The following is a 55,444-nucleotide window of genomic DNA, read 5'->3' on the forward strand; positions in this document are numbered from 1 at the left end:
GGCCGGCGAGCCACCAGCCACGGACTACCGCGTCAGCTACGCGTTGAACACGCCGCGCAACAATCGCGAGGACATGCTGCAACTCGAATGACGCAGCGTGGGGCCTGACTCAACTCCCTGGCGTGGCGCTGCTGAGGCGCCACGATTGAGCTACCTACTGCCTGCTGCGGCGAGGTTGATAGGCCTTGTGCGACGCACATGGCACTTTAGAAGTGTCAACTTCGAGATGTACCATCCAAGCGTCACTTCATAAGGACATAAGGCATGGGTGGTTTCAGCATCTGGCATTGGATCATCCTACTGGCGGTCATCCTGATTCCGGTAGGCATCATTGCAGTAGTGCTTGGCATCCTGCGCCGCCGCAAGAAGTGAAGCGTCAATCAAAAGCGCAAACAAGAAGGGGCCGCGAATGCGGCCCCTTCTTCTGGAGACAGTGATCCAGCACTCCGTCGGCGGATCATGTATTCAGCGGCGCAAACCTTAGCGACGCCGGCGCTACTGCAGGTAGTTGCCTTGATAGTACCCGTCGAAGACGGACCAGATGCCGACATGGTTGCACCGAGGCCCCAGGCAAAAAAAAGCCCTGACCGGAGTCAGGGCTTTTCATTTGGAGGCCTCAAGCGGAATCGAACCGCTGTAAACGGATTTGCAATCCGGTGCATAGCCACTCTGCCATGAGGCCAACGTACTGCGCGCCAGGAACAGAGCCCTGACAAGACAAAACCCCAAGATGGGGCCTGTCGGAACATGGAGCGGGAAACGAGACTCGAACTCGCGACCTCAACCTTGGCAAGGTTGCGCTCTACCAACTGAGCTATTCCCGCGTAAGCCGACATGGTACCGGAAATCCGGGACACACACCAGCGATTTCACCTTTCTGACTGCGCGCAAAGCCTTGTGGCCCAACGTGCCCCGCCTTGCCGCGGCGGGAGAAAAACAAGGCCCCTACCGGGGCCCTGTAGAATCTGGAGCGGGAAACGAGACTCGAACTCGCGACCTCAACCTTGGCAAGGTTGCGCTCTACCAACTGAGCTATTCCCGCAGATTCTTCGACCTGCGTCGAAGGAGCGCTATTGTGTCCAAATTCCTTCACGCCGTCAACAGTCTTCACATCATGCGGTCACGAGCGTCCGCACTGGAGTACGCTGCCCCGCCCAGCCCCGTGCGCCCATGTTCCTTCGCGGCAAGCCCCTGTTGATCGCCCTGCTGCTGCATCTGCTGGCAGCGCTGCTGTACTGGGCATTGATTCCGCTGGGGATGCGCTGGTATCGCGATCATTTCGGCGTCACCTCCCATCGCGACATCGGCCTGGGCATCGCCCAGTTCCATCTGTTCTGGATGTTCATCGGCACCCAGCCGCTGATCGCGGTGCTGCGGCCGCTGTTCTTCAAGCTGCTGGTGCTGGCCATTCCCCTGGCATTCGCGGCCTGGACACTGATGCACAACCACCCGCTGCGCCTGCTGTACTTCACCGTCGGGCCCGGCCTGCTGGCACTGGCCGCGATCGTCGTCTCCGTCTGGTATGCATCACGCAACCGCCCGCCCGTCACGAAGGACACCGCCAATGCCTGAGCGCTACGTCCGATTCTTCTGGCTGCTGGTCGCACTCACCTGGTTCGCACTGATCGCTGCGCTGGTCAATGCCGGCTTCACCCCTGACTACTGGCTGCTGCATCACCTGGAAGGCGCGGAGCTGCCCTACCCGACCAGCACCGTCATCGTGTTCGCGTTGCTGGGCACTGTCGAGCTGGTGGTGGCCGCCCTGATCGTGCGCCCATGGAAACTGAAGCGGCTGTGGCTGCGCCTGCTGATCGCCTTCGTCCTGCTGCTGGCCTGGTCGGTGCCGTGGATGCTGTCGGCCATGCACCAGCCACCGGTGCACGGCATGCACCTGCTGTGGTTGCTGCTGCTGGACGTGGGCCTGCTGCTGGCGCTGTGCATGGTGTCGGCGGTGAGCGCATGGCGGGCGCTCAGGCGCCGAGGGCGCGCGGACACGCCCCCGCTGCAACGCTAGATTTACTTGCGGAACTCCACCCGCACATGCTGGCCGAAGCGCGCCTTGGCCTCACCTTCAAACTCCAGCACGCACTCCACCACCTTGGCCACGCCACGCCCTGCGTCTTCAGGCAGGCGTGCCTGCGCGAACACCGGGCTGATGCGAACCACGCGTGCCGGCGGCAGCGTCGCGGTGTTCTCGGCACCATCGCTGTCCGGCACCACCGTGGCCTGCATGCCCACCTGCACGGCGTCGGCGTAGGCCGCGCTGAGTTCGGCGCGCACCTGCAGCGGGCGCGCCGGCAGCAGTGAGATCGCCGGCTTGCCGCCCTGCACGAATGCGCCCAGGCCCGGCACCTGGCCGACCACGGTGCCTGCTTCCGGTGCGCTCAGCGACATCTGCTGCAGTTTCAGCCTGGCGTGCTCCAGCTTGTGCTGGGCTATGTCGACCTGCGCCCCGGCCACGTCGGCATCGGCGCGCACGCCGGCCAGCTGCTGCTTGGCCGCATCGGCCTGCTGGTTGGACGACACGCCTTCGCTGGCGCCGGTGGACAGGCGGGTGGCGTTGCGCTCCAGTTCGCGCAGCTGCACCTGGCTGCCCTTCAGGCGATCATTGGCCAGGGCCAGGTCGGCGGTGGCCATGGCCACCTCCTGCTGCAGCAGGGCGCCATCCAGCGACAGCAGCAGCTGCCCCTTCTTCACCGTGGCGCCCTCCTTCACCGGCGCGGCGGTGATCGAGCCATCCACCGGTGGCGCCAACGCGATCAGGCCGCCCTCGACATCGATGATGCCGCGCGCGACCGCAACCTTGCCTGCGGCGGTTGCGGCCGCCTTGCCCGAAGGCGCCGGTGCGGGCGCGGGCGCATCCCTGGAACAGGCGCCGAGCAGCAATGCCGCGGACAGGGCCAGGCTGAGGGGAAGCAGGTGCGACGTCTTGGTCATGGGGCGGACTCTACAGTTTCGTTCTGGCGGCGGTCATCACGGACCATGCCGTCTTCCATGGCGATCACCCGATCGGCATGCCGGATCAGGCGGGGATCGTGGCTCACGCACAGCACGGTGGCGCCATGCGCACGTGCGTAGCGATGCAGGATGTCGATCACGCGCTGGCCATTCTCGGCGTCCAGCGCGCTGGTGGGTTCGTCGGCGAAGATCAGTGTCGGCGACTTGGCGAAGGCGCGGGCCACCGCCACGCGCTGCTTCTCGCCGCCGGACAACTGCGCCGGGCGCATGTGGCTGCGATGGCTGAGGCCAACTTCTTCCAGCGCCTTGCGGGCCAGCGGTTCGCTTTCGCGATTGCGCATGCCACGGTAACCCAGTGGCAGCTGCACCTGCTCCAGCGCGGTCAGCGCCGGGAACAGGTTGAAGCCCTGGAACACGAAGCCGACATGGTGCAAGCGGAAGCGCTCCACCTCGCTGCGACTCATATGCCCCACGTCCTGGCCGAGTGCATGCACGCGCCCACCATCAGGTGCGGACAGGCCGGACAGCAACGACAGCAGCGTGCTCTTGCCACAGCCGGACGGGCCCGACACCAGGGTCAGCTCGCCGGGATAGATGTCCAGCGAAAGCCCGCGCAGCACCGGCACCTGCACATCGCCGGACATGAAACCCTTTTCCAGTGCCTCGGCCTGCAGGGTCGGGGCGACAGCGCGTGTAGAAGTCATCGGCCGGTCCTCAACGCAGCAGCAACGATGGATCGGAGCGGACGACACTGCGCACCGCCATGATGCTGGACAGCATGGCCATCACCGCGACCAGCGCCACGCAGCCGAGGATCACCATCGGCGTCAGCTGCACCGGCACGCGCTGGGTCTGCGCGATCAACAGCACCGCGGTGCTGAACGCCGCCGCCAGCAACATGCCCACGCCGCCGATCAGCAATGCCTGCTCGAACACCACCCTTGCCAGCGCATAGCGGCCCGCACCGAGTGCATTGAGCGTGGCGTACTCGCGCACCGAACCGGCCACCACCGAGGCGAACGACTGGTTGGTGATCACCGCACCGACGAAGCAGACGATGACGGCCATGAACAACACGGCGATACCTGCGCCGGTATCGAAGAGCCAGTATTGCTGCGAGCGGCTGGCAAACTCCGGCGCGGTCCAGAACTCGACCGGTGTGGCCCGGCCCATCGACGCGGCCAGGCGGTCACGCACGCGATCAGCCAGCTCCGGCGAGCGCAGGCCCGCCACGAAATAGGTACTGCCCTCGTGCGGATCGGTGCCGGCGATGGCGCGTGCGGTATCCAGCGACGCCAGCACGTTGACCCCACCGAGGCCACGCAGCCCAGGCTGCGCTGCGACCACGCGCACCGCCTTGCCGTTGATCCACGCACGGTTGTTCTGCAGGTCCACGCCCAGCGTATCCAGGTCGGCGCTGTCGACAATCACCGCACCGGGTTCACGCAGCTGCGCGCGCAGGTCGGCAGGCAGGATCCGCGCGAACATCATCGCGTCGTCGCGGGTGGAGATGCCGGACAGATACACCGACACGTTGCCGGTGCCCTGCGCGCTGGAACGCCACTCTCCATCGACCCATTCGTAGGGTTCGACGCGGGTGACATCCGGGTCCATGCGCAGGTGGCTTTCGACATCCGCGCTGATCGCATGCCCGTAGTTGACGCTCTGGGTGCCGGGGAAACCAGCCCAGATATCGGCTGAGGATGCCTTCACGTAGATCGCGGCGGTACCAAAGATGCCCAGCACCAGCGCCGCCTGCACGATCAGCAGCACACCAGCAAAGCACATCGCCAGCACCACCGGCAGGAACCGGCGCCACTCATAGGCCAGGGTCTTGCGGGCCAGCGCGATCATTGCGATTCGCCCTCACCCTCGGCAGGCAGCGGGGCGCCACCGAGGGCGCGGTACAGCGACGCAAAAGCCAGTACGCGCGCACCCTGCGCTCCGATCAGGTCGGCCTGCGAGGCGAGTGCGGCACGCTGCGTGTCGAGCCCGTCGAATTCGCTGGACAGGCCCAGCTGCACCTGCCGCGCTTGCCGCTTGAGCTGCTGGCCGGCGGCGGCGTCGGCCGCGCGCAGCGACTGGATGCTGCTGTTCTGCCGCGCCAGGCTGCCGAGCGCGCCTTCCACTTCGCTCACGCCTTCCAGCACGGCCTTGCGGTAGCCGAGCAATGCGGCATCCAGTTGTTTCTCGTCGGCATGGAAGCGCGCGCGGCGCTGGCCCCAGTCCCACAGCGGAATATCGATGTACGGGCCGATCGACGGGCTGGAATCGGAATTGGAGCGGGCGTTCTGGGTGAGGTTGTAGGCGTACAGGATGGAGCCGCCAAGGCTGACCCTCGGATACATCGCTGCACGCGCCGAACCCTTGCTGGCCGCAGCCTGCATCACCTCTGATTCCGCCAGCAGGATCTGCGGGCGGTGGCGCAGCAGATCGGCCGGGACCTGTTGCAGCGAGAACGCGCCCAGGGTGGGTGGAGTGCGATATGCGCGCCAGGCCGGATCCGGACCGTCACGACCCAGCAGCAGCGCCAGCGCGCGGGCCGCGCTGTCCGCATTCTCGCGGGCCTGCGCCGTGGCTGCACGGGTCGCTGCCTGGCGCGCACGCAGGCGTTCCAGCTCGCCCGGCTCATCCAGGCGCAGGCGCTGGCGGACCCGCGCCAGTTGTTCGCCGCGGTCGTCCACGGCCTGCTGCCGGGCCAGCAGGTCCTGCTGGGACTGCGCCACGGTCAGGTCCAGATAGCTGCGCACCACATCGGCGATCACCGCCACCTGCGCAGCACTGCGCAGGGCCTCGGCATTGCCGGCCGAAGCCTGCGCGCTCAACTGCGCGCTTTCGGCGGCGCCGAACAGGCCCAGGTCCCAGATCGCTTCAATGCCCGCATGGAAGTAGGTATCGACCGCAGCAGCATCCTGCACCTGCTTGGCGCTGGCCGAGATCTCCGGCAGGAACCGTGAGTCGGACGTGCCGGCGACGATCCGCACCGCCTGCAGGCGCAGCGTGGCTTGCTGGAGGTCGAGATTGCCGGCGATGGCCTGGTTGACCAGGCCGTCCAGCGCCGGGTCGGACAACACTTTCCACCACTGCCTGGCGTCCACCGCCACGCCCTGGCCCTGCGGCACCTGGGTCCAGGTGCTGGGCGTGCGATCAGGCAGGTCCGGAACCGGCACCGACATGCAGCCAGCCAGGGCCAGGCTCGCGAACAGCGCGCAGGGGCGCAGTACTGCCTGCAGGGGGAATCCGCGCCCGGTCCTGGGCACTGCCACTGAAGTGATACGCCTGACCACCAGCCCGCCAACGTGTAGAAGGAGCATGAAGGCTACCGTGCGATTGTGGAGCGAACATGGAGAATTGGTCCGAAAAAGGTCACAACACGCGTGCGGTTCAGGCAACGCTGACCCAGCCTTTCACTACGCTTTCAATGTGTTCCCGGGACGGAACACTGGATGCTTTTCACTGCGTACGTCACATTGCGGCACTGTCCTGCCCCGATGCCGCCTGCCCGTGAATCGTCCCCGCCGCTGGCTGATGACTGCCTCGATCACAACACTGATTGTCGGTGCGCCCGTTGTCGCGCTGACCACCCCACTGGCCTCGAACGCGCTGCTGCTGCTGGAACGCAGCAACTTCATTCCCGCCGAATCCTCGATCCTCACCTTCGAGCCGTATGCGATCAACGAAGGTTCGTCGAACTACTGGCTGTACGCAATGGATCGAACCTACTACTACCACTTCACCTACGAAGTTGACGTCCCCTACGTCTACATCCCGCAGGACAACCGCTGCCCCGGCTTCGACCGGCACGATGCCCGGACCTGGTGCAGCGCCCTGCCCGGCAAGGCACGCTAGCGCGGCGGTGGTGCAACCGGTGTGACAAACGAAAAACGCCCCCTTGCGGGAGCGTTTTTCTTGAATCTGGAGCGGGAAACGAGACTCGAACTCGCGACCTCAACCTTGGCAAGGTTGCGCTCTACCAACTGAGCTATTCCCGCAGATTTCGTTCGACCTGCGTCGAAGGAGCGCTATTGTGTCGATATTGCTGCACGGCGTCAACAGGAATTTTTGCCTGCTGTGCAGGCCGGCGTTCAGGCCTCCAGGGCGGGGACCTCAGGTCCGCAGGCCGCGCCGGTGGAAGTAGACCTGCTCGGCGATGCGCCGCGTGGCAGCCGTGTGCAGCAGCGCGTTGAGCGGCCAGTCGGCCTGCAGATGATCCATCGCCCAACGCAGCAGGCGCTTGCCACGGAATGCCGGCGCCACCTGCCGCGCCACCCGCTCCGGCTGCGTACCGGTGCCACGCAGGTGGCGGCCAATGGCATCGCCGACCGCCCAGCCATGCCGCCACGAGGAGTGGATGCCCCCGGCGGACAGCGGCGAGACGATGCCCGCCGCGTCGCCGGTCAGGATCACGCGTTGGCCGGTGATCGGCCCCTCTGGCCGGCCACAGGGCACCAGGCCGGCGCGGGTGGCCGAGGGACGCGCCGAACGCGGAATGCCGACCACGTCGCGCACGTGGTCGAGGAAACCATCAATGTCCGGCGGCCGCACCCGTTGCGGATCGTGACGCAGCGCCAATCCGACCTGCAGCCCGGTCGGATTCTGCGCGACCCAGCCGATGTAGCCCGGCGCGTAGCGCTTGCTGACGAAGCAATGCAACGCGTCGCCCTGCGGCAACTGCAGGCCGGCAAACTCGCGCTCGACGCCGTAGAGAGTGTCACGCACCTGGCCGAGGCCGGTTCGCACGGCCACGCGTGAGCGCGCACCATCGGCGCCGACCAGATAGGCGCACCGCCCTGCCCCTTCCACCTGCCAGCCGTCACCACTGCGATGGGCGTCGGTGAAGGACTGCTGCAGGCGCAGGTCGACACCACTGGCAATCAGTTCGCTGGCCAGCCAACGCATCAGGTTCGGCGTATCGGTGGTGAGGAAGTAGTAGCCCGGTGCGGCCAGCACCACGCTGCGCAGGTTGGGCGCGTACAGGCGCACGTTCGCGACGCGCTGCAGCAGATGTCCGGGCATGCGCCCCAGCCAGGCCTGCTCCATCGCTTCCTTCACCACGATGCCGGTGGTGTGCAGGCGTTCGCCCGGGTCGGCCTTGCGTTCAAGCACGCAGACGCGCAGGCCGTACTGGGCAGCGGCCAGTGCACAGGCGGCACCGGCGAAGCTGGCGCCGGCGATGACCACATCATGGTCGTGCGCGGAGGGAGTGTGAGGCATTGCTGCATCGCCCTGGAGGAACGGAGATGCAGCTTCGGACCGCCGCGTGGCGAGGCGAAGAAGTGGCGGTGAAGTGGGGATGAAGCGGGAAACAGGCAAACGAAAAACGCCCCCTTGCGGGAGCGTTCTTCTTGAATCTGGAGCGGGAAACGAGACTCGAACTCGCGACCTCAACCTTGGCAAGGTTGCGCTCTACCAACTGAGCTATTCCCGCTTGGGAGGCGAAATTCTACCTATTCTGGAAATGGCGTCAAGCGCTTTTTTCAGGGCCTGCGCGGCGCCCAGCGCCGCGTATCCACGCATGGCGTGGATCTCCTCCAACGCCCTCACAAATCAGCAGATCCACGCCATGCGTGGAAGGATTCATCGATGGGGGCAGCGCCCGTCCTGCGGGAAGGGATCCGAACCCGGTGCTCAGTTGCCCAGCTTCTTCTGCCGCGCGCGCTCGCGCGCAGCGCGCTCGTCATCGCGCAGGCTCGGCCAGGCGGCATGCAGGTACTGCAGGCCCGACCACAGGGTCAGCACCGCGGCAATCGCCAGGGTCCAGTCGCCGATATGGAACACCGGCCACCCCATCCAGATGTCTTCCACCGGCACGTTCGGGGCCACCGAATACAGCAGGCACAGCAGCGCGACCATCTGCGCGGTGGTCTTGACCTTGCCGATCATCGCCACGCGGACCTTGGCGCGCTGGCCCAGCTCGGCCATCCACTCGCGCAGCGCCGACACCGCGATCTCACGGCCGACGATGACCGCCGCCCAGAACGCCATCCACGGTGTCGGGTGGCCCTGCACGATCAGGAACAGCGCCACCGCCACCATCAGCTTGTCCGCGACCGGGTCGAGGAAGGCACCGAAGGCCGACTCCAGCTGGTAACGGCGTGCGATCCAGCCATCGAGCCAGTCGGTGATCGCGGCCAGGCCGAAGATCGCCGCCGAAGCGAAGTTGGTCCAGGTGTAGGGCAGGTAGAACACCAGCACCAGCACCGGGATCATCACGATCCGCAACAACGTCAGCCAGGTGGGCAGGGTCAACTTCATGCTTGCGTGCTTCTCTCTCTACTCGGCCGCATCAGGCGTGGCCAACCCGTGCAGGTTAGCGTAGATACGTGCCGCGAGGGCGTCATTGATGCCTTCCACCCTGGCGATTTCCGCTTCGCCGGCGGCTTTCAGGCCGACCAGACCGCCGAAATGCTTGAGCAGGCTGGCGCGGCGACGCGGGCCGATACCGGGGATGTCCTCCAGCTTGCTGGTCATCCGCGCCTTCTGGCGGCGGCCGCGGTGGCCGGTGATGGCGAAGCGGTGCGCCTCGTCGCGCACCTGCTGGATGAACTGCAGCGCCGGGTTGGCCGCGCCCGGGCGCAGCTCGCGGCCATCGGGCATCACCAGCGCTTCGTGGCCGGCGCGGCGCTCCACGCCCTTGGCCACGCCCACCAGCAGCACGCCTTCCACGCCCAGGTCGGCCAGTGCGGCCTGCGCCTGGGCCAGCTGGCCGGCGCCACCGTCGATCAGCAGCACGTCCGGCAGCACGCCCTGCTCTTCCACCGCACGGCGGAAGCGGCGGTCGATGGCCTGGCGCATGGCGGCGTAGTCGTCGCCGGGCTCGATGCCGCTGATGTTGAAGCGGCGGTACTGCGCGCGCACCGGGCCGGCGGCATCGAACACCACGCATGAGGCCACGGTGGCCTCGCCCATGGTGTGGCTGATATCGAAACACTCGACACGCTTGACCGGCTCGGCCAGGCCCAGCATGTCGCGCAGTGCATCGCTGCGCGCGTGCTGCGCGTTGCGGCTGTTGAGTTCGGTGGCCAGGGTCAGCTGCGCGTTGCGGCTGGCCAGTTCCACATAGCCGGCGCGTTCGCCGCGCACGTTCCACTTCAGCTGCACCTTGCGCTCAGCCGAGGCCGACAGTGCTGCGACCAGCAGGTCGGCATCAGGAATCTCGCGGTCCAGCAGGATCTCGCGTGGCGGCTCGAATTCGATGTAGTACTGCGAGACGAACGCGGCCAGCACTTCCTCCGGGCTCTCCTCGCCATTGGTGCGCGGGAAGAACGGGCGGGTGCCGAGATTGCGGCCATCACGGAAGGCCAGCAGCAGCACGCAGGCCTGCGACCCCTGCATGGCCACCGCCAGCACGTCCAGGTCGGCGGCGCGGCCATCCACGTACTGGCGGGTCTGCATGCTGCGCAGCGAGGAGATCAGGTCGCGCAGGCGCGCGGCCTGCTCGAACTCCAGCGCCTCGCTGGCGGCCTGCATCTGTTCGCCCAGCTCGCGGGTCAGCTCGTCGCTCTTGCCTTCCAGGAACAGCGCAGCGCGGCGCACCGATTCGGCGTACTCCGGCGCCGGCACCAGCTCCACGCAGGGCGCGCTGCAACGACCGATCTGGTACTGCAGGCACGGCCGCGAGCGGTTGCGGAACACGCTGTCCTCGCAGCTGCGCAGCTTGAACAGCTTGTGCATCAGGTTCAGCGTTTCACGCACTGCGGTCACGCCGGGATACGGCCCGAAATAACGGCCGGGAATGGCACGCGGGCCGCGATGCAGGGCGATGCGCGGCCAGTCCTCGCGGGTCAGCAGCACATGCGGGTAGGTCTTGTCGTCACGCAACGAGACGTTGTAGCGCGGCGACAGCGACTTGATCAGCTGGTTTTCCAGCAGCAACGCCTCGGCTTCCGAGCGCGTCACGGTCACGTCCATCCGCGTGATCTGCGAGATCATCGACATGATCCGCGCGTTTTTCGGGCTGCCGTTGAAATAGCTGCCGACACGGTTGCGCAGCGCGCGCGCCTTGCCCACGTACAGCAGGGTGTCGTCGGCCGCATACATGCGGTACACGCCGGGCGCGGTACTGAGCTGGGCCGCGAAGGCCTTGCCGTCGAAGGCCGGGGCGGGAACGTCGGTCATTCGCTGATCGGGACTTCGCTGAGCACGCCGCTGTCGGGGTCGAATCGAAGCACGGCATGTGCATCGGTCTCGGCGATCCACACCGCACCCGCGCCTACCGCCAGCCCAGCCGGGCCATGCAGGCGGCGCGGCAGCGGCTGGGTGGTCAGTTCACCACCGCCCAGGCGCAGCGTGCGCAGGCGGCCGTTGCCGGTATCGGCGATCCACAGCAGCGGGGCGTCCGCGCTCAATGCGATCGCCTGCGGGAACTGCAGGCTGGCCTGCGTGCGCGGGCCATCTTCACTGCCGAAGCGCCATGGCCCCTGCCCGACCAGCGTCTGTACCAGGTCGCCGCGCAGCTGCAGTGCACGGATCGAGGATCCCAACGCATCGGCGACGTACAGCACCTGCTGCACCACGGCCAGCGCGGTCGGCTGGGCAAAGGCAGCCAGATGGCCGCTGCCATCCCGCTCGTCGATGGAGCCACTGCCGGCGCGCCATTGCAGGCTGCGCTGGCCCAGATGGTAGCTCCAGATACGGTTGTCGCCGGCCATCGCGATGTGCAGCTGGTTGTCGGCGATGGCCAGGCCGACCGGATGATCCAGCGGGACCTGCCGCGCCTGCGCGACCGGGCCTTCCACCGGCGCACCGGGACGCCCGTTGCCACACAACGTGTCGACCATGCCGGTCAGCAGGTTGATACGGCGCACGGCGTGGTTGCCGGTGTCGGCGACGTACAGCGAATCGCGTTCCAGCACCAGCGCCTGCGGGCGGTGGAACGCCGCTTCGGCGAGGTTGCCGTCCATGAAATCGGCGGTGCCGAGGCCGAACTGGCGCAGGATGCGGCCGCCATGGCTGCATTCGAGAATGCGGTGATGGCCGCTGTCGGCGATGTACAGGCGTTCGGTGCTGACCGCCAGTCCCTGCGGAAAGCGCAAGGACTGCCGTGGTTCCGGATGCAGTTCGCTGCCGCCGCGCGGCGGCGCCGAAGGTGCGCCCTGGCACAGCGCGTTCAGGGCGCGCTCCAGTTCACCGGGTGCGCCCTGCCCGACCAGCCGCTGCTGCTCGCGGCCCTGCGCGTCCAGCAGCACCATGGTCGGCCAGGCGGTAACGCCGAAGCGGCGCCAGCCATCCCAGTCGGCATCGAGCAGCACGGGCATGGTCAGGCCCTGGCGCCGCAGCAGCTTCAGCGCGGCACTGGCGTCGCGCTCGAAATCGAAGCGCGGTACCTGCAGCACCAGCGGCTGCAGCTTGCCCGGGTGGCGCGACAGCCATTGGCCGAATTCGGCCAGGCGTTGCGCACTCCAGGCGGAGGCCGCATTGACGAACAGCAGCGCGACCGGCCGGCCGCGCAGTTCGGTCAGGGTGCAGGGGGTGGCATTGAGCCAGGTGGCGAACTCGGGCAGGTCCGGGACGGGCTGGACGTTCATGACCCGATTATGCCGGAGTCGGCGTCATGCAACAGTCGTGCCACCGCACGTTTTGCAGCATCGTCGACCAGCGACCAGACCTGTTCGAAATGATCGCTGCCGCCGGTGTATGGATCGGGGATCGCGACCCGCCCCTGCCCGCCCGACCAGGGCAGGTACAGCGCCAGCCGTTCACGCTGGGCGGCCGACGCCAGGCGCCCGGCATCGCGCAGGTTGGCCTCGTCGGCACACAGGATCCAGTCGAAACGGTCGAAATCCACGGCCTGCAACTGGCGTGCGCGCAGGCCGCCGATGTCCACGCCATGTCCGGCCGCGCAGGCGATCGCACGGCGGTCCGGCGGCTCGCCGACGTGCCAGTCGCCGGTGCCGGCCGAATCAACCTGCACCCGCCCGGCCAGCGGCGAGTCATCCAGCCGTGCGCGCAACGCCCCTTCGGCCATCGGCGAACGGCAGATGTTGCCGAGGCAGACGACCAGCAGCCTCATCGCGCTGCCATCGCCTGCAGCAACCGCTCGGCACGCTCCAGGTCCTCGGGCGTGTCGATGCCCGGCGGGAACGGCTCGGGCGAGATCGCCACGCTGATCGGGTAGCCGGCTTCCAGCACGCGCAGCTGCTCCAGCGACTCGACCTGTTCAAGCTGCCCCGGCGGCATCGCGGCGAACTGCTGCAGGAAACCGGCACGATAGCCGTAGATGCCGATGTGGCGCAGCCAGGCATGGCCTTCCGGCAGCGTGTCCCGGCTGCGTGCGAAACCGTCGCGGTGCCAGGCGATCGGAGCGCGGCTGAAATACATCGCCTCGTTGCGTACGTTGCGTACCAGCTTGACCACGTTCGGGTCGAACAGCGTATGCGCGTCCTCGACGGCAGTGGCCAGCGTCGACATCGGCGCTTTGCCGGCGACCAGCGCATCGGCCACCGCACGGATGCCGGCCGCCGGTGCGAACGGTTCATCGCCCTGCAGGTTGACCACCACCGTGTCATCGGCCCAGCCGGCGATACGCGCGCACTCGGCCAGCCGATCGGTGCCGGAGGCGTGCGTGGCCGCGGTCATCGCCACCTTCACCTCGGCCAGCCCGGACAGCGCATCGGATATGCGCTGATCGTCGGTCGCCACCCAGACCTCGCGGGCACCGGCCTGCAGCGCGCGGCGAGCCACGTGCAGCACCAGCGGCTCGCCGCCCAGCGGGCGCAACGGCTTGCCCGGCAGCCGCGAGGCGGCATGGCGGGCCGGAATGGCGACGACGAATTCGGTCATGCGGGCGGTACTCGGCAGGCTCGTTACAACGGGAATGCGGCCAGCGGCGCGTGAATGCAAGCGCCGCCGCGCCACTCAGTTCGGTCGCAGCTTGTCCAGGCGATCGGTCAACGCCACCCAGAACGCCGCGGGCAACTCGGCGCGCAGCGGCACCGCATAATGCCAGTCGTTGCCGAACGCGCGGCATTTCACCGCGTCCTTCTCGGTCATCAGTACCGGCAGCTGGCTGCCGAAGGACAGGTCCTGCGGCTGGTAGGCCTGATGATCGGCGAACGCGTGCGGCACCACGCCGATCCCGCGCGCGCGCAACATGTCGAAGAAGCGCTGTGGATGGGCGATGCCGGCCACCGCATGCACGCGCTGGCCCATGAAGTACGCCAGCGGACGCGCGCGGCCACCGGCCAGCGGCTGTGCACTGTCGATGTGCAGGGCCATCGGCCACTGGCCGAAACCACAGGCCTGCGCCGCCGTCTCCTCATCGGCCTGGCCGAGGTTGACCACGCGGAAATCACACTCGCTGGCGCGGCTGGCCGGCTCGCGCAACGGCCCGGCCGGAATCATCCGGCCATTGCCGTAGCGACGCTGTGCATCGACCACTTCGATCTCGATGTCACGCGCCAGGCGGTAGTGCTGCAGGCCGTCGTCACAGACGATCACATCGCAACCGGCCTCGATCAGCGCCTTGCCGGCGGCGACCCGGTCGCGGTCCACGCGCACCGGCACGCCGGTCTTCCAGGCGATCAGCACCGGCTCGTCACCGCCCTTGGCGGTCGGCGTGTCGGCCTGTACCCACAGCGGTTTGTCGGCGTCTTCGCGGCCATAGCCGCGGCTGGCCACGCCTGGCTTCCAGCCGGCCGCGCGCAGGCGCTCGACCAGGGCAATGGTCAGCGGCGTCTTGCCGGTCCCCCCCGCAGTGATGTTGCCGACCACGATGACCGGTACCGGCAACGAATGGCGCCTGCACCAGCCACGCCGATAGGCGCGCCGGCGCAGCGCGGTGACACCCGCGTACAGCGGTGCCAGCAGTCGCATCGTCCACGGAACCGGGCTGCCGTCGTACCAGTACGGCGGGGTCTGGGTACCCTTGCCGGCCATCAGTCCTGCCTTTCGCGGAACTGCATGCTGTGCAGGTGCTGGTACAGGCCACCCAGTTCGAGCAGCTCCCTGTGGGTGCCGCGCTCAACGATGCGGCCATGGTCCATCACCAGCACCTGGTCGGCATGCTCGATGGTCGACAGGCGGTGCGCGATCACCAGCGTGGTGCGTTCCGGCATCAGGCGCTGCAGTGCATCCTGCACCAGGCGCTCGGATTCGTTGTCCAGCGCCGCAGTGGCTTCATCGAGGATCAGGATCGGGGCATCGCGCAGGATCGCGCGGGCAATCGCCAGGCGCTGGCGCTGGCCACCGGACAGCAGCGCGCCGTTCTCGCCTACCGGGGTCTGCAGCTGTTGCGGCATGCGTGCGATGAACTCCCAGGCGTTGGCGGCTTCGGCCGCCGCGCGGATCTGCTCGTCGGTCGCTTCCATGCCATAGGCGATGTTGGCGGCGATGGTGTCATCGAACAGCATGACCTTCTGCCCGACCATCGCCACCTGCCGGCGCAGGTCGGCCAGCGGGTAGTCGTCCAGGGCCACGCCATCGAGGGTGATGACGCCGCCACTGGGCTCGTAGAAACGTGGCACCAGCCGGATCAGGCTGGTCTTGCCGCTGCCGGAACGGCCGACAATGGCCGTCACCGTGCCCGGCCTGGCAACGAAACTGATGTCGTCCAGGGCGATGCCGCTGTCTTCGCGGTAGCGCAGCATGACGTGGTCGAACGCCAGTTCACCGCGCACGCGCTGCACGCGGTGCTGGCCCTCATCGCGCTCCACCGGCATGTCGATGATGCCGAACAGGCGCTCGGCGGCGGAAACACCGCGCGAAATCGATGTCTGTACGCTGGTCAGGCGGCGCAGCGAAGGAATGATGGCCATCATCGAGGTCATCAGGCCCATGAACTGGCCGGCATTGAGGCGGCCCGCCAGTGCTTCGCGGGTCGACACCCAGACGATCACCGCCAGCGCCAGTGCGGCCAGGAACTGCACCACGCTGGAGGCAGCCGCGCGGGTGACCTCGACCTTCATGTTCAGCGCCAGCATCCGGTTGGCCAGGCGCGAGTAGCGCGAGATCTCGTGCTGCTGGGTGCCATGCACCTTCACTTCCTGCTGCGCGGCCAGCGACTGCTCGGCGGTCTGCGCCATGGTGCCCATGCCGTCCTGGATGCCGCGGCTGATGCGCCGGTAGCGCTTGCCGACGTAGGACACGATCACGCCGATCAGCGGCACCACCACCAGCATCGCCAGGGTGACCTTGACGCTCATCTGCAGCATCACCGCCAGCATTGCGATGATGGTGAGGGTATCGGCCACCACGGTCTTCAGCGCGTCGGCGCTGGCCTGGGTGACCTGCTCGGTGTCGAAGTTCAGGCGGCTGACCATCACCGGCGTCGCTTCGGTATCGAAGTGCGACGACGGCAGGTGAAGGTACTTCTGCAGCACCTGCTCACGCAGGTCGCGGACCACGCTGCGGCCGGTCTTGGCCAGCGTGTAGTCGCTGACCCAGGTGGCCACGCTGCGCATCAGGAACAGGCCGAGGATGGTCAGCGGCAGCACCACGGCCGCGCGCGGCTGCGGATCGACGAAGCCTTCGTTGACCAGAGGCTCCATCAGTTTGGTGAAGTGGTAGCCGGCCAGGGCTTCGACCACCATGGCGATGACCGCGCCCACCATGAACACCCAGTAGGTGCGGGTGTAGCCCAGCAGACGTTTGTAGATCGGCCACACCGGCGCGTGATGGGAACTCATGGACGCACCTCTGGCGCAGTTGCAATGGCGATACGACGGAAACCGAGCTGACCGAGCGCGTCCTGCGCAGTCACCACGGCCTGGTAGGGAGTGCGCGCGTCGGCGCGCAGCAGCACAGGCTGGCTGCGGTCACTGCCGGCGACGGCGGCGATGGTCTGCTTGACCGACTCGACGTCACTGCGCAGCACTTCCTGGTCATTGATGAAATAACGGCCTTCGGCGTTGATCAGCACGCTGAGCGAACGCGGCGGCTCGTTGTTGGGCTGCTGGCTGGCGGTAGGCAGCTGCACCTGCAGCGTCGAGCGCGCATCGAAGGTGGTGGTGACCACGAAGAAGATGATCAGCACCAGGATGACGTCGATCAACGGGACCAGATCGATATGCGGCTCATCCTGGGATCGGTCATTGCCGATACGCATCGATCAGGCCTTCGCCGTGGCGGCGTTGGCCGGGCGCGCGGCCGGGGCCGGGTTCAATACCCCCGGGCGGCCGTCGAGCGTGTCCAGCAGGGCGCTGGCTTCCTGCTCCATCTCCACCACATAGCCATGGATGCGGCCCTTGAAGTAGCGATGGAACATCAGCGCCGGGATGGCCACGATCATGCCGGTGGCGGTGCATACCAGCGCCTTGCCGATGCCGCCGGCCAGCTGGTTCACGTCACCCACGCCATGGTCGAGGATGCCCAGGAACATCTGGATCATGCCGATCACCGTGCCCAGCAGGCCCAGCAGCGGGCCCGCCGAGGCAATGGTGCCCAGTGCGTTGAGGAAGCGCTCCATGCGGTGCACCAGGTGACGGCCGGTGTCTTCGATGCGCTCGCGGATCTGGTCGCGCGGGCGGTTGCGGGCTTCCAGCGCAGCCGCCAGCAATGCGCCCAGCGGCGAGTTGGCGCGCAGGGTCTGCAGGTGCGCCGGGTCAAGCTTGCCGCGTGCCGCCCAGTTGCGCACTTCCTGGCCGAGGCCGGGCGGCAGCACCTCCGTTCGCCGCAGGGACCAGAAACGCTCCAGGATGATCGCCAAAGCCAGTACGCCCAACAGCAGCAGCGGCACCATCGGCCAGCCACCGGCCTTGACCAGTTCCCACACGTTTCAACCCTCCGGCCCAACGGCCGCTTGTTCGATCGGCGATAGGATAGCAGCCGACCGCGCCCGCCCAGCGGCATCCCACCACCGGGATGCATGGATACGCTGTTCACGCAGCTGCAGCCCTTGTGCGCCAAGCCATACGCGGATCGCCCCGGACTCCGCGGTGGACACAACCTCGGCGCCCTGCGCCTGCCAGCGCCGGACCACGTCCTGGCGCGGGTGGCCGAAGCGGTTCTGGTGCCCGGCCGAGACCAGCGCCAGCCGGGGTGACACCGCCGCCACCCAGGGCGCGCTGGAGCTGCCGCCGCTGCCATGGTGCGGCACCAGCACCACATCGGCCTTCAGCGCCATCGCAGACGCCCGCAACAGCGTCTGTTCGGCCGGACGGCCGATGTCCCCGGGCAGCAGGACCACGCCATGAGCGCTGGCCACGCGCAGCACGCAACTGTCCTCGTTTTCGGCCCGCTGGCTGCCGGAATCCGGGTGCAGCACCTGGAAATCGACCCCGTCCCAGTGCCAGCGCAGGCCCCGCTGGCAACGCCGGTCCCCGGCGAGCGTACTGCCAGGCGGCACCAGCAATGGCAGCCCCGGCAGCTGGAGGCGCAGGCTCGGCAGGTTGCCCGCATGGTCGAGGTGGTCGTGGCTGATCAGGACCCGGTCAGGCGGCGCCTGGCCCAACGCCCGCAGTGACGGGACCAGGATCCGCTCACTGCCCTCACCTGCGTTCGGCGGCCCCACGTCGTACCAGAGCGCATGCCGCGCGGTGCGCAGCAGCACCGCCGTACCCTGGCCGACGTCGTGCACGAGCAGCTCCAGTTCGCCCTCGGCCGGTCGCTCACGCTGCGGCCACAGCAGCGGCAGGCACAACAGCAGGCCGGCCAGCCCGCCCCCGGCACCACGCGGCAGCAGCCACCAGAACACGCCCAGCAGCGCCGCCGGCACTGCCCAGGCCGGTGCCTCGGCCAACCACCACATCGCCTGCGGATGCGCCGCCAGCGGCTGCAGGGCCTGCCAGCTGATCTCGAACAACCACGCCGCAGCGCGCCACGCCCAGCGCCCGGCCCCGTCATGCAGCACCTGCAGGGCGGTGCCCAGCAGCGACAGGGGTACCACCAGCAACGTCCACCAGGGGATGACCGGCAGGTTCACCAGCGGTCCCAGCCAGGCGGTTCCACCGAACAACGCGATGCCCAGCGGCAACAGGCCGACGCTGGCCACCCCTTGTGCGGCCAGGAACCCGCGCAGGTTGGCGGCCAGCCCGCGCGGACGTCCCTGCGGCAAGCACCACACCAGCCACCACACGCCGCCGAAACTGAGCCAGAAGCCCGCCGACAGCACCGACAGCGGCGCCGGCAGCAGCAGCGCCAGCGCCGCCAGCGCGAGCCCCTGCACGATACCGAGCGGGCGCCGCCCGCTGCGCGCCAGTGCGACCAGCCCGATCATCAGCGCAGTGCGCACAGTCGGCAATTCACTGCCGGCCAGCACCGCATAGCCTGCTGCGGCCAGCGCCGCGGCGCAGGCCGCCGCCTGCGGGCGTGGCCAATGGCGGGCCAGCAGCGGGCACAGCCACCACAGCCCCCGGCACAGCAATGCCCCCAGCCCCGCCACCACCCCGACATGGAACCCGGAAATGGCCACCAGGTGTGTCAGCCCCAGCGCCCGCAACTGATCCCAATCGGTATCGGACAGGCCCCGCGTATCGCCCAATGCAAGCGCCTGCACGAAGCGCGCGGCCGGATGGGCCACCTGCACGGCGATGGCGCTGCTGCTGCGTTCACGCCAGGCCGGCAGGCCCTGCGCGGCCTGCAGCTCACGCGCGCTGGCCGGCGCCCGCACCGTTCCGTTGCCGGATACGCCACGCAGCAGCGCATGACGTTCACTGTCGAATCCACCGGGATTGATCCGCGACCGGGGCGCCCGCACGCGCAGGGCCAGGTGCCACTGCGCACCAGCCATGACCTGATGACGCCCACGCCCGGCGTCGGCGGCAGCGCGGGCAGGCCAGGCATCGTTCCAGGTGACCTGCAGGCGCTTGCCGCGCAGCGATGGCAGTTCGCTGCTCTCACTGACCTGCAGCAGGAAGCGAGTGTACGTGGCTCCGTGGTCCGGCAGATCGATGACCCGGCCACTGACCAGCACATCCCGCGCGGGCTGGCCCGGCGGAAGCTGGTCCTGCAATGCCCAATGCCCATGTATCGCCGTCCATCCGACAGCGAACAGCACGACCGCCGGCAGGCGCCCGCGCCAACGCAGGCCCCACCCTGCCATGCCAAGCACGATCATCACTGTGCAGACCCACAACGGCGGCAGCTGTGGCAGCTGCACGCAGGCCAGCGCTCCCAGTGTCAGCGCTGCAGCGGAGCCACTGCCCAGCAGGGGAGACGGGGAACGCTCGGCGGCCATGAAGCCAGCCTGCCGCCGTCGCCCGCAGGCTGCTATCGGGACTTGCCCCGAAGATGGGTCAGCGGCGGACGCTGCCGCGATGGAAATTGACCCGGAAGCTCGCGCCGCCCCCCGGGGCCTCGCCGACACTGACCGAGCCACCGTGGTGCTGCACGATTTCCTTCACCAGGTGCAGGCCCAGGCCACTGCCGCTGCCGGCCGCGCGCAGGCGATGGAACGGCTCGAAGATCGCCTCGCGGTCGCCTACCGGAATGCCCGCACCCTGGTCGCTGACTTCCAGCAACCCGCGCGTGTCCAAGCGCACGCAGATGGTGCCACGGCCACCGCCATGCACGATCGCGTTGTGTACCAGGTTGGCAATCACCCGTCCCAGCGCCAGGCTGTCGCCGTGGATCCACACCGGCGCCTCCGGCGCATCCACTTCGAATCCATAACCGGCACCCACCACCAACGGCGCCAGGTCCGCAGCGGCCTCACGCACCAGCAGGGCCAGGTCCAGCCGCTGCAATGCGCCGACATTGCGGTCAAGCCGTTGCAGATCGAGCAGGTGCTCGGCAACATTGCCCAGCCGCGCCACGTCGGTCAGCAGCTGCGATTTCAGCTCGCCCTGCGGCAGCTGCGACAGGCGCGCCTGCACCACGGCGATCGGCACGCGCAGTTCGTGCGCCGCGTCGGCGAGGAACTTGTCGCGCGCAGCGTAGCCCTGCTGCACCTTGTCGATGGCGTCGTTGAATGCTTCCACCAGCGGCGCCACTTCCGTGGAAACCAGCTGCGCATCCAGGCGCGCACCGGGCTGGCCGATGTCCAGCTCCTTGGCCTGCTGCGCGGAACGGCGCACGCCACGCATCGCACGGTGGATCACGGTCGGCATCACCAGCAGGGTGACCACGATCAATGGCAGGAAGAACCACAGGCCGATCAAGCGCAGCACCATCAGCGCACCGTCCAGCAGCCCGCCCTTGGGTGCGCCACCGACCATCACGGTGATGCGGCGTCCATCCTCGTTGCGGATCATCACCCGTGCCACATCCAGGTAGGGCGGCGCCAGCGAACCCAGTTCGGTGGCGCCCACGGTGGGCAGTCGTGCGAGCAGCGGCGCGTGGATCGCAGGGATGGTGCCGCGCTCCAGCCACATGCCCTTGTCGTCCACCGCGGCAAACCAGAGATTTCCCCCGGCATTGGCATCGAGCTTGTCCCAGCGCGCCTGGTCCAGCACCAGCCGGCCGCCTTCGCTGTGCACCGCCTTGGCCACCGCCTCGGCAACGAACATGTCCATGCCCCAGGAGTCCTTGTCACCCCAGGTCAGGATCAGCGCGACCACCGCGAACAGTACGGTGAAGGCCTGCGCCAGGAACAGGCGCCACGCCAGGCCAAGCGTGATCGAACGGATCGGACGGGCCATCTCAGGCCTCCGCCAGCAGGTAGCCGACGCCGCGGATCACGTGGATCTCCACACCGGCCCCGGCCTGCTGCAGCGCCTTGCGCAGCTTGGAGATATGCGCATCGAGCGCATTGGATTGGATCTCATCGTCGAACCCGTACACCGCCGCCTCCAGCGCACTGCGGGTGACCGTGCGGCCCTGCCGCATCGCCAGCGCCTGCAGCACCAGCACCTGCCGCCGAGGCAGCGCCAATGGCAGGCCCTCCACCTGTGCCTGCAGCGATTCGAAATCGAACTCGAGCCGCCCCAGCCGCAGGCTTGGCGTCACCATCGCCGAAGGCCTGCGCGATACGGCGCGGATGCGCGCCATCAGCTCTTCGATGGCCACCGGCTTGACCAGATAGTCATCGGCACCGACGTCCAGGCCTTCGACCTTGTCCGACAGCGTGCCCTTGGCGGTCAGCATGATCACGGCCAGGTTCGGCCGCAGCGCACGCGCCGTCGCCACGAATCCGGCGCCATCGCCGTCGGGCAGCTGGCGATCAAGCAGCAGCAGCTGGTGCACCGGTTCGCGCAATGCAAGCGCGGCCTCGGCCAGGCTGCCGACCACGTCGGCGACCACGCCCTGCCGCTCCAGGCCCGATTGCAGGGCGCGGGACAGATCAGGATCGTCTTCGACCAGGAGGATGCGCATCAGGAACTCGTCTACCGGAAACGCTGCCGATCATAGTGCCTGGCGCCGTGGTTTTGCGCCCATGCATGCCGATCGCGCCGGCGCAATGTTCTGACAATGTTGCCCCGTCACCATGCCCAGCCATCCCCTGCAAAGTGGCTGATCGATGCCGTCGCTGTCCCCGACCCTGCTGCGCCCGCTGCTGTTCACCACTGCCCTCGGCGTGCCGTTGCTCACCCACGCTGCCGAGCAGAACCCGGGCGTGCAGGCCGGCATCAGCGCTGGCGCGACCTCCGGCGCGTACGCGCACTATGACGTCAAACCCCTGGTGGTACCGGCCGTTGCCTGGCAGGGCGAGCGTTTCTTCGCCAGCCCCGGCTCGCTGGGCATGTACCTCTACAAGGGCCAGGGACTGCGCCTGTCGGCGGCGGTCACGCCCTACACGCTGCGCTTCAAGACCGACGACGTGAACGACGCACAGCTGCGCCGCCTGCACAGCCGGCAGATGTCGGCCATGGCGGGCATCACCGGTGAGTACAGTGCCGACTGGGGCATGGTCGAGGCCAGCATGATGCGGGAAGTCACCGGTCATGGCGGCGGCTTCGAGTCGCGCCTGCATTACAGCTATCCGATCCAGGCGGGCCGCTTCACCTGGGTGCCGCGGGCGGGTGTGGTGCATTCCAGTTCACGGCTGCTCGACTACTACTACGGCATCAGCGACGAAGAGGCACTGCGCTCGGGCCTTGCCGCCTACCGGCCGGGCAGTACCACCTCGCCAAGCCTGCAGATTGCGGTCAGCACACCGCTGGGTACGAAATGGCGCGCGACCGGCGTGGTGGCCAACCAGTGGTTCGGCGATGCAGTAAAGGACAGCCCGATGGCACGGCGTGGCACGCAGACGTCGGCCTTCATTTCCCTGATGCGCTCGTTCTGAGCGAGCGCCCCCTACGGACAAGGACCCCCCATGGCCTCCGTCTCCCCCACCGCCGAAGCCCACGCGATCCTGCGTGCACCGGACCTGGACAGCGCCGAACGCGCCTATCTGGGACTGATGCCCGACCTTGAACATGTGAATGCACTGGCCCGCCGTGCCGTGGGCCTGTCACGCGTTGCCGACGCGGCACGCGGCTATGCGTTGTCGATGACCCTGGTCGGGCTGCGCCTGCAGGAGCTGGAGATGGGCGAAGCAACAGCCAGGGAACATCGCCAGGCGACTCTGCGCAGCCTGCGCCAGGCCTTCAGCGCCTGACGGCACACGCACGGACGCTGCCGCCGCAGCCTTGCGGTGGCAGCGGGATTCATCGCATCAGCAGGGCCTGCAACCAGGCAGGTACGGCGCGGCAGCGCCGCTCAGCGCAGCGTGGTCCACGCCAGTAGCGCGCACAGGATCGCAACCCAGATCACTGCCTTGAAGGTGCCTTCCAGCATGTTGCCGCCGAACAGGCGTTCCAGCAACGGATTGGGCCTGGACACCGGGACGTGATCGCTCATTCGGCAGCTCCTTGCAGTGATCGCGCAGTTGCGCAGCAGCCCCGAGTCTACGCCTGCACGGCCCGGATTCATCGCCGCCTGCCTGCCTTTGGCGGCGCAATCCCCGCCTTCGTCGCAGGCCGGCTGCGGAGCCCGGCCGGCCATGCCAGCCTGCACGCACTTTCCCGCTGGAGCACCGTGCCATGCCGATGCTTGCCCTGATCCTGCTGTTCTCCAGCCTGTTCGGCGACGGCAGCGGGCCCACCGAGGATGCCCTGCGCAGCCAGATCCTGCGCACCGAGGCGCCACAGGACACGCATGCAGCGCTGCCCCTGCAGCTCTATCACCTGCGCCAGGACCGCGTGCTGCGCCTGGGCAGCCAGCGACCGGCAGACGACCCTGGCGGCAGCCCGCATGCTGCGCTGGCCCGGGTACAGGTGGCGCAGCTGTGGGAACGCGTTGATGGCCATTGGCGGATCCAGCGTTCGATCAGCATCACCCGCTGATTTCAGGCCACTGAACCGCCGCGGATGCGGCTTCACCGGAAGGACGGGCAGCGCCCCCTCCGGAACGAAAAAAGCCGGCCCCAGGGCCGGCTTCCATCGTTTCCACCGCTTCACCGGCAATGCCGGGAGCAGGTGGTGGGCGGTACAGGGTTCGAACCTGTGACCCCTACCATGTCAAGGTAGTGCTCTACCGCTGAGCTAACCGCCCATCTTGTTCTTGCCGACCGAAGGCTGGCCTTGCTACGTAAAAACCCGGCGCCAGGGCCGGGCTTTGCAGTTCACGACAGCCCTCTTCCGAGAACTTCGTGGTGGGCGGTACAGGGTTCGAACCTGTGACCCCTACCATGTCAAGGTAGTGCTCTACCGCTGAGCTAACCGCCCGTTTTGCTTCTGCATTTCCGCGATTGCGTCGGTGCAGGCCGCGTATATTACGGATGCCGGCAAGGAAGCGCAATACTTTTGTGAAGATGATGCTGCACTGCCGCGTTCAGCCCAGGCTGGCTTCCTTCAGCTGCCGGATCTGGTCACGAACGCGCGCGGCATCCTCGAACTCCAGGTCCTTGGCGTGCTGGTACATCTGCTGTTCCAGCGCCTTGAGACGGACCCCCAGCTGCGCCGGCGACAGCGAACGATAGTCGGCCGCTTCTTCGGCCACGCCCGCCCGGCCCTTGCCCCTGCCCTTCTTCGCCTCCTTCTCCGCGGCATCCGAACGCGCACCTTCGAGGACATCGACGATCGGGCGCGCCACCGAGCGCGGCACGATGCCATGTTCTTCGTTGTACTCGACCTGCTTGGCACGGCGGCGGTCGGTTTCATCGATCGCCGCCTGCATCGAACGGGTGATCCTGTCGGCATACAGGATCGCCTTGCCGCGCACGTTGCGGGCAGCACGGCCGATGGTCTGGATCAGCGAGCCGGTCGAACGCAGGAAGCCCTCCTTGTCGGCGTCGAGGATCGCCACCAGCGATACCTCGGGCATGTCCAGGCCTTCGCGCAGCAGGTTGATGCCGACCAGCACATCGAACTTGCCCAGGCGCAGGTCGCGGATGATCTCCACGCGCTCGACCGTGTCCACGTCCGAATGCAGGTAGCGCACGCGGATACCGTGCTCGGTGAGGTATTCAGTCAGATTCTCGGCCATGCGCTTGGTCAGCGTGGTGACCAGCACGCGGTCGCCCGCCTTGATGCGCTCGTTGGCCTCGCTCATCAGGTCGTCGACCTGGGTACCCACCGGGCGGATCTCCACCACCGGGTCGATCAGGCCCGTCGGGCGCACCACCAGCTCGGTGATCTCGTCACCGGCCTCGCGGTATTCATAGGGCCCCGGCGTCGCGGACACGTAGATCGCGCGCGGGCAGCGCTCCTCCCATTCCTCGAAACGCAGCGGACGGTTGTCCAGCGCCGACGGCAGGCGGAAGCCGAACTCGACCAGCGTTTCCTTGCGCGAACGGTCACCCTTGAACATGGCACCGATCTGCGGGATGGTCACGTGCGATTCGTCGATGACCAGCAGCGCATCGGCCGGCAGGTAGTCGAACAGGGTCGGCGGCGGCTCGCCGGCGGCCTTGCCGGTCAGGTGCCGGGAGTAGTTCTCGATGCCATTGCAGTAGCCGACCTCGGCCATCATTTCCAGGTCGAACTGCGTGCGCTGGGCCAGGCGCTGCGCCTCCACCAGCTTGTTCTGCGCGTACAGCTGCTCCAGCCGCTCCTTCAGCTCCACCTTGATCGTCTCGATCGCCGCCAGCACGCGCTCGCGCGTGGTCGCATAGTGCGTCTTCGGGTAGACCGTGAAGCGCTGCATGTTGCGCAGCGTCTCGCCGGTCAACGGGTCGAACATGGTGATCTTCTCGACCTCGCCATCGAACAGCTCGATGCGCAGCGCCTCGCTGTCCGACTCGGCCGGGAACACGTCGATCACTTCGCCGCGCACGCGGAAGGTACCGCGCTGCAGTTCGTACTCGTTGCGCGTGTACTGCAGCTGGGTCAGGTGATTGATCAGGTCGCGCTGGTCGATGCGCTCGCCCCTGGACAGGATCAGGCGCAGTGACAGGTAGTCTTCCGGTGCACCCAGGCCGTAGATCGCCGACACCGTCGCCACCACGATCGCATCCGGGCGCGACAGCAGGGTCTTGGTCGCGGCCAGCCGCATCTGCTCGATGTGCTCGTTGATCGAACTGTCCTTCTCGATGAAGGTGTCCGACGACGGCACGTAGGCTTCGGGCTGGTAGTAGTCGTAATAGCTGACGAAGTACTCCACCGCGTTGTGCGGGAAGAACGCCTTGAACTCGCCATACAGCTGCGCTGCCAGCGTCTTGTTCGGCGCCATGATCAGCGTCGGCTTCTGAACGTTCTGGATGACGTTGGCGATGGTGTAGGTCTTGCCCGAGCCGGTCACGCCGAGCAGGGTCTGCTTGGCGATACCGGCCTCGAAGTTGCTGGTCAGCTTCGCGATGGCATCGGGCTGGTCGCCCGCCGGCGAATACGGCGAGACAAGTTCAAAACTGTCGCTCATGGTGTTGCCAGTTCCCGGGAATGATGAGTATACGGGGCGAGTGGTGACGGCTGGCTGAGGGGTCGCCGGGCAGTCCGCCACGGGCATTCCCGATGGCGGCCGCGCAGCCGGGCGTGGAGGCTGGATGCATGCGCCCGCCCCATGCCCCCTACCCCCTCGGCCCCCGCTCTGCGCGGGGTTTGCACCTGACTGAACTGCTGGTGGTCATCGCGGTGCTGGCGGTGCTGCTGGCCGCGTCCTGGCCGGCGCTGCAGCCCCTGCTGCTGCGGCATCGCGCCGACGCCCTGCAACTGACCCTGCACGCCAGCCTGTCCGGCGCACGCAGCGAGGCGTTGCGCAGGCGCGAGCTGATCGGCCTCTGCGCCAGCGCCGACGGCCTGCGCTGCAGTGACGACTGGAGCGCCGGCTGGATCATCTACCGCAGTGGCGACCAGCGCGGAGAACCGGAGTCGCCGGAGGCGATCCTGAGCCACCACACCGGGCGCTCGGACACATCGATCCTGGCCCGGGCCAGCAGTGGACGCCCACAGCTGTTCTTCCAGGCCGATGGACGCAGCCCAGGGGCCAACCTGACCCTGCGCATCTGCGCGGGCAACCGGCTGCATGGCGCATTGATCGTCAACAATGGCGGCCGCACCCGAAGCGGACGCGTGAACCGGAACACCCCGTGCTGAGCCCCCGCCGAACATGCACGCAGAAAAGCAAAAGCCGCGATTTCTCGCGGCTTTTGCAGTATCTGGCGCCCGAAGTTGGACTCGAACCAACGACCCCCTGATTAACAGTCAAGTGCTCTAACCGGCTGAGCTATTCGGGCGGGGAGGCGCATTGTACTGGTCGATTACAGGAAGATCAACACCTGTTTCACCAGCAGCTGGCAACGCCACCGTCGGCCGTCTTGCGGTTGGCCTGGTCCACGCTCAACTTGCCGCAACTGTCCTTGGCCTGGGTGCCCTGCGGGGTGGCGGTGATGGTGAAGCTCGTGCCGTCGCCCTTGTAATCCAGGTTGTAGCGCGTGGTACCGCCATCGCGCGGCGACACCTTGGTCGGCAGCGCATAGCCCGTGTACGAGTTGTTGCTGGTGTGGTAGCGCTCGGCGCGCTGCGCGTACTCGGCCAGGTCCGCCTTCACCACCGCACGATGCGACCGGCGCACGTACTCCTGGTAGGACGGAATGGCGATCGCCGCCAGGATGCCGATGACGATCACCACGATCATCAATTCGATCAGGGTGAAGCCAGCCGCGCGACGAGGCATGGGAGTGTGCAACATGGGCGTGGATCCTCGCACTGGGGTTACTGGAGCTGGCGCCAGGACTGGCGACCGCACGGGTAAGGCAGATACAGCGACTGGCTGCCCGCAGCACCCACCGCCATCCAGCAGGAACTGCCTCCGGGCGGTGCCTTGTCGGTCGGACGCGGCAGCACCGACAGCGAGACGTCACGAACCGGCGCGGTACCTCCGGTCTTCAACGCAATGGCCGCGGTCCCAGTCCCGGGCTGGCTGCCGGCCGGCGAGCCATAGCGCACGTTCTCCAGCATCGGCAGGCCACTGATCGACGACAGTCCGAACAGCCAGTTCGAGCCACTGGTCGAACAGCCGACCGTTTCCATGTTGGGTACGTAGGTCGGCATGAAGACGATGCCACTGACCAGGGTCGGATTACCGACCGCGCGCTCGCCGTTGCCGGCAGGCAGCTGGATCATCCAGCCCCGGGCATTTGCCGGGGCCGCACCTGCCGTGATCTTGCGCTCATCGACCCCCGCAGCAGCGGCCGCTGCCGTGTACGGAACCAGGTTGGCGGCGGTCACCGTCGAGGTCACCGTCTTGCCCGACAGATCGTTCACCGCGTACAGCGCCTGCTGCGCCTTGTCATCCTTGTCGCTGGTGAAGGAGAAGCTGCCGGTGCCGAAATAGAGCATCACGCCGCCAGAAGGACCGGTCGCTGCGGTCATGCCACCGGTGATCGGCTGGCGGTAGGTCTTGTTGGAGGAATCCTGGGCAGCCTGGCTGGTGAACATCGGCACGGTCAGCGTGGTATTGGCGCTGCTGGTCAGGTCGAACTTCCATACCGCGCCACGCTGGTCGGCGGCATAGACGGTGTCGGCCAGTCCATCACGGCCGCGCGCATCCTGGTTGGCACCGGTCCAGCGATCGACAACGACCACATTGCCCAATCCATTGTCGCCGGAGATGCCGGCGCCCGAGGTGCCCTCGACCGCTTCGATCATCCGGATGTCGCCGCTGGCCATATCGACCACGAACAACACCGCCTTGCCATTGGCGCTGCCATAGCCATTACCGAAGATGGCCTTCCAGGCCACGCCGGTGCCGCTCTTCACCGGCACGATCACCGGCTTGCCCAGCACGAAGCCGATGTTGTTGCGCACCTCGTCCCTCAGCGACGAGTTGATGTCACTGATTTCCCACAGCACGCTGCCGGTACCGAAGCTGCCCGGGGTGGTGACGTCCAGTGCGAACACCGAACGGCCACCGGCACCGGTGGTGCCCACCAGGCTGGTCTGCCAGCTGCTGCCATTGAAGGTATCGGACACCGTAACCGGGCCGTCGACGTAATAGCGGTGGCGGAACGTCTGGTCGGCCGTATCGGACTTGTACGGGAACAGCAGGTTGGCCATGTGGCCCAGCGCGGTGGCCGGGATGTAGGCGAAGCTCTCCGTGCCGCCGGTGCCGTCCTGCTTGGCGTCGGCCTTCATGCCGCCATCGAAGGCGTGCAGCATGCCGTCATTGGCGCCGACATAGACCATGTACCGCTGCGACTTTGCCTTGGTCGCCAGATAGTCGGTGTAGCTCTTGGCGTAGGTGCCACCCAGCTGGCGGTAACCGTAGTCGTCCAGCGGCGAGCTCACCACCGGCGCCGAATTGACGATGTCACCCAGCGGCGTGGTCCGGTCGCGATACTTGCCGCCGTTGCGGACCTCGGTCGAGCTGTCGGCACTGAGATAGTTGATCGCACTGGCCAGGTCTGCCTTGATCGTGGTCAGCTTGTCGCTGGAACAGACCAGCATCGTCGCGTACTTGCCGCCAGGCTTGCTGCACAGATCCTGCAGGCTGATGCGGGCACTGTTGAAATCCACCGGCGAACCCAGCTTGTTGGCCACGATCCGGCGGCCGGACGAGTTCAGGCGGCTGGAGGCCTCCCATAGCTCGGTAAGCTCCGCTACCTGGTCGGCATTGACCTTGACGCTGGATGCGGTCAGCTTGCTGGACCAGTCGGTGCCGCTGTTGGTGATGTCATAGCGCGGAGTGACCGCCAGTGAGCCGGCGCCGATGCGCGCACCGCTGATGCCGATCGTGCCCGACGGCGATGCGCCACCGGTGATCGAAGACAGCACCCGGCGCATGGCCTCGGTGACGTCCGCCGGGGTCTGCGCGTTGATGAATTCGCCACGGCTGTTGACGGCCGCGTGCCACAGCTCATCGATGACAGTTCCGTCGTCGACATTGATCGGGTTGCCGTTGCCGGCCCAGTTCGGCGGGTTCTTGTAGGGATCGTCGGTCGCAGCCTGGTTGACGCCATAGATCTTGCCCTGCGCGCCCAGGGTCACGCCGTAGAAGTTCATGTGCAGGTCGGTCTGGCAGTCCAGGCGCTTCCAGTCCGGGCTGCTCTTGTCCAGCGAACTGCACTTGTCACTGACCGGCACCTGCCCCGCCGGGAAGCTGGTCCCGGTGCGCAATGGCGTGCGGGAACCGGCGTAGGCCGCCGCGGCGATGTCGGCGATGGTGTTGCTGTAGCCATCGGCGAACGGAATGGATGGCAGGTGGGTCGAGTTCACCGAGTCGGCATCACCGAAACCGCTGTTGGCCGTGTTGCCGGAGTTGGTGTAGCCGTCGGTGAACAGCATGCCGCCGTTGCGCTGGCAGGCCAGCTGTACCGGCGCGCCGCTATCGGTACGGCGGAACTGGTCCACCAGGTACTCCACCGCGCGGCGATTGGGAGTACCACCATTGGCGGTCAACCCGTAGATCTGCGAGTACAGGTCAGCACGGTTGGTGACCATGTCGTACATGGTCGCGTTGCTGAGCTTGTTGATGGTGAAGTAGCCCACGCGCATCGTGTCCACGCTCACCAGCGCCGCCGTCGAGGAACCGACGATCGCCAGCACGCGGTTGCGGTGGTACTGGAACCAGTTGGCAAAATTCTGGATCGCGGCGTTGTAGGCCGCGGAACTTGAATAGTTGCCCGACTTGATCTGGTAGCGGCGCATGTCGCAGCCGGGACCACAGGCCCCTGCGATCAGCGGCCGGCTGGCATTGTCCGTCTTGTACCCTGCCGGTGCCGGTGCGGCCGCTGGCAGGTAGAACGTGGCCGGGAAATAGGTCACCGCATAGGTGGTGTTGCCGGTGTTGCTGATCGCCGCCGTACTCCAGCCACGGCTGGTGTAGTAGGAGTTGCCGGTGCCGGACAGGTCGGGAATCCGCATGCCGCTGACGAACTGGAACTGCTCGGCCGTCGTCGAACGGTCGGTCGTCATGTTGTAGACGGCGTTGTAGCCGCGCTGGCCCGAACGTGGATCGGCGCGGGTCTGGGTGAGCACAGCGTCAGCCCACAGCGTGCCATCGGCATTGGTCCACGGCCGGTAGGTCACGTCCGGGTTGAAGTAACTGGCGTTGTAGACGTGCGATCGCGCGAAGCCGTAGATGTCCAGCGGCGGAATGGCGCGACCCGGCGAATACTCCTTGTTGAAATCCGTGTGCGGGTACAGGTAGAGGTAGCAGTCCACCGAGTTGTTGGCGCACGCCGTGCCCACGCTGAAGAAGCTTCCATCGTTGTTGAAGAAGCTGCCGTTGCTGCTATTCCAGCGCATGCGGCCGTCACCACCGGGGAACATGCGTTCGAAGTTCATCGAACCCGAATCGTCCACCGCCATGATGAACGCCGGCGTCGCGCGCGTCTGCACGTTCATCGGCTCCTGCGCCAGCACGCCCTGCGCCTGTGCGGCAAACAGCGTATGCGCCAGATAGCCGCCAGCGGCCAAGACGGCAAGGCCAGCGCCTGCCAGGATCCTGCGGTTGCGAGTGTTCATGGGCTCCCCAGCCTCACAGCTTGAATACGGTATCGATCGCCGCACGCGACGTCGCATCACCGGTCGTGTCACCGGCATAGGTCGTGATCTGGTAGACCGGTGTTGGCTTCTCCACCGACTTGCCCATGTCCAGCGCACCCTCCCCCTGGATGCAGCCCTGGATCTCACGGACATAGATGGCCGGCTTGCTGCCCAGCTTGGTTTTCGCGACCCACCCCGAAGGATCGAAGCCGTCATCGCACTGCTGGCTGATGTCGGAGGACACCACGGCAGGATTGGTACCGGCATCCTTCCGGTTGGCGATGTTCTCCACCGCGTTCTCGGCGCTGCGCGCCGCACCTTCGGCGTTCTGGAACGCCATGCTGGTGGCCCGGTAGCCGGCCGCCATGCGTTCCTGCATGCCGGCCACCTGCATGCCGATCACGCCCAGCAGTGCCAACAGCACCAGCATGATCAGCGCGACATAGAGAACGGCACCCTGCTGTCGTGCCGGGGCAACGAAGGGGCGGCGCCTGGAGGAAGGATGAGAGCGCATGGTCGTCAGTTCCCGAACAAGCGGTTGCGCAGTGCAACGGACGCTTCATAGGCGCCACGATGGCGCTGGTCGTAAGGATCGGCCGGGGCGAAACCCACCCCCAGGATGGCCGGATAGGTGGCCGCACTGCCCGGCGCTTCGGCCGACGCACGCTGCGGGCTGCGCGCCAGCAGGCCGACCTGCACCATGCCCACGCGGCGCCACTGCCCTGCGGCGGTGGCATCGGTGCCGGTACTGACCGCACTGGCCACGCGCTGGTCGACGATGCGACCGGTCGGCGGCGTCGGCAGGGTGATGTTCGTGGTGGCATCCAGGCCGTACAGGAACTGCATGTTCTCGATGCCTTCCACCAGCTCCTCGCCATCGGCATAGCCGCCGGCGCCGTTGGCGCGTGCGCGGTAGAGCGCCGGCTCGCCATTGGGGTTGCTCGCGATGTAGTACGCCATGCCATCGGCGCGATACAGCATGGTCATCGCGTTGTTGATCGAATAGTTGCTCAGGTCGACCTTGTCGACCTTCAGCGTTGAACCGCTGATGGTGGCGGGGAATACGTCGGCGCGGGTGCAGTCGGCCACGCCGAAGACCGTCGGCGTGCCTGCGGCGTTGGCCTTCAGTCGGGCCATGCCATCACTGGAGACGGTCAGGGTGGTCGCACCCGCGGCCACGGATATGCCGGTGACGACGGCGCCCTCCGGACTCATCAGGCGCAGCACCAGGATGTCGCTGCCCGGCAGCGGCGCCGGCTTGAGGTTGGCGATGCTCTTCGGAACCGACTGCGCCGCGCTCCACGCACGGCCCAGCGTCAACGTGGCGCCCGGCGCCGTACCCGCGGCCTCATACCCCTGTACCGGAACCGAGAAATCCTGCGGGTCGCCACTGCCCGAGCTGATGCCCAGGTGATAGCCGACATCGCCGGTGTTCTTGACCACGTGGGCCTGGTCGTTGACGCAGCCGAAGTGGCCCGCCATGCGCAGGTCGCGCTGCAGGAAATCCAGCGCGAAGCGCGCGTTCTCCTGGGTACGGGCCGCGCCTTCGGACAGGCGCGATGCCGCGCGCGAGGCGATGAAGATCTGGGTGACGCCCAGCATCAGGACCAGGCCGATGACCATGGCGATCATCAGTTCGATCAGCGACAGGCCTCGGGCTCGCGAAATTGGACTCATGGGCGCGCTCACAGGAAGGTCGTCAGGCCGAAGGTGGTAAGGCTGTCGGGATCCTTCGGATCCCAGCGCTGGTCACCCCAGCTGATGGCCACGGTGACCTGGCCGGTGCCCTGCACGAAGGTGACCTGCGCGCTGGCTTTCTCGCCCAGCGTCCGCGCGACCTCGCACTGCCAGCGCGCCACGTTCGTCTTCGGCGTCACGGCGGCGCCGGTCGGCCAGGCGCAGGCCCCGCTGGGCTTCACCGACCCGGCCGAGAACGAGGCCGAGGAATAGGCTCCGCCGGCCAGGGTGTCGGTGCGCTGGGCGCGCATCAGTTCGATCAGGTCGTTGGCCAGGTTGGTGGCCTGGGTGCGGTAGTTGGCACTCTGCACGAAGCGGACGTTGGTGGTCTGCAGCAGGGCGAAGCCCAGCAGGCCGAACGCCAGGATCAGCACCGCCACCATCACTTCGATCAGGCTGAAGCCGCCCTGCGACGAGCGTGGGCGGGCGAGGTTGCGGCGGCTCATGAGCAGGTTCCCTTGGTCACCCGGACCTGGCCGGACTGGTTGATCGTCAGCGTGCTTTTCGATTCACCGGCCTTGCACGCATCCGGCGACAGCACCAGCGTCTGATCAGCGACAGCCCTGCGCCGGCCGCGCCCGTCGAAGGCGATAACCGCGCCCGGCGGGCCCACCACGCTCAGCTGCGGATTGCCCTGCGAGAAGCGCAGCGCGACATCGTTACTGCCCATCTGGCCATCGCCATCCAGGTCCGACCAGGCCAGGACGCCCTTGGACCAGTCGCCATCACAGGCTTTGCCATCGGCGCTGCCACAGACACCGCCACCGTTGCTGTTGCGGATGCCTTCGCTGCGGGCCAGGTTGGCCAGCGCGATCAGCTCGTTGTTGGCGGTCGCCAACCGGTTCGAGCGGATCATGCCGCGGAAGCTCGGATAGGCGATCGACGCCAGGACCACGAAGACGGCCAGCGTGACCATCAGTTCAACCAGCGTGAAGCCGTTTTGCCGACGCAAAGACATTGGACGCTCCCCAGCGTGTTGGTGGCCACGATGGGCCATCACCCCGCCACCGGCAAGCAGTGGCAGGATGAACGGTCAATCCGGGGCGACGGGCGTCAAAGGCTTGACGACCCGCCCTCCCCCGCCGGTGCCGGCGCGATCCCCATCGCGCCGGCCCGTGCTCAGGCCAGCACCTGGTAGCAGGGCTGGTATTCGCCGGAGATCTTCATCCGGCGCTGCTCGACGAAGGCGCGCAGCAGCGCATCCAGCGCCTGCATCATGTCCGGGTCGCCGTGGATCTGGAACGGCCCGAACTGCTCGATGCGGCGCATGCCGTCCTCCTTCACGTTGCCGGCCACGATGCCCGAGAACGCCCGGCGCAGGTCGGCCGCCAGCGCGTGCGGCGCACGCCCGTGATGCAGGTCCAGCGCCGCCATCGCCTCGTGGGTCGGCACGAACGGCTGCTGGTATTCCCACGGGATCTCGATCGACCAGTTGAAGAAGAACGAGTCCTTCTGCGCCAGGCGGTGCTCGCGCACGCGCTTGATGCCGTTGGCCATCTTCTTGGCCACCGCGACCGGGTCACCGATGATGATCTCGTAGCGCTCGGCAGCCTCATCACCCAGGGTCAGGCGGATGAAGCGGTCGATCTGCTCGAAGTACGGCGCGGCCACGGTCGGGCCGGTCAGGATCAGCGGGAACGGCAGGTCCTTGTTCTCCTCGCGCAGCAGGATGCCGAGCAGGTACAGGATCTCTTCGGCGGTGCCGACGCCGCCGGCGAACACGATGATGCCGTGGCCGATGCGGACGAAGGCCTCAAGGCGCTTCTCGATGTCCGGCATGATCACCAGGTGGTTGACGATCGGGTTCGGCGACTCGGCAGCGATGATGCCCGGCTCGGTCAGGCCGATGTAGCGCGTCACGGTACGGCGCTGCTTGGCATGGGCGATGGTGGCACCCTTCATCGGGCCCTTCATCGCACCCGGGCCGCAGCCGGTGCAGATGTCCAGGCCGCGCAGGCCCAGCTCGTAACCGACCTGCTTGGTGTACAGGTATTCATCGCGCGAGATCGAGTGCCCGCCCCAGCACACCACAAGGTTCGGGTCACCCGGATTGAGGATGCGCGCGTTGCGCAGCAGGCCGAACACTGCGTTGGTGATGCCCTCGGACGACTCCAGCTCGGCCGCGTAGGCCGGGCCCATCTCGATGGCCATGTAGGCCAGGTCGCGCACGACGGCGAACAGCAGTTCGGCGACACCGCGGATGATCTCGCCGTCGACGAAGGCCATCGCCGGCGCATTGACCAGGTCGATGCGCACGCCGCGATCCTGCTGCGCCACCTGGATGTCGAAATCAGGGTACAGATCGCGCGCCGCGCGCGGATCGTCCGAGGCGCTGCCGCTGGTCAGCACGGCCAGCGCGCAACGGCGCAACAGCTCATGCATGCCGCCTGCGGAGGCATCGCGCAGGCGTGCCACCTCGGCCCGCGACAGCACATCCAGCCCACCGCGCGGGTAGATCCGCGCATCCTGCACCGGCAGTGCACGGGCCGATTTTTCGTTCGTGGTCATATCCAATTTTTCGCTTCCTTCAAGGTTTCCGACTGTACTGCCGCCCCCTTAAAAAGCAAAACGGCCGGGAAGCCCGACCGTTGGATGTGTGCTGCCCGCGTTCGCCATTCCGGGACCGCCTGGGCGGCATTGGCGCCGCGCACATTTCCGGATGCTACGCCGTTGTCCATCGACCTGCAAGGACTTTCAGCGCAAAGGAAAACGGCCGGGTTTCCCCGGCCGTTTCCGTTTACAGCAGAGCTACGTCAGTGCATCAGAACTGGTAGCGGAAGCCCAGCTGCAGCGACCACTGCGAGACGCCGGCGTCGAAGCCGTCGGCATCCTGGTTGGCCACGCTCGGGGCATCCGCGCCGGTGAAGTTGTACACGTACTTGCCCTGGTACAGGCCCTGCAGGGTCGCAACACGGCTGTTGGCGTAGAAGCCGTAGTCGTAGATGTTGCCCCACTTCTTGTTCAGCATGTTGCCGACGTTCTGGATGTCGACCCAGATTTCCGACTTGTGACCCTTCATGAAGCCCGGCAGCTGCTGGCTGATGCGCACGTCGAAGGTGTTGATCCAGCCGGTACGGAAACCGTTGGCCGGAGCCACGCTGCCGGCGTACTTCTCCAGCTGCGGGTTCTGCGCCAGCCAGGCGAAGAACTTCTTCTCCATGTCGGCATCGGCAATGAACTGGCCGTTGGCGTTCAGGGCGCCGAACAGCACTTCACCACGCTGCGGCACGTAGAACAGGTCGTTGCCCGAACGGCCGTCGCCATTGGCGTCATTGGCGTAGATGTAGCTGAACGGACGACCGCTACGGCCTTCATACACCAGGCCCACCTTGGTTTCGTAGTCACCGAAGAACTTGTGCTTCCAGTTCAGCGAGCCCGACAGGCGGTCGCGGATCTGGTAGCGCGAAGTATTCAGCTGATCGGCGTTGGCATCGAAGGCGTACTGGTAGCCCCAGCCCGAACCGGCGGTGGAGCTGGTCAGCGAACCCACTTCCTTGGCATCGGTATAGGTGTAGCCGATGTTCCAGGACCAGTCGCTGTCATTGCTCCACGGCTTGGCCAGCGAGAAGGTGGCCTGCGAGGTGCGACCCTTGTGGGTGTTGTCGATCAGGTAGACCGCATCGAAATCACCATTGGCACGGTAGCGCGCGTTGCCGGTCGCCCACAGGCGGCCGTCGGCCGACGGAGCGTAGTAGTTGACGCGACCGTCCGGACCGACCTGGCGGCCCTGGCCCAGGTTCAGGTGCTGGTAGTACAGGCCATCCTTGACCTTGGTGACCAGCAGTTCAGCCGACGCCACGATGCCGTACCACGGCAGCTCGTGATCCAGGGCGATGTTGGCCTTGTAGATCGACGGCAGCTTGAAGTCCTTGCCGACGAAGCTGACGTTCTGGCGCGCCTGCCCCGGGGTGTTCGGAACCGGCTGGGTGTCCTTGTTGGCGTTGAACGGCTGGCCGTTGTAGGCAGTGAGGTTGTACGCGGTGTAGTTGAAGCCGGTGGTGGAATAGCTGTTGCTCAGCCACACCTGCGGGGCATCACCCTGGAACAGGCCCACGCCGCCGCGCAGCTGGGTCGGGCGCTCGGTGTCGAAGGTGTAGTTGAAGCCCAGGCGCGGCTGGATCAGGAAGCTGCCACCGAACACCTTGCTGTTGTCATAGCCGAAGGCATTGAGCGCCTTCTGGTTGAAGGCCGGCGACGGGCTGGTGTCCGGCCGGTCGGCGCGCACGCCCATGGTCAGGGTCAGGTTGCTGTTGACGTACCAGGTGTCCTGCACGAACAGGGCCAGGTTGCTGAACTTGTAGTCAGCAGCGATCGAGCCCGGCTGGTTTTCCTTGTTGTACTGGTAGGTCTGCCAACGGCCGGCGGCGAAGTTGTCCAGGCCGTAGAAGGTGTAGGTGCCCCACGAGTTGGCGCCGAAGTAGTTATAGATGTCGTTGGTGTCGTAGGAGGCACCGAACTTCAGGTCGTGGTTGCCCAGGGTCCAGGTCGCCGCGGCGTAGTAGTTCCACGCCTTGGTTTCCAGCACGTTGTTCTGCGAATTGGCTTCGGTACCCAGGTACAGCGAGTCACCCTGCGGGGTGGTGGCATTGCGCGGGAAGTAGATGCGGACGCTCGGCGCGTTGGTCGGCACGTCGCGGATCGACGAGAACTCGCGGTACGAGGCCTTCAGTTCGGTCGAGAAGTTATCGCTCCAGTCGCTGAACACCTGGGCGACGTAGCTTTCGTTGGTCTTGTTCTGCTGGTACCAGTACGAGCTCAGCGACGCGGCCGAGGTCGAGTTCATGCCGTTGATGCGCAGCTTGCTCTGGTCGATCTTGCTGTAGCGGATGTTGGCACGGTGGTTCTCGCTGATGTTCCAGTCCAGCTTCAGCGCGTACTCTTCCATGCTGGTGTCGCCGTTGCTTTCGGTGCCGCCGGCCTCGAAGCCGTAGACGTCCTTGGCAATCTGCTGCGCACGCGCCACATCAGCGGCGTTGAAGTTGGCATTGGCCTTGCCCAGCGCGGTGCCGGAGATGTCGGCGCCCGGAGCGGCCTGCTCGAACTTCTCGTAGTTGGCGAAGAAGAACAGCTTGTCCTTGACCAGCGGACCACCCAGGGTCATGCCGTAGGTCTTTTCCTTGGTGAAGCCCTTGAACGGCTGGCCTTCCGGGTTGTCACCGAACCAGTCGCCATCACGGTAGGTGCCGTACACCGAACCGTGGAATTCATTGGTACCGGACTTGGTCACCGCGTTGACGGTGGCACCGGCGGCAGCAGCGATGCTGACGTCGTAGTTGGACAGGTTGATGTCCAGCGCTTCGATGGCTTCCATCGCGACCGGCTGGCGGCGGGTCGGCATGTTGTTGCCTTCCAGGCCGAAGGTGTCGCTGGCCGAGACGCCGTCGATGTTGATCGAGTTGAAGCGCGGGTTCTGGCCGCCGGCCGAGATCGAGCCCGAAGCGCGATCGATGAAGGTCACGCGCGGATCCAGGCGCATCAGATCCTGGATGTTGCCGCCGATGGACGGCGCAACTTCGATCTGCTGCTGGCTGATGTTGGTGCCCGAGCCCATCTTGGTGGCGCTGAACACTTCCGAGCCGCCGCCGACGGCGGTGACCTGCACGGTGTCCAGGTTGGTCGCGCCGGTCAGGTCGCCGGTCAGCGTCGCGTTGATGGTGCCGGTCTGGTTCACGCCCAGGTAGACGCCATCTTCGGTCTTGGTGCCTTCACCCGGCTTGGTGATGGTGATGCTGTATGGACCACCCACGCGCAGGCCGCGCGCGTTGTAACGACCGGCCGCATCGGTGGTAGCACGCGAAACGGTGCCCGACTCGGTGTGGGTGATGGTGACTTCAGCACCAGCGACGGGCTGGCCGCCGCGGGTCACGACCTGGCCGCCGACACCGGCAGAGGTGCTCTGGGCGAAGGCGGGAGCGGCAGCAAGTGCAGCCACGAGACCAAGGGTAAGCTTGGACATCCGGAGTGGGTGAGTCATTTTTCGGTAGCCTCGATGCGAGTTGGCGATGGCGGAAAAAAAGCGCATCCAAACAGCCCTGCGGGTGGCTGATCGGAGAGTTATCTGGGGTTCCCTACCGCTTGGCTGAAGGCAGCCATAACGGTTAACACTAGATTAACACGCTACGCCATGAATGTGACGGTTGTGCGACAAACGGCACCGGATCGCAACGCAATCGTGACGGATTCTTCATTCCGCCTTACGGTGGCCTTCACGCGTCGCCGGACGGCTCGCTGGCGTCAAGGATGCGGCCCCGCCAGGCGCTGCCAGCACCGGACAGCAGGGTCACCGCGGCCGCGGCCGCGGCTTCCGGCGTGCGGGCGGCCGGGTCCTGATCGACGGAATAGGCGCGGGCGCGCAGCGCCGTGCGCAGAGGCCCCGGGTACAGGCCGCTGACCCGGACCGGGCTGCGGCCCAGCTCATCGTGGAGGCTGCCGATCAGGCCACGCAGGCCGTGCTGGGCCACGCCGTACCCACCCCAGTAGGCCTGCCCCACCCGTTCGGGGGCATCGACCGTGAACACCAGGGCCGCATCCTCGCGCTGCCGCAGCAGTGGCAGGCAGGCCTGGGCCAGCCAGGCCGGGGCGGTCAGGGTGACATGGACCGCACGGGCGAAACTGGCCGGGTCGGCCAGCTCGAACGGAGTCAGGCCAGGGAAATGCGCGGCGCAGACCAGCAGGCCATCCAGCCGCCCCAGCTCGCGCTGCAGGGCCTGGGCCAGTTCGGCATAGTCATCGGGGCCGGCGCCTTCCAGATCCAGCGGGTACAGCAAGGGTTCCGGGCCGGCCGCCTGGACCTGGGCATAGACCCGGTCAAGCCGGCGCGGCTTGCGCCCCAGCAGGACCACGGTGGCCCCGGCCGCTGCGGCGGCGACCGCCGCGGCGCTGCCCAGCCCCCCCCCGGCGCCGGCGACCAGCACCACGCGGTCCCGCAACGGGCGGCCATCGAGCGCCCCGTCAGCCGGTGACGTCGACGGCCAGGCACTCATCCCTGGGTCGCCTCTTCGACGATGCGCTTGAGCTCGCCGGATTCAAACAGTTCCATGACGATGTCGCAGCCGCCGATCAACTCACCGTTGATGAACAACTGCGGGAAGGTCGGCAGGTTGGAGAAGCGCGGCAGGTTGGCCCGGATCTCCGGCTCCTCGAGCACGTTGACGGTGCGCAGGGTGACGGCGCCGGCGGCCATCAACGCCTGCACGGCGCGGCTGGAGAAGCCGCACATCGGGTACTGCGGGGTGCCCTTCATGAACAGCACGAGCGGGTAACGATCGACCTCGGCCTGGATTTGCTGCATTACCGCCACAACCACACTCCTTGCTTCGCCGGACAAACCGACCGTGATGGTCGGCTAGACTGCCCACGGTAGCCGCCATTGTAAGCGGATGGAACAGGCTGCCGCCGTCCCCTGGCCACGAACCTGTCCATGCCCGTCGAATTGCCTGCCCTGCCCTACCTCTCCGGCTCCCTGCAGCCCCATCTGTCCGCGCAGACCGTGGAGCTGCATCACGGTCGCCACCACCGCGCCTATGTCGACGCGGTCAACGCCGGCACCCTCGGCACCGAGTGGGAGGAAGCGTCACTGGAAGAGATCGTGCGCCACGCCCAGGGCACGCTGTTCGATGCGGCCGCCCAGGCCTGGAACCACGGCTTCTACTGGCAGTGCCTGCGCCCGCGCGGCGGCGGCGAACCGCAGGGCCGGCTGGGCGAGCTGGTCAAGCGCCAGTTCGGTGACGTGCAGCGCCTGCGCGAGGAATTCAACCGCACCGCGCTGGGCCTGTTCGGCTCGGGCTGGGTGTGGCTGGTGCAGCACCCGGGTGGCCAGCTGGGTATCCAGGCCACCCGCAACGCCGGCACGCCACTGACCGGTGAAAGCACCCCGCTGCTGTGCTGCGACGTATGGGAGCATGCGTACTACACCGACTACCAGAATGATCGCGCACGCTATCTGGACGCGTTCTGGCAGATGGTCAACTGGGAATTCGCCGAGAGCCAGCTGCGCTGAGGCCGGGCCCCTGCCCCTGTAGAGCCGAGCCCATGCCCGGCTGCCGACCGGCCAGCCGAGCATGGGCCCGGCTCTACAGATGAAGCGTCACGCGTTCTCGTGCGCAGCTACCGCGTCCATCACCCGCGCTGAATACACCAGCGCGGCGCCCGCGTTGAGCGACACCGCCACGCCCAGCGCTTCGGCAATTTCCTCGCGGCTGGCGCCATGCTTCAGCGCCGCGTCCACGTGCACGGTGATGCAGCCGTCACAGCGGGTGGTCACCGCCACCGCCAGCGCGATCAGTTCGCGCGTCTTGGCATCGAGATGATTGGTCTGGGCACCGGCATTGGACAGGGTGGCGTAGCCCTTGACCGTGTCCGGCGAGAGCTTGCCGATCTCGCCGATACGGCCCTTCAGTTCCTTGCGGTAGGCATTCCAGTCGAGCATGGTCGTGACTCCTGTGAAAGGAGCACAACGCTACCACCGGGACTGTTGCGCCGATGCCTGCACCGGCGCGCCACACCGTTGCAGGCACACAGGGTTGTGCCGGCCATCGGCCGGCACGCCCCGGCTCAGCGGTTGCGCAGCGCGTGTACCGCCGGCGCCACCTGGGCCTGGCGGCCCAGCTCCAGGCCGACCTGGTCCAGCGCATCGGCCAGCACAGCGGCCTCATCGTCGCGCAGGGTGGCATGACCGACCTTGCGGCCCTCACGCGGCAGCTTGCCGTAGTCGTGCCAGTGGCCGCTGGCCTGGGCCAGCACCGGCAACGGGTCGGGCATCTCGCCCAGCCAATTCAGCATGCAGGCATGGCCGAGCATGCGGGTGCTGCCCAGCGGCAGGCCCAGCACGGCGCGCAGGTGGTTCTCGAACTGCGAGGTCTCGCTGCCTTCGATGGTCCAGTGGCCGGAGTTGTGCACGCGCGGCGCCATCTCGTTGGCCAACAGCTCGCCATCGCGGCAGAACAGCTCCAGCGCGAACACCCCGACGTACTGCAGGTGCTCGGCGACACGGCGCGCATAGCCGATGGCCGCCTGCTGCTCGGCCTCGGACAGCACAGCCGGTGCCACGCTGGCCGACAGCACGCCGTCGACATGCCAGTTGCCGGTGATCGGCCAGGCGTCAAAGCTGCCATCGCGGCCACGCACGGCAACCACGCTGACCTCGCGCTGGAAGGCGACGAAGCCTTCCAGGATCAGCCCGGTGCGCTCGACCTGCGCGCCCAGCGCATCCCATGCGGCATCGATGTCGGCTTCGCTGCGCAGGCGGAACTGGCCCTTGCCGTCGTAGCCGAGGCGACGGGTCTTGAGGATGCACGGCAGGCCGAACTCGGCGGCCTTCGCCGCCAGCTCGTCACGGCTGCGGATGTCGGCGAACGCCGGCAGGGGAATGCCCAGCTGCTGGAACAGGGTCTTCTCGCTCAAACGGTCCTGGGCCACGGCCAGTGCGGCCGGCGGCGGGTAGACCGGCACGCGGTCGGCCAGGAACTGTGCACTGTCTGCGGGCACGTTCTCGAAATCGAAGGTGACCACATCGACCTTGGCGGCGAAGTCCGCCAGGGCCTTGCGGTCATCGAAGGCACCGACGGTGAGCGGCGCCAGCGGGCCGCTGCAGGCGTCGGAGGCCGGGTCATACAGCTCGAAGCGCAGCCCCAGCGGTGCACCGGCCAGTACCATCATGCGGGCGAGCTGGCCGCCGCCCAGGATGCCGACGGTCAGGCTCATTGGCGCGGATCGTCGTGGGCCATCACGTCTTCGGTCTGGCGTGCACGGAAGGCGTCGAGCGCCTGGCCGATCGCCGGCTGGTCGCTGGCCAGCATCGCGGCAGCGAACAGCGCCGCATTGGACGCACCCGCATTGCCGATGGCGAAGGTAGCGACCGGGATGCCGGCCGGCATCTGCACGATCGACAGCAGCGAATCCATGCCATTGAGGGCCTTGGACTGCACCGGCACGCCCAGCACCGGCACGGCGGTCTTGGCGGCGATCATGCCCGGCAGGTGGGCGGCCCCGCCGGCACCGGCGATGATCGCGCGCAGGCCACGCGGGCCCGCCTGCTCGGCGTAACTGAACAACACATCCGGCGTCCGATGCGCGGACACCACCTTCACTTCGAACGGAACACCCAGGGCTTCAAGCTTCTGGGCGGCGTGCTGCATGGTTTCCCAGTCGGAACGGGAACCCATGACGATGCCGACGAGCGGCGCGATCGGGTTGGGGGTCATTGGCCGTCACCTGCCTTAAAGACGTATTCTAGCCATCTTCCACGCAAGACGAAGAACCATGGATCGCAAGCTGCTCGACCTGCTGGTGTCGCCGGACACCCGCCAGCCCCTGTCCCTGCTGGATGGCAAGGGCCTGGAAGCCCTCAACAAGGCCATTTCCACCGGCGCGGTGAACAAGGCCGATGGCAACCCGCTGGCGCAGCCGCTGCGCGAAGCGCTGGTCACCCGTGACCGCAAGCAGGTGTTCCGCGTCGACGACGGCATCCCGGTACTGTTGGCCGAGGAAGCCATCCCGACCGCCCAGATCGCTGACTTCCCGGCCGCATGAGCACGCTGCCGACGCCGGATGCGGCCCTGGTCGCCGCCGATGTCGCGCGTGCGCTGGCCGAGGACCTCGGCAGCGGCGACGTCACTGCCGCCCTGCTGCCCGACCAGGCCGACAGCGCCTACCTGCTGTGCAAGCAGGATGCGGTGATCGCCGGGCGCCCCTGGTTTGACGCCACCCATCGCGCGCTCGATCCCGAAGTGCGCATTGAATGGCGCATCTCCGAAGGCGATGCCGTCACCGCCGGCACCGTGCTGGCCCTGCTGCATGGACACAGCCGCAGCCTGGTCAGCGCCGAGCGCACCTCGCTCAATTTCCTGCAGACGCTGTCCGGTACGGCGACCACCACCGCCCGCTACGTGGCGGCAGTGGCCGGTACCGGCACGCGCATCCTCGACACCCGCAAGACCCTGCCCGGCCTGCGCCTGGCACAGAAGTACGCGGTGCGCTGCGGTGGCGGCGAGAACCACCGCTTCGGCCTGTACGACACGGTGATGCTGAAGGAGAACCACATCCGCGCCGCCGGTTCGCTGGCCGCGGCGGTGGCCGCCGCACGCCGGCAGTGGCCCGCGCTGCCGCTGGTGGTCGAGGTGGAAGACCTGGCACAGCTGCGCCAGGCGCTCGAAGCCGGTTGCGAACGCATCCTGCTGGACGACTTCAGTCCCGACCTGCGCCGCGAGGCGGTGCGCATCACCGCCGGCCGCATTCCCCTGGAAGTCTCCGGCAGCGTCGGCCTGGGTGGCCTGCGCTCGATCGCCGAGGATGGCGTCGACTGCATCTCCATCGGTGGCCTGACCAAGCACGTGCAGGCGATCGATCTTTCGTTGAAGCTGGGCCCGCCGCCGGGTTGAGGCCGATGCCGGTGTCCTGGGGTCAGATCCCTTTTCCAGCGGAAAAGGAATCTGACCCCGTCCTCACACCCGGCGTTCACGACTGCACTGCGACGCTGCGGCCATCCCCCACAGGAGCCGCGCATGCGCCGGATGCTCTTGCCTGCCTGGCTGCTGCTCGCGGCAGCCCCCCTGTCCGCCGCAGCCGCTGAAGCCTGCGATGTACCGCCCCGCTTCGGCCTGAGCCCATTGGCGGTGGCCATCCGCAATACCGCCTGCAACGAGCACCGGCTGTGGTTCCGCCCCTTCATCGATCGCGATGGCCGCGCCGCCAGCCTCAGCGTCACCGAAGCCGAAAGCGATCACCTGGCCGACAACGGGCTGATCGCCTGGCAGCGCGTGGCCGGCTACTGGCGCAACAGCGGCACGCTCAACGCGATGGGCAGCATCGCCGGCGCCAGCAGCTGCCTGGCACCGCTGGGCACGCGCTACACCGACAGCGACTGCCGCGCCTTCCTGGTCGACAACCCGTGGTCGGCCGCTTTCATTTCCTGGGTGATGGTGCAGGCCCGCGTTCCCGGCTTCAACACGTCGCCGAGGCACATCGACTACATCCGTGCGGCGTACCAAGGCGGCCCCTCGGGCGTGCCTTACCGGCTGGTCGACCCGGCCACGGCCAAACCCGCACCAGGCGATCTGCTGTGCTTCCTGCGCGACCGCAGCAGCACGCTCAGCTACAACGGGCTGGTGCAGGCGCTGGGCAATGGATCGGTGGGCCACTGGAAATCACATTGCGAAGTGGTGGTCGCCGCCAATCTCGGCGGCGACCAGACCCTGTACCTCGTGGGTGGCAATGTGATGAACACGGTGGCGATGCGGCTGCTGCCGCTGGACCGCACCGGATTGATCAAGCTGCCACCAGCGCGCGAACGCAACAGCACCGGCATCGACCCCAGCTGCACGCCGGGGCGCGAGGACGAATGCAGCTTCAACCGCCAGGACTGGGCGGCCCTGCTGCAACTGACCGCGACCGCGCCAACACCGAGCGCGCCGCCCATGCCGCCTCCCCCGCTTTCCGCGCCCCCCGACTCCCCGCAGCCGGTTCCGTCGCAGGTTCCGTCGCCGGTCCGCTGAGTGACACTTCCGGCACCAACCGGCAGGCACCCGCACCTTCAGCTGGAGGCTGCAGTGGGAAGCGATCCTGCGGCAGCACCTGCACCGGCGTGGTCGCGACCAGTCCATCGGCATAGTGGAGCTCCACGAATGTGGCAGTCCATCCCTGTGCCGGAACCTCCAGGCCCACCTCCAGCACCTGGCTGTCGCCCAGTGAAAGCGGGCGTGCCACATAGTCAATTCCGCAGGCATGGCGGAAATCACGCCCTCGTGCATTGTGTGCCTGCCACATCACCGCACGTTGTGGCCGCTCGCTTTCAAGCCCCCGTACCTGCAGTACCCCCTGGTCTGCCTGCCAGTGCGCCTGCACCTGCGGCAACGCACCGCCTCTGCGCCAGCGATGCAGCGCAGGGGCCAGCGACTCCAGCACAAAGCGACGGATCCCACCGTGGTCGCTGTTGGGTGCGACGCGCAGCGTAGTCTGCCCCGGCAGTGCATCCAGGTAGAACCGCGCAGCATCGGGCGGGAAGAAGTCATCGCCACTGGCATTCACCAGCAGCTTCGGCAGCGCCAGGCGCGTGGCAAGCGGTCCGACCAGATAGGTGTAGGGATCGACGATCTCCATCAATCCGGCGAATGCATCATCACCGATCATCCCGGTGATGCCATGCTCGAAGTAGGGACGCAGCGCGATCGGCCAGCGCCCTGCATGGATCTGCCGGATATGCGGGAGCAATGCCTGCCAGTGCATGTCGATCGCGAACGGTGCAAGGTGGCTGATCCGCTCGTCAACCAGTGGCAACAGCCAACTGGCCCAGGCCCGCTTGGAGGCACCGGTCGCGATGTAGGACGGGCGCAGATCCGCCGGCAGTTCCTGGTCCGCCAGGTCCAACGCTCGAATGGCCGCTTCGGCCATGGGCACATGCAATGGCCAGTGTGCGTGCGTCGCCGGCTCATCCAGGTAGCGCCGCCAGGTGGCGGCGGCCAGATCATCCTCCACGCGCAACCTGCCGTCGCCTGGCAGCGATATCGCCTGCGACGGCACATCGGCGATGGAAACAACAGCCATGCCCAGCGTACGCACCAGGGTTTCCAGAACATCCATCGGCAGATCGTCCGGGGCACGGGGTGGCTTGCCGTCGGAGCCATGGATCACGCCATTGTTGATGACCAGCAAGGCCGGACCTGGCTGGGGTACATCGGGCTGCAGCAGTTCGACCCGATGCCGCCAGGATGCACTCCCAGTGGCATGCGGCCATTGCTGCGACTGCAGGATGAAGCTGCGCCGCTGTCCGCCGTCGAAGTCCGTACTACCGAGCAGGTGATACACCAGCGGTTGTGCTGATTGTGCCTCCCGGTATCCGGGCCAGACCTGAGAGGGATCGTGCACGCCCCTTGCCAGGCCACTCGCCGGAATCAGAACACCCAACACCAGCCAGATGAATGCCCGCATAGGACGCCCGCCCCAAGAGAGGAAAGTACTGATGCTGCCTGCAAATGCATACCTGATCGAGAGTCGATGGCGTCAACTCCGCTCTGGAGGTCACGGTGATCGCTTTGCCCCCCTCCCGCGTGGAATCCGGCAGGTACGAACCCATCAGCATGCTTGATCTACCGCAGGATCACCGCCATCTTTGCGGGATCGACCTCTGACGGCTGACGCCATGCCTACCCTGCTGCTGTTGCTGATTGCCGGCGGAATCATCTATTTCTTCTGGAACGCCGCACGCTCGGCCGCAGAGCGCGCCGTTGAGCTGGGCCGCAACGCCTGCCGCGCCGCCGATGTGCAATGGCTGGACCAGGCGGTGCACGCCACCGGCCTGCGCCTGTCGCGCGGCGAAGATGGCCGGCTCGGTTTCGAGCGCACCTTCAAGTTCGAGTATTCCTACGATGGCATCGATCGCCATGTGGGTCGCATGGTGCTGCGTGGCGACCAGCTGATCTCGTTCACCGGCCCCGGTGCGGCGCGGATCAGCCAGATCCGGCCGGATGTGGACGATGCCGAGGATGTGTAAGGGCCAAGGGCGTGCCGACCAACGGTCGGCACCCCTGGGTGCCTGAAAGCGTGCCGACCACCAACGGTCGGCACCTATCGTTATTTGACCACGCGCAGGTTCGGGCGGCCCTTGGGCGGCGGACTGGCCGGCGGCGTATCGTCCGGCGGCGTGCCGTCCTCATGCAGTAGTTCGTCGCTGGCCGGTGCGGTTTCGCTGCCCGGAATGTCATCCGGCAGCGCCATGCCCTGCCCGGTCTCGCGGGCGTAGACAGCCAGCACGGCACTGATCGGCACCTGCACCGGGTAGCTGGTTCCGGAGAAGCGGGCCGAGAAGCTCACCATCTCGTTGTCGATCATCAGCCGCACGACGGCGCGTTCGGCGATGTTGAGCACGACCCGGCCATCCTTGACCGCCGAAGGCGGGACCTGCACGCCGGGGACGCCGGCGTCGACCAGGATGTGCGGGGTCAGCTGGTTGTCGTTGATCCATTCCACCAGCGCCCGCAGCAGGTACGGGCGGTGGCTGGTCATGTGGAAGTAGTCTTCGGTCATGCGTGAAGTGTACGCGCCCGGCGCCCTGCCGGGGCGGATCGCCTGCACGCGGGTAGGCGTGCAGACGGGTAAACCACGGCCGGATCAGACCGGCAGGTCGCGCAGTTTCCTTTCCTGGTCGGTCAGGCTGCGGACAAAACCCGGATGGCGGAAGATACGGTTGCCATAGTCCTCGATCGCCTTGCCATCCTTCGGCAGCGGCACATCCAGCGACTGCAGGCGCCAGATGATCGGCGCCATCGCGCAGTCGGCCAGGCTCATTTCCGGGTTGAGGAAGAACTTGCTGGCCTTGAACAGCGGCAGCGAGGCGGTCAGCAGTTCCTTCAGCCGCTTGCGCCCAGCCTCGGCCTGGGTCTTGTTGCCCAGCTGGATGGCCTGCACCTGCGGCACCCAGTCGTGCTCGATGCGCAGCATCGCCAGGCGGATGCGCGCACGCGACAGCGGATCGACCGGCATCAGCGGCGGGTGCGGATAGCGCTCATCCAGGTATTCACTGACCACCGAGGCGGCGTACAGCACCAGCTCGCGCTCGACCAGGGTCGGTACCGAATGGTACGGATTGAGATCGATCAGGTCTTCAGGCGGGTTCTGCGGATCGACCGGTACGAAGTCGAAGGTAACGCCCTTGGCCGCCAGGACCAGGCGTACACGGTGGCACAGTACGTCGTCGTTCGAGGAAAACAGCGTCAGTGTATTGCGCATGCGTACGCTCGCCGCCATCAAAGGCTCTCCCACGACAGGAGACCGCCTGCCGCATCGGCGCCGCCGGCACCGTGCCAGCGATCGACTACTCCCCGAGTGTGCAACCGACCATCACAAAAGCCAATAGGCCCGTGCGATGGCCGGCGGCAGAATCAGTGAACGTCCTTCCAGTATTCCTTCTTCAACAGGTACAGCAGGAAGGTCAGCAGGGCCAGGAACAGGATCACCCACACGCCCAGCTGCTGGCGCTTGAGTGCGGCCGGTTCGCCGGCGTATTCAAGGAAGTTGGTGATGTCCCGCACCGCCTGGTCGTACTGCCCGGCATCCACCGAACCGGGCGTTTCAATGCGCAGGCCGGTCACCGGCGGGTCCATGCCCGGTGCTTCGGGCTTGCCATGCACGGCATGCTGCAGGCCCTGCATCTCCCACAGCGGGTTGGGCATGGAAGCATTGGCAAACAATGCGTTGTTCCAGCCCAGTGGCCGGCTGGTGTCCAGGTAGAACGACTTGAGATAGGTGTAGACCCAGTCGCTGCCTCGTACCCGCGCGATCAGGCTCAGGTCCGGCGGCATCTTGCCGAACCACTTCTCGGCGTTCTCCTTGGGCATCGCCACCGGGATCGGGTCGCCGATCGCCGAGCCGGTGAAGTTGAGGTTGTTCATCACCTCTTCTTCGGTCAGGCCCAGGTCCTGCGCCATCCGCGAATAGCGCAGGTACTTCAGCGCATGACAGCCGGAGCAGTAGTTCATGTACAGCTGCGCGCCGCGCTGCAGCGACGCGCGGTCACCGAGGTCGTTGCCGGCCTGCAGCAGCTTGGTGCCGCCCTCGGCGGCGGAGGCCAGGAAACTGCCCAGCATCAGGGTGGCCGCCAGGGCCAGCCGGACCATCCAGCGCTCAGTCATGCGTGGTCACCCTCTCCGGTACCGGCTTGGTCTTGTCCAACCTTGTCCATAGCGGCATGGTGATGAAGAACGCGAAGTACAGGAAGGTCAGCACCCGCCCGATGTAGGTCTCATGCACGTCGGTGCCCGGGCCGGAACCAATCACGCCCAGCCACACGAAGCACACCGCCAGCACGCCCAGCATCACCTTCGAGATCCAGCCGCGGTAGCGCACCGACTTCACCCTGGCCTTGTCCAGCCACGGCACCAGGAACAGGATCGCAATGGCCGAGAACATCACCAGCACGCCACCGAGCTTGTTCGGCACCACGCGCAACATCGCGTAGTAAGGCGTGTAGTACCAGACCGGCTTGATGTGCTCCGGCGTCACCAGGCGGTTGGCCTCGGTGAAGTTGTCGTGCTCCAGGAACAGGCCGCCGAAGCCCGGTGCGAAGAAGATGATGAAGGCGGCAATGATCAGCAGGAAGCCGGCGCCGACGCCATCCTTGAGCGTGTAGTACGGGTGGAACGGAATGCCGTCGGCCGGCGCGTTCGGCGACCAGCGGTTGCCCTTCGGCCCCTTCTTGATCTCCACGCCATCCGGGTTGTTCGACCCCACTTCGTGCAGCGCGCCCAGGTGCAGCACCACCAGCAACAGCAGCACCAGGGGCAGTGCGATGACGTGCAGTGCGAAGAACCGGTTGAGCGTGGCGTCACTGGGCAGGTAGTCGCCCATGATCCATTCGGTCAGGCCGTTGCCGATCACCGGTATCGCACCGAACAGCGAGATGATCACCTTGGCGCCCCAGAACGACATCTGGCCCCACGGCAGCACGTAGCCCATGAAGGCTTCGGCCATCAGCACCAGGTAGATCAGCATGCCCAGGATCCAGACCAGCTCGCGCGGCTTCTGGTAGCTGCCGTACAACAGGCCGCGGAACATGTGCAGGTAGACCACGATGAAGAACAGCGAGGCACCGGTGGAGTGCATGTAGCGGATCAGCCAGCCCCACTCCACATCACGCATGATGTATTCGATGGAGCCGAACGCCTCGGCGGCGTTGGTCTTGTAGTGCATCGTCAGGAAGATGCCGGTGACGATCTGGTTGACCAGCACCAGCAGTGCCAGCGAACCGAAGTAGTACCAGATGTTGAAGTTCTTCGGCGCGTAGTACTCGGTGACGTGCTTGCGGTAGACCGGCATCAGGCCCGGCGCGCGGGCATTGACCCAGTCGGCCACGCCGCTGGCGGTACGGCTGAGGATATTGGACATCAGGCAGCCCCCTGCGGATCGACACCGATGATGATGGTGTTGTCGTCCTGGTAGTGGTGCGCGGGCACCTTCAGGTTGATCGGCGCCGGCACGTCCTTGAAGACGCGGCCGGACATGTCGAAGCGCGACTTGTGGCAGGGGCAGAAGTAGCCGCCCTTCCACTGCGGGTCATAGGGTTCGGGCCGGATCTCGGCGACCATTTCCGGCGAGCAGCCCAGATGCGTGCACAGGCCGACCAGCACGGAGATGTCCGGTTTGATCGAGCGCAGCTCGGGGTTCTGCTTCAGCACATAGTCCGGCTGCTGGTCCTTCTCGCCGGACTCGGGATCCTTGAGGCGGCCATCCAGCCCGTGCAGCGCATCCAGGATCGCCTTGGACCGCTTGACGATCCAGATCGGCTGGCCACGCCATTCCACGATCAGGCGTTGGCCTTCCTGCAGGGCGCTGATGTCGGCCACCACCGGCGCGCCGGCAAGTTTGGCACGCGCACTGGGGTTCCAGGATTTGATGAAAGGAACAGCGGTGAATCCGACGCCGACGGCGCCCACCACAGCAGTGGTGGCTGAAAGAAAACGCCGACGTCCGGTGTTGACTGGATCGTGTACCCCATCGTTGGCCATCCGGCACTCCGATATTGATTAGGTAGCTTTAAGGCTGCCAGCGGATCCGGTGGGGGCCAGAGCCGCATTGAATCATGGGCGAGTGTAGCGGAACCGTCGCGCGCCACACAACGCATTGCAACAACTCTTTCAAAGGCGTGCCGACTAACAGTCGGCACCTACCCGTTCAAGGGTGTGCCGACCAACGGTCGGCACCCACCACCGGCAGTCACCGGCACCTACTGGTGACTCAGGGCGGTGCGGTAACGCTCGGCCAGCTGCCCGACCCGGCGCACGTAGTACTGGGTCTCGCTGTAGGGCGGCACGCCACCGTGGCGGTCGACCGCGCCTTCGCCAGCGTTGTAGCCGGCCGCCGCCAGGGTCAGGTCGCCATTGAAGCGCTTCAGCAGCCACGCAAGATACTGCACGCCACCGCGGATGTTCTGCCCGGCATCGTAGGAATCACTGACCCCGAAGCGGGCCGCGGTTGGCGGCATCAGCTGCATCAGGCCCTGCGCGCCGGCACGGCTGAGCGCGGTCGGGTTGTAGGCCGACTCGGCGTGGATGATGGCGCGCACCACGGCTTCATCGACGCCGAACTCGCGCGCGGCCGAGGTGATCTCGGTCTGGAACGCGGTGGTGTTCAAGCGCACCGAACCGAAGTCCACGCGCGGGTTGACGCCGCAGGCGTAGCAGCGCTCCATGAAACTGTAGCGGATGGTACGCACCGGGCCGAGGTTGGCCACCTGGGTCGGCCGCGCACTGGTGTAGTGGCGTACGCCATCCTTCATGAAGGAATAGACCTGGCCGCTGACCATGCGCCCACTGCGCGAGGCGACCGGCGGCGTGGGTACGGCGGCGGGTGCCGGTGCCGATGGGAGCACAGCTGCCGGTGCCGCAGCGCTGGCCGCCACCGCCACCGGGTTGCGCTCGATGCTGGCCACGGTGGTCGGCGCCGGCTTCGGCGCGGCCACGACCGGGCGCGGCGCAGGGCGGATGTCGCGACTGTAGCTGATGGCACTGCAGCGGGCCCCGGCCACGCGCTTGCTGACATAGCTGGTGACCCCGTCGGCGCCCTGGCACTTGAACAGGGTGCCCGCGCTGGCCGGCGCAGCGGTCAGCGCAGCGATGATGATCGCCGTTGTCCCCAGTATCCCCTTCATGCCGGCGAGTGTCCCAGCTTCGCCGGGGCTTGCCAAGCGACGCGGCTCAGCCTGTGACCGGCGGCACAGCCAGCACCTGGCCCAATCCGGCCAGGCGCTGGGCCAGTTCGCCACGCAGGCCCGGCGGCGTGGTCCACAACGCCACCGGCACCCGGTCCAGGCTGAGGATCTGCGCCAGCATCATGCCGCGGCTCTCGGCGCCCATGCGCAGCAGGCAATGGTCGGGGCCATCAGCCTCCAGCACACCACACCACGGCGGGATGCGGCCTTCCAGCTCGGCGCGGCTGCCGGCCAGGCGGACGATGGCCTGCAGCGCGAACGGGGCCTGGCTGACCGCCTGCCGCACCATCACATCCGGCGGTGCGGGCGTGCGGCGATGCATGCCCGGCTCGGAGCATTCACGCACCGCACCCATCCGGTCCACGCGCAGGGTGCGCCAGTCCTGCCGCCCCAGGTCCCAGGCCAGCAGGTACCAGCGCCGCCCGTAGTTGACCAGGTGCTGCGCCTCGACCTCGCGCTGGGTCACCGCCTCCTGCGCGCTGCGGTATTCGAAGGCCAGCCGTGACGCCTGCCGGCAGTGCTGGGCCAGCCGTCCGAGCAGGCGTGCGTCGGTGGATGGCAGGTCGGACAGGGTGGCCGTCGCGGCATGCACTTCGCCGGCCTGCTGGCGGCGACGGGTCGGCACCAGCGGGTCGAGCTTGGACAACAGGCCACGGGCGGTGTCATCGATACCGGCAACGGTGGCCGAGGCCGCGCGCAGGGCGATGGCCAGGGTGGTCGCCTCCTCCTCGTCCAGCAGCATCGGCAGTACCGGTGCCCCTGCCCCCAACTGGTAGCCGCCCCCCACTCCCGACGAGGCCTGCACCGGATAGCCCAGTTCGCGCAGGCGCTCGATATCACGGCGGATGCTGCGCCGGTCCACGCCCATCCGCTCGGCCAGTTCAGCGCCGGACCACTGGCGGCGGGCCTGCAGCAGGGCGATCAGGCGCAGCAGTCGATGGGCGGTATGGCGCATGAAAGATCGAGGACAGAAGTCGTCCGCAATAGTGCCCCAGGATGGCGTCCAGTTCACCACCCACCGCAAGGAGCAATGCCATGACGTCCCGCCAGATCACCCTGTACCACGCCGCCCGTTCCCGCTCGAGCGGCGCCGTGGCCCTGCTCGAAGCGCTGGGTGCCGACTACCGCATGCAGGTGCTGGACCTGAAGGCCGGCGCCAACCTGGCCCCGGCCTACCTGGCCATCAACCCGATGGGCAAGGTGCCGGCGATCGTGCACAACGGCGCGCTGGTGACCGAGCAGGTGGCGATCTACCTGTACCTGGCCGACCTCTATCCGGAAGCCGGGCTGGCACCGCCGATCGGCGACGCCCTGCGCGGGCCCTACCTGCGCTGGATGGCCTTCTACGGCGCCTGTTTCGAGCCGGCGATGATCGACAAGGCCATGCACCGCGAGCCGCCGCCGCGCCTGATGTCGCCCTACAACGATGCCGAGACCGTGCTGCAGGTGATCGAGGCCCAGCTGGAACGGGGGCCGTACCTGCTCGGCGAGGTCATGAGCGCCGCGGATGTGCTGTGGGGCAATGCGCTGAAATGGACCAGCGAGTTCGGCCTGGTGCAGCCGGCGCCGGCGACGGCGGCCTACATCGCACGGATGAGTGCGATGACCGCGTTTGATCGTTCGCGGCAGATCGACGCGGAGCTGGCGGCGGCGTAAGCGGGTTTCAGTAGGTCCACGCCATGCGTGGATGGACCTGTCCGCCGCGCCCAGGGGACAGAACGCAGCCAGGCATGGCCTGGCTCTACTGAAACCAGCCGAGCGCGGGCCCGGCGCCACTGGGGCGCGGCGGGCGGCACGGGATGCGGGTAGAATTGCCCGCTTTCCCGCCACCCGAATGGATTAAGCGCCATGACCGGGACGCCAGACGTCTTTCCGCCCGCCACGCCGGGCGGTACCCCGCTCGTTGCCCTGCCCGCTGGTCCGCGCAAGCCCGACCAGGTCAAGGGCAAGCTGTACATCAAGACCCACGGTTGCCAGATGAACGAGTACGACTCGGCCAAGATGGCCGACGTGCTTGCCGCCAGCGATGGCCTGGAACTGACCGACAGCCCGGACGACGCCGACGTCATCCTGGTCAACACCTGCTCCATCCGCGAGAAGGCGCAGGAGAAGGTGTTCAGCCAGCTGGGCGTGTGGAAGGGCCTGAAGAACAAGGGCCGTGAAGTCATCATCGGCGTGGGCGGCTGCGTCGCCTCGCAGGAAGGCGAGGCAATCATCAAGCGCGCGCCGTTCGTGGACCTGGTGTTCGGCCCGCAGACCCTGCACCGCCTGCCGGAACTGATCCGCGCACGGCGCGAGCAGAAGCGCCCGCAGGTGGACATCAGCTTCCCCG

The 55,444-nt window shown here is 67.0% G+C and carries 53 protein-coding genes, 8 tRNA genes and 1 pseudogene (1 of these 62 cut by a window edge); 14 read left to right on the top strand and 48 right to left on the bottom strand.

From position 1 onward, the window contains the following. Positions 1-608: 608 nt before the first annotated feature. From B9Y64_RS00325 to B9Y64_RS00335, 3 genes are all read right to left on the bottom strand, one after another. Positions 609-682 (bottom strand) — tRNA-Cys (locus B9Y64_RS00325). Between the two features lie 66 nt (positions 683-748). Continuing rightward, positions 749-824 (bottom strand) — tRNA-Gly (locus B9Y64_RS00330). 142 nt (positions 825-966) lie between these two features. Continuing rightward, a tRNA-Gly gene (locus B9Y64_RS00335) sits at positions 967-1,042 on the bottom strand. A 128-nt stretch (positions 1,043-1,170) separates the two neighbouring features. Here B9Y64_RS00335 and B9Y64_RS00340 point away from each other — a divergent pair. Further along, the gene (locus B9Y64_RS00340; RefSeq protein ID WP_100439039.1) at positions 1,171-1,572 is read left to right on the top strand and encodes a hypothetical protein; all 402 of its coding nucleotides are present in this window, start codon (positions 1,171-1,173) and stop codon (positions 1,570-1,572) included. After that, positions 1,565-2,014, top strand: a complete 450-nt coding sequence (locus B9Y64_RS00345) for a hypothetical protein (RefSeq protein ID WP_100439040.1) — start codon at positions 1,565-1,567, stop codon at positions 2,012-2,014. Before B9Y64_RS00340 ends, B9Y64_RS00345 begins: the two co-directional genes overlap by 8 nt. 2 nt (positions 2,015-2,016) lie before the next feature. Here B9Y64_RS00345 and B9Y64_RS00350 read toward each other — a convergent pair whose 3' ends face one another. From B9Y64_RS00350 to B9Y64_RS00365, 4 genes are read right to left on the bottom strand one after another with little or no spacing between them, the layout of a single operon-like run. Then, a complete protein-coding gene (locus B9Y64_RS00350; RefSeq protein ID WP_100439041.1) occupies positions 2,017-2,937 on the bottom strand; it encodes an HlyD family secretion protein in 921 nt (306 codons plus the stop codon). Then, a complete protein-coding gene (locus B9Y64_RS00355) occupies positions 2,934-3,662 on the bottom strand; it encodes an ABC transporter ATP-binding protein (RefSeq protein ID WP_100439042.1) in 729 nt (242 codons plus the stop codon). The genes B9Y64_RS00350 and B9Y64_RS00355 overlap by 4 nt, the downstream gene beginning before the upstream one ends. Before the next feature lie 10 nt (positions 3,663-3,672). Continuing rightward, complete coding sequence (locus tag B9Y64_RS00360) at positions 3,673-4,812, bottom strand: ABC transporter permease (protein WP_100439043.1); 1,140 nt, start codon at positions 4,810-4,812, stop codon at positions 3,673-3,675. After that, positions 4,809-6,272, bottom strand: coding sequence for a TolC family protein (locus B9Y64_RS00365; protein ID WP_100439044.1), 1,464 nt, complete (start codon positions 6,270-6,272; stop codon positions 4,809-4,811). Before B9Y64_RS00365 ends, B9Y64_RS00360 begins: the two co-directional genes overlap by 4 nt. 190 nt (positions 6,273-6,462) lie before the next feature. On the opposite strand from B9Y64_RS00365, the gene B9Y64_RS00370 reads away from it, so the two are divergent. Continuing rightward, complete coding sequence (locus B9Y64_RS00370; protein ID WP_238379823.1) at positions 6,463-6,807, top strand: hypothetical protein; 345 nt, start codon at positions 6,463-6,465, stop codon at positions 6,805-6,807. 67 nt (positions 6,808-6,874) lie between these two features. On the opposite strand, the gene B9Y64_RS00375 is transcribed toward B9Y64_RS00370, so the two are convergent. From B9Y64_RS00375 to B9Y64_RS00445, 15 genes are all read right to left on the bottom strand, one after another. Continuing rightward, positions 6,875-6,950: transfer RNA gene (locus B9Y64_RS00375), tRNA-Gly, on the bottom strand. 115 nt (positions 6,951-7,065) lie between these two features. Beyond that, positions 7,066-8,172 carry an NAD(P)/FAD-dependent oxidoreductase gene (locus B9Y64_RS00380; RefSeq protein WP_100439046.1) on the bottom strand — a complete coding sequence of 369 codons (1,107 nt, stop codon included), beginning with the start codon at positions 8,170-8,172 and terminating at the stop codon, positions 7,066-7,068. A gap of 138 nt (positions 8,173-8,310) precedes the next feature. After that, positions 8,311-8,386, bottom strand: a tRNA-Gly gene (locus B9Y64_RS00385). A 200-nt stretch (positions 8,387-8,586) separates the two neighbouring features. Next, positions 8,587-9,213, bottom strand: coding sequence for a CDP-diacylglycerol--glycerol-3-phosphate 3-phosphatidyltransferase (gene pgsA, locus B9Y64_RS00390; RefSeq protein WP_012510614.1), 627 nt, complete (start codon positions 9,211-9,213; stop codon positions 8,587-8,589). An 18-nt stretch (positions 9,214-9,231) separates the two neighbouring features. Then, entirely contained in the window at positions 9,232-11,076 is a 1,845-nt protein-coding gene (gene uvrC / locus B9Y64_RS00395; protein WP_100439047.1) for an excinuclease ABC subunit UvrC, read from the bottom strand. Then, a complete protein-coding gene (locus B9Y64_RS00400) occupies positions 11,073-12,485 on the bottom strand; it encodes a hypothetical protein (RefSeq protein ID WP_100439048.1) in 1,413 nt (470 codons plus the stop codon). Before B9Y64_RS00400 ends, uvrC begins: the two co-directional genes overlap by 4 nt. Beyond that, positions 12,482-12,970, bottom strand: a complete 489-nt coding sequence (locus B9Y64_RS00405) for a low molecular weight protein-tyrosine-phosphatase (RefSeq protein WP_100439049.1) — start codon at positions 12,968-12,970, stop codon at positions 12,482-12,484. Before B9Y64_RS00405 ends, B9Y64_RS00400 begins: the two co-directional genes overlap by 4 nt. Further along, the gene (kdsB, locus tag B9Y64_RS00410; RefSeq protein ID WP_100439050.1) at positions 12,967-13,740 is read right to left on the bottom strand and encodes a 3-deoxy-manno-octulosonate cytidylyltransferase; all 774 of its coding nucleotides are present in this window, start codon (positions 13,738-13,740) and stop codon (positions 12,967-12,969) included. Before kdsB ends, B9Y64_RS00405 begins: the two co-directional genes overlap by 4 nt. 75 nt (positions 13,741-13,815) lie before the next feature. After that, the gene (lpxK, locus tag B9Y64_RS00415; RefSeq protein ID WP_100439051.1) at positions 13,816-14,835 is read right to left on the bottom strand and encodes a tetraacyldisaccharide 4'-kinase; all 1,020 of its coding nucleotides are present in this window, start codon (positions 14,833-14,835) and stop codon (positions 13,816-13,818) included. Further along, entirely contained in the window at positions 14,835-16,583 is a 1,749-nt protein-coding gene (gene msbA, locus B9Y64_RS00420; protein ID WP_100439052.1) for a lipid A export permease/ATP-binding protein MsbA, read from the bottom strand. Before msbA ends, lpxK begins: the two co-directional genes overlap by 1 nt. Next, complete coding sequence (locus B9Y64_RS00425) at positions 16,580-17,002, bottom strand: ExbD/TolR family protein (protein WP_014036620.1); 423 nt, start codon at positions 17,000-17,002, stop codon at positions 16,580-16,582. Before B9Y64_RS00425 ends, msbA begins: the two co-directional genes overlap by 4 nt. A gap of 3 nt (positions 17,003-17,005) precedes the next feature. Beyond that, positions 17,006-17,668, bottom strand: a complete 663-nt coding sequence (locus B9Y64_RS00430) for a MotA/TolQ/ExbB proton channel family protein (RefSeq protein ID WP_049399930.1) — start codon at positions 17,666-17,668, stop codon at positions 17,006-17,008. A 3-nt stretch (positions 17,669-17,671) separates the two neighbouring features. Beyond that, positions 17,672-20,071: a DNA internalization-related competence protein ComEC/Rec2 gene (locus tag B9Y64_RS00435; protein ID WP_100439053.1), complete on the bottom strand. Its 2,400-nt coding sequence runs from the start codon at positions 20,069-20,071 to the stop codon at positions 17,672-17,674. A gap of 58 nt (positions 20,072-20,129) precedes the next feature. Then, positions 20,130-21,473, bottom strand: a complete 1,344-nt coding sequence (locus B9Y64_RS00440) for a sensor histidine kinase (RefSeq protein WP_100439054.1) — start codon at positions 21,471-21,473, stop codon at positions 20,130-20,132. A gap of 1 nt (position 21,474) precedes the next feature. Further along, positions 21,475-22,146, bottom strand: coding sequence for a response regulator transcription factor (locus tag B9Y64_RS00445; RefSeq protein WP_100439055.1), 672 nt, complete (start codon positions 22,144-22,146; stop codon positions 21,475-21,477). 145 nt (positions 22,147-22,291) lie between these two features. Between B9Y64_RS00445 and B9Y64_RS00450 the strand changes: the two genes are divergently transcribed. Continuing rightward, positions 22,292-23,059, top strand: a complete 768-nt coding sequence (locus tag B9Y64_RS00450; protein ID WP_100439056.1) for a MipA/OmpV family protein — start codon at positions 22,292-22,294, stop codon at positions 23,057-23,059. A 30-nt stretch (positions 23,060-23,089) separates the two neighbouring features. Further along, entirely contained in the window at positions 23,090-23,374 is a 285-nt protein-coding gene (locus B9Y64_RS00455; RefSeq protein ID WP_100439057.1) for a hypothetical protein, read from the top strand. Between the two features lie 101 nt (positions 23,375-23,475). Here B9Y64_RS00455 and B9Y64_RS22115 read toward each other — a convergent pair whose 3' ends face one another. Then, positions 23,476-23,616 (bottom strand): hypothetical protein, encoded by a 141-nt coding sequence (locus B9Y64_RS22115; protein ID WP_180886216.1) that lies wholly within the window; start codon positions 23,614-23,616, stop codon positions 23,476-23,478. Positions 23,617-23,798: 182 nt separating this feature from the next. Here B9Y64_RS22115 and B9Y64_RS00460 point away from each other — a divergent pair, with 182 nt between their 5' ends. Beyond that, entirely contained in the window at positions 23,799-24,101 is a 303-nt protein-coding gene (locus B9Y64_RS00460) for a hypothetical protein (RefSeq protein WP_100439058.1), read from the top strand. Positions 24,102-24,234: 133 nt separating this feature from the next. On the opposite strand, the gene B9Y64_RS00465 is transcribed toward B9Y64_RS00460, so the two are convergent. From B9Y64_RS00465 to uvrB, 3 genes are all read right to left on the bottom strand, one after another. After that, a tRNA-Val gene (locus tag B9Y64_RS00465) sits at positions 24,235-24,309 on the bottom strand. A 98-nt stretch (positions 24,310-24,407) separates the two neighbouring features. Beyond that, positions 24,408-24,482 (bottom strand) — tRNA-Val (locus B9Y64_RS00470). A gap of 106 nt (positions 24,483-24,588) precedes the next feature. After that, positions 24,589-26,613, bottom strand: coding sequence for an excinuclease ABC subunit UvrB (uvrB, locus tag B9Y64_RS00475; RefSeq protein ID WP_100439059.1), 2,025 nt, complete (start codon positions 26,611-26,613; stop codon positions 24,589-24,591). Positions 26,614-26,741: 128 nt separating this feature from the next. Here uvrB and B9Y64_RS00480 point away from each other — a divergent pair, with 128 nt between their 5' ends. After that, positions 26,742-27,287 (top strand): GspH/FimT family pseudopilin, encoded by a 546-nt coding sequence (locus B9Y64_RS00480; RefSeq protein ID WP_100439060.1) that lies wholly within the window; start codon positions 26,742-26,744, stop codon positions 27,285-27,287. A 63-nt stretch (positions 27,288-27,350) separates the two neighbouring features. Here B9Y64_RS00480 and B9Y64_RS00485 read toward each other — a convergent pair. The 11 genes from B9Y64_RS00485 to grxD all read right to left on the bottom strand — a co-directional run bounded on the left by B9Y64_RS00485 (position 27,351) and on the right by grxD (position 40,716). After that, positions 27,351-27,427: transfer RNA gene (locus B9Y64_RS00485), tRNA-Asn, on the bottom strand. 47 nt (positions 27,428-27,474) lie between these two features. After that, positions 27,475-27,882 (bottom strand): type IV pilin protein, encoded by a 408-nt coding sequence (locus tag B9Y64_RS00490; RefSeq protein ID WP_100439061.1) that lies wholly within the window; start codon positions 27,880-27,882, stop codon positions 27,475-27,477. A gap of 23 nt (positions 27,883-27,905) precedes the next feature. Beyond that, a complete protein-coding gene (locus B9Y64_RS00495; protein ID WP_100439062.1) occupies positions 27,906-31,658 on the bottom strand; it encodes a pilus assembly protein in 3,753 nt (1,250 codons plus the stop codon). Positions 31,659-31,671: 13 nt separating this feature from the next. Next, positions 31,672-32,193 carry a pilus assembly PilX family protein gene (locus tag B9Y64_RS00500; RefSeq protein WP_100439063.1) on the bottom strand — a complete coding sequence of 174 codons (522 nt, stop codon included), beginning with the start codon at positions 32,191-32,193 and terminating at the stop codon, positions 31,672-31,674. 5 nt (positions 32,194-32,198) lie between these two features. Beyond that, positions 32,199-33,356 (bottom strand): PilW family protein, encoded by a 1,158-nt coding sequence (locus tag B9Y64_RS00505; RefSeq protein ID WP_100439064.1) that lies wholly within the window; start codon positions 33,354-33,356, stop codon positions 32,199-32,201. An 8-nt stretch (positions 33,357-33,364) separates the two neighbouring features. Next, positions 33,365-33,862, bottom strand: a complete 498-nt coding sequence (gene pilV, locus B9Y64_RS00510) for a type IV pilus modification protein PilV (protein ID WP_100439065.1) — start codon at positions 33,860-33,862, stop codon at positions 33,365-33,367. After that, positions 33,859-34,374, bottom strand: a complete 516-nt coding sequence (locus B9Y64_RS00515) for a pilus assembly FimT family protein (RefSeq protein ID WP_005415961.1) — start codon at positions 34,372-34,374, stop codon at positions 33,859-33,861. The genes pilV and B9Y64_RS00515 overlap by 4 nt, the downstream gene beginning before the upstream one ends. Positions 34,375-34,535: 161 nt before the next feature. Continuing rightward, positions 34,536-35,924 carry a nucleotide 5'-monophosphate nucleosidase PpnN gene (ppnN, locus tag B9Y64_RS00520; protein ID WP_014036604.1) on the bottom strand — a complete coding sequence of 463 codons (1,389 nt, stop codon included), beginning with the start codon at positions 35,922-35,924 and terminating at the stop codon, positions 34,536-34,538. Positions 35,925-36,177: 253 nt separating this feature from the next. Next, complete coding sequence (locus tag B9Y64_RS00525) at positions 36,178-39,372, bottom strand: TonB-dependent receptor (RefSeq protein ID WP_100439066.1); 3,195 nt, start codon at positions 39,370-39,372, stop codon at positions 36,178-36,180. Positions 39,373-39,622: 250 nt separating this feature from the next. After that, complete coding sequence (locus tag B9Y64_RS00530) at positions 39,623-40,399, bottom strand: SDR family NAD(P)-dependent oxidoreductase (protein ID WP_100439067.1); 777 nt, start codon at positions 40,397-40,399, stop codon at positions 39,623-39,625. Next, entirely contained in the window at positions 40,396-40,716 is a 321-nt protein-coding gene (gene grxD, locus B9Y64_RS00535) for a Grx4 family monothiol glutaredoxin (RefSeq protein WP_005415957.1), read from the bottom strand. Before grxD ends, B9Y64_RS00530 begins: the two co-directional genes overlap by 4 nt. Before the next feature lie 120 nt (positions 40,717-40,836). On the opposite strand from grxD, the gene B9Y64_RS00540 reads away from it, so the two are divergent. Next, entirely contained in the window at positions 40,837-41,415 is a 579-nt protein-coding gene (locus B9Y64_RS00540; RefSeq protein ID WP_100439068.1) for a superoxide dismutase, read from the top strand. Between the two features lie 87 nt (positions 41,416-41,502). On the opposite strand, the gene B9Y64_RS00545 is transcribed toward B9Y64_RS00540, so the two are convergent. From B9Y64_RS00545 to purE, 3 genes are all read right to left on the bottom strand, one after another. Beyond that, positions 41,503-41,844: a carboxymuconolactone decarboxylase family protein gene (locus B9Y64_RS00545; RefSeq protein WP_049446091.1), complete on the bottom strand. Its 342-nt coding sequence runs from the start codon at positions 41,842-41,844 to the stop codon at positions 41,503-41,505. Positions 41,845-41,969: 125 nt separating this feature from the next. Further along, complete coding sequence (locus B9Y64_RS00550; protein ID WP_100439069.1) at positions 41,970-43,118, bottom strand: 5-(carboxyamino)imidazole ribonucleotide synthase; 1,149 nt, start codon at positions 43,116-43,118, stop codon at positions 41,970-41,972. Further along, positions 43,115-43,618, bottom strand: a complete 504-nt coding sequence (purE, locus tag B9Y64_RS00555) for a 5-(carboxyamino)imidazole ribonucleotide mutase (RefSeq protein WP_005412808.1) — start codon at positions 43,616-43,618, stop codon at positions 43,115-43,117. The genes B9Y64_RS00550 and purE overlap by 4 nt, the downstream gene beginning before the upstream one ends. A 58-nt stretch (positions 43,619-43,676) precedes the next feature. Between purE and B9Y64_RS00560 the strand changes: the two genes are divergently transcribed. The 3 genes from B9Y64_RS00560 to B9Y64_RS00570 all read left to right on the top strand — a co-directional run bounded on the left by B9Y64_RS00560 (position 43,677) and on the right by B9Y64_RS00570 (position 45,907). Continuing rightward, positions 43,677-43,946: a Trm112 family protein gene (locus B9Y64_RS00560; protein WP_032128883.1), complete on the top strand. Its 270-nt coding sequence runs from the start codon at positions 43,677-43,679 to the stop codon at positions 43,944-43,946. Next, complete coding sequence (nadC, locus tag B9Y64_RS00565; RefSeq protein ID WP_100439070.1) at positions 43,943-44,794, top strand: carboxylating nicotinate-nucleotide diphosphorylase; 852 nt, start codon at positions 43,943-43,945, stop codon at positions 44,792-44,794. Before B9Y64_RS00560 ends, nadC begins: the two co-directional genes overlap by 4 nt. A 123-nt stretch (positions 44,795-44,917) precedes the next feature. Continuing rightward, a complete protein-coding gene (locus B9Y64_RS00570) occupies positions 44,918-45,907 on the top strand; it encodes a DUF2272 domain-containing protein (protein WP_100439071.1) in 990 nt (329 codons plus the stop codon). Between the two features lie 292 nt (positions 45,908-46,199). On the opposite strand, the pseudogene B9Y64_RS22200 reads toward B9Y64_RS00570, so the two are convergent. Beyond that, positions 46,200-47,339: pseudogene (locus B9Y64_RS22200) on the bottom strand (PhoPQ-activated protein PqaA family protein); the annotation flags it as partial. A 211-nt stretch (positions 47,340-47,550) separates the two neighbouring features. On the opposite strand from B9Y64_RS22200, the gene B9Y64_RS00580 reads away from it, so the two are divergent. Continuing rightward, a complete protein-coding gene (locus tag B9Y64_RS00580; RefSeq protein ID WP_049436544.1) occupies positions 47,551-47,901 on the top strand; it encodes a DUF3301 domain-containing protein in 351 nt (116 codons plus the stop codon). An 80-nt stretch (positions 47,902-47,981) separates the two neighbouring features. Here the strand turns inward: B9Y64_RS00580 and B9Y64_RS00585 are convergent, their stop codons facing one another. From B9Y64_RS00585 to B9Y64_RS00615, 7 genes are all read right to left on the bottom strand, one after another. Beyond that, entirely contained in the window at positions 47,982-48,434 is a 453-nt protein-coding gene (locus tag B9Y64_RS00585; protein WP_100439073.1) for a ClpXP protease specificity-enhancing factor, read from the bottom strand. 84 nt (positions 48,435-48,518) lie between these two features. Then, the gene (locus B9Y64_RS00590; protein ID WP_076739106.1) at positions 48,519-49,154 is read right to left on the bottom strand and encodes a glutathione S-transferase N-terminal domain-containing protein; all 636 of its coding nucleotides are present in this window, start codon (positions 49,152-49,154) and stop codon (positions 48,519-48,521) included. Positions 49,155-49,288: 134 nt separating this feature from the next. After that, positions 49,289-50,038 (bottom strand): cytochrome c1, encoded by a 750-nt coding sequence (locus tag B9Y64_RS00595; RefSeq protein WP_100439074.1) that lies wholly within the window; start codon positions 50,036-50,038, stop codon positions 49,289-49,291. Then, positions 50,031-51,290, bottom strand: coding sequence for a cytochrome b (locus tag B9Y64_RS00600; RefSeq protein WP_100439075.1), 1,260 nt, complete (start codon positions 51,288-51,290; stop codon positions 50,031-50,033). The genes B9Y64_RS00595 and B9Y64_RS00600 overlap by 8 nt, the downstream gene beginning before the upstream one ends. After that, on the bottom strand, positions 51,290-51,910 hold the full coding sequence (petA, locus tag B9Y64_RS00605) for a ubiquinol-cytochrome c reductase iron-sulfur subunit (RefSeq protein WP_004151998.1): 621 nt from the start codon (positions 51,908-51,910) through the stop codon (positions 51,290-51,292). Before petA ends, B9Y64_RS00600 begins: the two co-directional genes overlap by 1 nt. Positions 51,911-52,128: 218 nt before the next feature. Then, positions 52,129-53,052, bottom strand: a complete 924-nt coding sequence (locus tag B9Y64_RS00610; protein ID WP_100439076.1) for a lytic transglycosylase domain-containing protein — start codon at positions 53,050-53,052, stop codon at positions 52,129-52,131. 46 nt (positions 53,053-53,098) lie between these two features. Then, the gene (locus tag B9Y64_RS00615) at positions 53,099-54,067 is read right to left on the bottom strand and encodes a helix-turn-helix transcriptional regulator (protein WP_100439077.1); all 969 of its coding nucleotides are present in this window, start codon (positions 54,065-54,067) and stop codon (positions 53,099-53,101) included. A gap of 80 nt (positions 54,068-54,147) precedes the next feature. Between B9Y64_RS00615 and B9Y64_RS00620 the strand changes: the two genes are divergently transcribed. Both B9Y64_RS00620 and miaB read left to right on the top strand, forming a co-directional pair. After that, on the top strand, positions 54,148-54,768 hold the full coding sequence (locus B9Y64_RS00620) for a glutathione S-transferase family protein (protein WP_100439078.1): 621 nt from the start codon (positions 54,148-54,150) through the stop codon (positions 54,766-54,768). Positions 54,769-54,960: 192 nt separating this feature from the next. After that, on the top strand, positions 54,961-55,444 hold the 5' portion of the coding sequence (gene miaB / locus B9Y64_RS00625; RefSeq protein WP_100439079.1) for a tRNA (N6-isopentenyl adenosine(37)-C2)-methylthiotransferase MiaB. It continues 935 nt past the right edge of the window; 484 of the gene's 1,419 nt are visible here — the first part of the coding sequence; its start codon is at positions 54,961-54,963; its stop codon lies beyond the right edge, outside the window.

The organism is Stenotrophomonas maltophilia (assembly GCF_002799245.1).
Taxonomy (GTDB): domain Bacteria; phylum Pseudomonadota; class Gammaproteobacteria; order Xanthomonadales; family Xanthomonadaceae; genus Stenotrophomonas; species Stenotrophomonas maltophilia_S.

Coding starts and splice junctions, on each gene's coding strand:
- B9Y64_RS00340 (WP_100439039.1), top strand. CDS start 1,171: ATGTTCCTTCGCGGCAAGCCCCTGTTGATCGCCCTGCTGCTGCATCTG.
- B9Y64_RS00345 (WP_100439040.1), top strand. CDS start 1,565: ATGCCTGAGCGCTACGTCCGATTCTTCTGGCTGCTGGTCGCACTCACC.
- B9Y64_RS00350 (WP_100439041.1), bottom strand. CDS start 2,937: ATGACCAAGACGTCGCACCTGCTTCCCCTCAGCCTGGCCCTGTCCGCG.
- B9Y64_RS00355 (WP_100439042.1), bottom strand. CDS start 3,662: ATGACTTCTACACGCGCTGTCGCCCCGACCCTGCAGGCCGAGGCACTG.
- B9Y64_RS00360 (WP_100439043.1), bottom strand. CDS start 4,812: ATGATCGCGCTGGCCCGCAAGACCCTGGCCTATGAGTGGCGCCGGTTC.
- B9Y64_RS00365 (WP_100439044.1), bottom strand. CDS start 6,272: ATGCTCCTTCTACACGTTGGCGGGCTGGTGGTCAGGCGTATCACTTCA.
- B9Y64_RS00380 (WP_100439046.1), bottom strand. CDS start 8,172: ATGCCTCACACTCCCTCCGCGCACGACCATGATGTGGTCATCGCCGGC.
- pgsA (WP_012510614.1), bottom strand. CDS start 9,213: ATGAAGTTGACCCTGCCCACCTGGCTGACGTTGTTGCGGATCGTGATG.
- uvrC (WP_100439047.1), bottom strand. CDS start 11,076: ATGACCGACGTTCCCGCCCCGGCCTTCGACGGCAAGGCCTTCGCGGCC.
- B9Y64_RS00400 (WP_100439048.1), bottom strand. CDS start 12,485: ATGAACGTCCAGCCCGTCCCGGACCTGCCCGAGTTCGCCACCTGGCTC.
- B9Y64_RS00405 (WP_100439049.1), bottom strand. CDS start 12,970: ATGAGGCTGCTGGTCGTCTGCCTCGGCAACATCTGCCGTTCGCCGATG.
- kdsB (WP_100439050.1), bottom strand. CDS start 13,740: ATGACCGAATTCGTCGTCGCCATTCCGGCCCGCCATGCCGCCTCGCGG.
- lpxK (WP_100439051.1), bottom strand. CDS start 14,835: ATGGCCGGCAAGGGTACCCAGACCCCGCCGTACTGGTACGACGGCAGC.
- msbA (WP_100439052.1), bottom strand. CDS start 16,583: ATGAGTTCCCATCACGCGCCGGTGTGGCCGATCTACAAACGTCTGCTG.
- B9Y64_RS00425 (WP_014036620.1), bottom strand. CDS start 17,002: ATGCGTATCGGCAATGACCGATCCCAGGATGAGCCGCATATCGATCTG.
- B9Y64_RS00435 (WP_100439053.1), bottom strand. CDS start 20,071: ATGGCCGCCGAGCGTTCCCCGTCTCCCCTGCTGGGCAGTGGCTCCGCT.
- B9Y64_RS00440 (WP_100439054.1), bottom strand. CDS start 21,473: ATGGCCCGTCCGATCCGTTCGATCACGCTTGGCCTGGCGTGGCGCCTG.
- B9Y64_RS00445 (WP_100439055.1), bottom strand. CDS start 22,146: ATGCGCATCCTCCTGGTCGAAGACGATCCTGATCTGTCCCGCGCCCTG.
- B9Y64_RS00450 (WP_100439056.1), top strand. CDS start 22,292: ATGCCGTCGCTGTCCCCGACCCTGCTGCGCCCGCTGCTGTTCACCACT.
- B9Y64_RS00455 (WP_100439057.1), top strand. CDS start 23,090: ATGGCCTCCGTCTCCCCCACCGCCGAAGCCCACGCGATCCTGCGTGCA.
- B9Y64_RS22115 (WP_180886216.1), bottom strand. CDS start 23,616: ATGAGCGATCACGTCCCGGTGTCCAGGCCCAATCCGTTGCTGGAACGC.
- B9Y64_RS00460 (WP_100439058.1), top strand. CDS start 23,799: ATGCCGATGCTTGCCCTGATCCTGCTGTTCTCCAGCCTGTTCGGCGAC.
- uvrB (WP_100439059.1), bottom strand. CDS start 26,613: ATGAGCGACAGTTTTGAACTTGTCTCGCCGTATTCGCCGGCGGGCGAC.
- B9Y64_RS00480 (WP_100439060.1), top strand. CDS start 26,742: ATGCGCCCGCCCCATGCCCCCTACCCCCTCGGCCCCCGCTCTGCGCGG.
- B9Y64_RS00490 (WP_100439061.1), bottom strand. CDS start 27,882: ATGTTGCACACTCCCATGCCTCGTCGCGCGGCTGGCTTCACCCTGATC.
- B9Y64_RS00495 (WP_100439062.1), bottom strand. CDS start 31,658: ATGAACACTCGCAACCGCAGGATCCTGGCAGGCGCTGGCCTTGCCGTC.
- B9Y64_RS00500 (WP_100439063.1), bottom strand. CDS start 32,193: ATGCGCTCTCATCCTTCCTCCAGGCGCCGCCCCTTCGTTGCCCCGGCA.
- B9Y64_RS00505 (WP_100439064.1), bottom strand. CDS start 33,356: ATGAGTCCAATTTCGCGAGCCCGAGGCCTGTCGCTGATCGAACTGATG.
- pilV (WP_100439065.1), bottom strand. CDS start 33,862: ATGAGCCGCCGCAACCTCGCCCGCCCACGCTCGTCGCAGGGCGGCTTC.
- B9Y64_RS00515 (WP_005415961.1), bottom strand. CDS start 34,374: ATGTCTTTGCGTCGGCAAAACGGCTTCACGCTGGTTGAACTGATGGTC.
- ppnN (WP_014036604.1), bottom strand. CDS start 35,924: ATGACCACGAACGAAAAATCGGCCCGTGCACTGCCGGTGCAGGATGCG.
- B9Y64_RS00525 (WP_100439066.1), bottom strand. CDS start 39,372: ATGTCCAAGCTTACCCTTGGTCTCGTGGCTGCACTTGCTGCCGCTCCC.
- B9Y64_RS00530 (WP_100439067.1), bottom strand. CDS start 40,399: ATGAGTGCCTGGCCGTCGACGTCACCGGCTGACGGGGCGCTCGATGGC.
- B9Y64_RS00540 (WP_100439068.1), top strand. CDS start 40,837: ATGCCCGTCGAATTGCCTGCCCTGCCCTACCTCTCCGGCTCCCTGCAG.
- B9Y64_RS00545 (WP_049446091.1), bottom strand. CDS start 41,844: ATGCTCGACTGGAATGCCTACCGCAAGGAACTGAAGGGCCGTATCGGC.
- B9Y64_RS00550 (WP_100439069.1), bottom strand. CDS start 43,118: ATGAGCCTGACCGTCGGCATCCTGGGCGGCGGCCAGCTCGCCCGCATG.
- purE (WP_005412808.1), bottom strand. CDS start 43,618: ATGACCCCCAACCCGATCGCGCCGCTCGTCGGCATCGTCATGGGTTCC.
- B9Y64_RS00560 (WP_032128883.1), top strand. CDS start 43,677: ATGGATCGCAAGCTGCTCGACCTGCTGGTGTCGCCGGACACCCGCCAG.
- nadC (WP_100439070.1), top strand. CDS start 43,943: ATGAGCACGCTGCCGACGCCGGATGCGGCCCTGGTCGCCGCCGATGTC.
- B9Y64_RS00570 (WP_100439071.1), top strand. CDS start 44,918: ATGCGCCGGATGCTCTTGCCTGCCTGGCTGCTGCTCGCGGCAGCCCCC.
- B9Y64_RS00580 (WP_049436544.1), top strand. CDS start 47,551: ATGCCTACCCTGCTGCTGTTGCTGATTGCCGGCGGAATCATCTATTTC.
- B9Y64_RS00585 (WP_100439073.1), bottom strand. CDS start 48,434: ATGACCGAAGACTACTTCCACATGACCAGCCACCGCCCGTACCTGCTG.
- B9Y64_RS00590 (WP_076739106.1), bottom strand. CDS start 49,154: ATGGCGGCGAGCGTACGCATGCGCAATACACTGACGCTGTTTTCCTCG.
- B9Y64_RS00595 (WP_100439074.1), bottom strand. CDS start 50,038: ATGACTGAGCGCTGGATGGTCCGGCTGGCCCTGGCGGCCACCCTGATG.
- B9Y64_RS00600 (WP_100439075.1), bottom strand. CDS start 51,290: ATGTCCAATATCCTCAGCCGTACCGCCAGCGGCGTGGCCGACTGGGTC.
- petA (WP_004151998.1), bottom strand. CDS start 51,910: ATGGCCAACGATGGGGTACACGATCCAGTCAACACCGGACGTCGGCGT.
- B9Y64_RS00610 (WP_100439076.1), bottom strand. CDS start 53,052: ATGAAGGGGATACTGGGGACAACGGCGATCATCATCGCTGCGCTGACC.
- B9Y64_RS00615 (WP_100439077.1), bottom strand. CDS start 54,067: ATGCGCCATACCGCCCATCGACTGCTGCGCCTGATCGCCCTGCTGCAG.
- B9Y64_RS00620 (WP_100439078.1), top strand. CDS start 54,148: ATGACGTCCCGCCAGATCACCCTGTACCACGCCGCCCGTTCCCGCTCG.